Source organism: Clostridia bacterium (assembly GCA_017410375.1).
Lineage (GTDB): Bacteria > Bacillota > Clostridia > RGIG6154 > RGIG6154 > RGIG6154.
The window spans coordinates 1-57671 of record JAFQQW010000069.1; the positions used below are offsets into that span (position 1 = coordinate 1).

At 43.7% G+C, this 57671-nt stretch carries 64 protein-coding genes (1 of these 64 running past the window's edge); 25 read left to right on the forward strand and 39 right to left on the reverse strand.

What is annotated here, in order from left to right:
- Positions 1-124: 124 nt before the first annotated feature.
- The 28 genes from IJE10_11270 to IJE10_11405 form a co-directional block, all read right to left on the reverse strand.
- Positions 125-568 carry a hypothetical protein gene (locus IJE10_11270; GenBank protein MBQ2968682.1) on the reverse strand — a complete coding sequence of 148 codons (444 nt, stop codon included), beginning with the start codon at positions 566-568 and terminating at the stop codon, positions 125-127.
- A gap of 521 nt (positions 569-1089) precedes the next feature.
- Entirely contained in the window at positions 1090-2772 is a 1683-nt protein-coding gene (locus tag IJE10_11275; GenBank protein MBQ2968683.1) for a hypothetical protein, read from the reverse strand.
- 2 nt (positions 2773-2774) lie between these two features.
- Positions 2775-4091, reverse strand: coding sequence for a hypothetical protein (locus tag IJE10_11280; GenBank protein ID MBQ2968684.1), 1317 nt, complete (start codon positions 4089-4091; stop codon positions 2775-2777).
- Between the two features lie 3 nt (positions 4092-4094).
- Positions 4095-5330, reverse strand: coding sequence for a PBSX family phage terminase large subunit (locus IJE10_11285; GenBank protein MBQ2968685.1), 1236 nt, complete (start codon positions 5328-5330; stop codon positions 4095-4097).
- Positions 5323-5682: a hypothetical protein gene (locus tag IJE10_11290; GenBank protein ID MBQ2968686.1), complete on the reverse strand. Its 360-nt coding sequence runs from the start codon at positions 5680-5682 to the stop codon at positions 5323-5325. Before IJE10_11290 ends, IJE10_11285 begins: the two co-directional genes overlap by 8 nt.
- Positions 5683-5965: 283 nt before the next feature.
- Positions 5966-6394 carry a hypothetical protein gene (locus IJE10_11295; GenBank protein ID MBQ2968687.1) on the reverse strand — a complete coding sequence of 143 codons (429 nt, stop codon included), beginning with the start codon at positions 6392-6394 and terminating at the stop codon, positions 5966-5968.
- Complete coding sequence (locus IJE10_11300; protein ID MBQ2968688.1) at positions 6391-6621, reverse strand: hypothetical protein; 231 nt, start codon at positions 6619-6621, stop codon at positions 6391-6393. The genes IJE10_11295 and IJE10_11300 overlap by 4 nt, the downstream gene beginning before the upstream one ends.
- The gene (locus IJE10_11305) at positions 6618-6884 is read right to left on the reverse strand and encodes a hypothetical protein (GenBank protein MBQ2968689.1); all 267 of its coding nucleotides are present in this window, start codon (positions 6882-6884) and stop codon (positions 6618-6620) included. The genes IJE10_11300 and IJE10_11305 overlap by 4 nt, the downstream gene beginning before the upstream one ends.
- Positions 6885-7085: 201 nt before the next feature.
- Positions 7086-7340, reverse strand: coding sequence for a Lar family restriction alleviation protein (locus tag IJE10_11310; GenBank protein ID MBQ2968690.1), 255 nt, complete (start codon positions 7338-7340; stop codon positions 7086-7088).
- Positions 7340-7588 (reverse strand): hypothetical protein, encoded by a 249-nt coding sequence (locus IJE10_11315; protein ID MBQ2968691.1) that lies wholly within the window; start codon positions 7586-7588, stop codon positions 7340-7342. The genes IJE10_11310 and IJE10_11315 overlap by 1 nt, the downstream gene beginning before the upstream one ends.
- Positions 7588-7854 (reverse strand): hypothetical protein, encoded by a 267-nt coding sequence (locus IJE10_11320; protein MBQ2968692.1) that lies wholly within the window; start codon positions 7852-7854, stop codon positions 7588-7590. Before IJE10_11320 ends, IJE10_11315 begins: the two co-directional genes overlap by 1 nt.
- Positions 7851-8141 (reverse strand): hypothetical protein, encoded by a 291-nt coding sequence (locus IJE10_11325; GenBank protein MBQ2968693.1) that lies wholly within the window; start codon positions 8139-8141, stop codon positions 7851-7853. The genes IJE10_11320 and IJE10_11325 overlap by 4 nt, the downstream gene beginning before the upstream one ends.
- Complete coding sequence (locus tag IJE10_11330; protein MBQ2968694.1) at positions 8125-8469, reverse strand: hypothetical protein; 345 nt, start codon at positions 8467-8469, stop codon at positions 8125-8127. Before IJE10_11330 ends, IJE10_11325 begins: the two co-directional genes overlap by 17 nt.
- Positions 8462-8848 (reverse strand): hypothetical protein, encoded by a 387-nt coding sequence (locus tag IJE10_11335; GenBank protein ID MBQ2968695.1) that lies wholly within the window; start codon positions 8846-8848, stop codon positions 8462-8464. The genes IJE10_11330 and IJE10_11335 overlap by 8 nt, the downstream gene beginning before the upstream one ends.
- A 43-nt stretch (positions 8849-8891) precedes the next feature.
- Positions 8892-9041: a hypothetical protein gene (locus IJE10_11340; GenBank protein ID MBQ2968696.1), complete on the reverse strand. Its 150-nt coding sequence runs from the start codon at positions 9039-9041 to the stop codon at positions 8892-8894.
- 25 nt (positions 9042-9066) lie between these two features.
- Positions 9067-9534, reverse strand: coding sequence for a hypothetical protein (locus tag IJE10_11345; protein ID MBQ2968697.1), 468 nt, complete (start codon positions 9532-9534; stop codon positions 9067-9069).
- A gap of 11 nt (positions 9535-9545) precedes the next feature.
- Positions 9546-10616 carry a hypothetical protein gene (locus tag IJE10_11350; GenBank protein ID MBQ2968698.1) on the reverse strand — a complete coding sequence of 357 codons (1071 nt, stop codon included), beginning with the start codon at positions 10614-10616 and terminating at the stop codon, positions 9546-9548.
- A gap of 24 nt (positions 10617-10640) precedes the next feature.
- The gene (locus IJE10_11355; protein MBQ2968699.1) at positions 10641-11111 is read right to left on the reverse strand and encodes a helix-turn-helix domain-containing protein; all 471 of its coding nucleotides are present in this window, start codon (positions 11109-11111) and stop codon (positions 10641-10643) included.
- Positions 11101-11487 carry a hypothetical protein gene (locus IJE10_11360; protein MBQ2968700.1) on the reverse strand — a complete coding sequence of 129 codons (387 nt, stop codon included), beginning with the start codon at positions 11485-11487 and terminating at the stop codon, positions 11101-11103. The genes IJE10_11355 and IJE10_11360 overlap by 11 nt, the downstream gene beginning before the upstream one ends.
- Before the next feature lie 249 nt (positions 11488-11736).
- On the reverse strand, positions 11737-13590 hold the full coding sequence (locus IJE10_11365; GenBank protein MBQ2968701.1) for a DUF927 domain-containing protein: 1854 nt from the start codon (positions 13588-13590) through the stop codon (positions 11737-11739).
- Positions 13580-14131 (reverse strand): hypothetical protein, encoded by a 552-nt coding sequence (locus tag IJE10_11370; protein ID MBQ2968702.1) that lies wholly within the window; start codon positions 14129-14131, stop codon positions 13580-13582. The genes IJE10_11365 and IJE10_11370 overlap by 11 nt, the downstream gene beginning before the upstream one ends.
- A complete protein-coding gene (locus IJE10_11375) occupies positions 14131-14658 on the reverse strand; it encodes an ERCC4 domain-containing protein (GenBank protein MBQ2968703.1) in 528 nt (175 codons plus the stop codon). The genes IJE10_11370 and IJE10_11375 overlap by 1 nt, the downstream gene beginning before the upstream one ends.
- Positions 14658-15254, reverse strand: a complete 597-nt coding sequence (locus IJE10_11380) for a hypothetical protein (protein ID MBQ2968704.1) — start codon at positions 15252-15254, stop codon at positions 14658-14660. Before IJE10_11380 ends, IJE10_11375 begins: the two co-directional genes overlap by 1 nt.
- Entirely contained in the window at positions 15251-15871 is a 621-nt protein-coding gene (locus tag IJE10_11385) for an ATP-binding protein (protein ID MBQ2968705.1), read from the reverse strand. The genes IJE10_11380 and IJE10_11385 overlap by 4 nt, the downstream gene beginning before the upstream one ends.
- Entirely contained in the window at positions 15872-16051 is a 180-nt protein-coding gene (locus IJE10_11390; protein ID MBQ2968706.1) for a hypothetical protein, read from the reverse strand.
- Between the two features lies 1 nt (position 16052).
- Positions 16053-16319: a hypothetical protein gene (locus tag IJE10_11395; GenBank protein ID MBQ2968707.1), complete on the reverse strand. Its 267-nt coding sequence runs from the start codon at positions 16317-16319 to the stop codon at positions 16053-16055.
- A gap of 64 nt (positions 16320-16383) precedes the next feature.
- Positions 16384-16581, reverse strand: a complete 198-nt coding sequence (locus IJE10_11400; protein ID MBQ2968708.1) for a hypothetical protein — start codon at positions 16579-16581, stop codon at positions 16384-16386.
- A 124-nt stretch (positions 16582-16705) separates the two neighbouring features.
- Positions 16706-17014: a helix-turn-helix transcriptional regulator gene (locus tag IJE10_11405; GenBank protein ID MBQ2968709.1), complete on the reverse strand. Its 309-nt coding sequence runs from the start codon at positions 17012-17014 to the stop codon at positions 16706-16708.
- A 124-nt stretch (positions 17015-17138) separates the two neighbouring features.
- On the opposite strand from IJE10_11405, the gene IJE10_11410 reads away from it, so the two are divergent.
- On the forward strand, positions 17139-17471 hold the full coding sequence (locus tag IJE10_11410; protein MBQ2968710.1) for a DUF2513 domain-containing protein: 333 nt from the start codon (positions 17139-17141) through the stop codon (positions 17469-17471).
- A 200-nt stretch (positions 17472-17671) separates the two neighbouring features.
- Here the strand turns inward: IJE10_11410 and IJE10_11415 are convergent, their stop codons facing one another.
- Positions 17672-17878 carry a hypothetical protein gene (locus tag IJE10_11415; GenBank protein MBQ2968711.1) on the reverse strand — a complete coding sequence of 69 codons (207 nt, stop codon included), beginning with the start codon at positions 17876-17878 and terminating at the stop codon, positions 17672-17674.
- 153 nt (positions 17879-18031) lie between these two features.
- Here IJE10_11415 and IJE10_11420 point away from each other — a divergent pair, with 153 nt between their 5' ends.
- From IJE10_11420 to IJE10_11435, 4 genes are all read left to right on the forward strand, one after another.
- The gene (locus tag IJE10_11420) at positions 18032-18700 is read left to right on the forward strand and encodes a helix-turn-helix domain-containing protein (protein MBQ2968712.1); all 669 of its coding nucleotides are present in this window, start codon (positions 18032-18034) and stop codon (positions 18698-18700) included.
- 357 nt (positions 18701-19057) lie between these two features.
- A complete protein-coding gene (locus IJE10_11425) occupies positions 19058-19531 on the forward strand; it encodes a type II toxin-antitoxin system HicB family antitoxin (protein ID MBQ2968713.1) in 474 nt (157 codons plus the stop codon).
- Complete coding sequence (locus tag IJE10_11430; GenBank protein MBQ2968714.1) at positions 19497-19874, forward strand: hypothetical protein; 378 nt, start codon at positions 19497-19499, stop codon at positions 19872-19874. The genes IJE10_11425 and IJE10_11430 overlap by 35 nt, the downstream gene beginning before the upstream one ends.
- A gap of 204 nt (positions 19875-20078) precedes the next feature.
- Positions 20079-21134 (forward strand): site-specific integrase, encoded by a 1056-nt coding sequence (locus IJE10_11435; protein ID MBQ2968715.1) that lies wholly within the window; start codon positions 20079-20081, stop codon positions 21132-21134.
- A 527-nt stretch (positions 21135-21661) separates the two neighbouring features.
- On the opposite strand, the gene IJE10_11440 is transcribed toward IJE10_11435, so the two are convergent.
- From IJE10_11440 to IJE10_11460, 5 genes are all read right to left on the reverse strand, one after another.
- Positions 21662-21904 carry a hypothetical protein gene (locus IJE10_11440; GenBank protein MBQ2968716.1) on the reverse strand — a complete coding sequence of 81 codons (243 nt, stop codon included), beginning with the start codon at positions 21902-21904 and terminating at the stop codon, positions 21662-21664.
- Between the two features lie 73 nt (positions 21905-21977).
- Complete coding sequence (locus tag IJE10_11445) at positions 21978-22373, reverse strand: hypothetical protein (protein ID MBQ2968717.1); 396 nt, start codon at positions 22371-22373, stop codon at positions 21978-21980.
- 26 nt (positions 22374-22399) lie between these two features.
- Positions 22400-24766, reverse strand: coding sequence for an endonuclease MutS2 (locus IJE10_11450; GenBank protein ID MBQ2968718.1), 2367 nt, complete (start codon positions 24764-24766; stop codon positions 22400-22402).
- A complete protein-coding gene (locus IJE10_11455) occupies positions 24763-24999 on the reverse strand; it encodes a hypothetical protein (GenBank protein MBQ2968719.1) in 237 nt (78 codons plus the stop codon). The genes IJE10_11450 and IJE10_11455 overlap by 4 nt, the downstream gene beginning before the upstream one ends.
- A 103-nt stretch (positions 25000-25102) precedes the next feature.
- Entirely contained in the window at positions 25103-25894 is a 792-nt protein-coding gene (locus tag IJE10_11460) for a sugar phosphate isomerase/epimerase (GenBank protein MBQ2968720.1), read from the reverse strand.
- A gap of 108 nt (positions 25895-26002) precedes the next feature.
- On the opposite strand from IJE10_11460, the gene IJE10_11465 reads away from it, so the two are divergent.
- The 20 genes from IJE10_11465 (at position 26003) to IJE10_11560 (ending at position 40976) form a co-directional block, all read left to right on the forward strand.
- Positions 26003-26242, forward strand: a complete 240-nt coding sequence (locus tag IJE10_11465; GenBank protein MBQ2968721.1) for a hypothetical protein — start codon at positions 26003-26005, stop codon at positions 26240-26242.
- 100 nt (positions 26243-26342) lie between these two features.
- A complete protein-coding gene (locus IJE10_11470) occupies positions 26343-27044 on the forward strand; it encodes an HAD-IIB family hydrolase (GenBank protein MBQ2968722.1) in 702 nt (233 codons plus the stop codon).
- Positions 27041-29557 (forward strand): glycyl radical protein, encoded by a 2517-nt coding sequence (locus IJE10_11475; protein MBQ2968723.1) that lies wholly within the window; start codon positions 27041-27043, stop codon positions 29555-29557. Before IJE10_11470 ends, IJE10_11475 begins: the two co-directional genes overlap by 4 nt.
- A gap of 18 nt (positions 29558-29575) precedes the next feature.
- Positions 29576-30364, forward strand: coding sequence for a glycyl-radical enzyme activating protein (locus IJE10_11480; protein MBQ2968724.1), 789 nt, complete (start codon positions 29576-29578; stop codon positions 30362-30364).
- A gap of 3 nt (positions 30365-30367) precedes the next feature.
- A complete protein-coding gene (locus tag IJE10_11485; GenBank protein ID MBQ2968725.1) occupies positions 30368-30727 on the forward strand; it encodes a BMC domain-containing protein in 360 nt (119 codons plus the stop codon).
- Positions 30724-31155 (forward strand): EutP/PduV family microcompartment system protein, encoded by a 432-nt coding sequence (gene eutP / locus IJE10_11490; protein MBQ2968726.1) that lies wholly within the window; start codon positions 30724-30726, stop codon positions 31153-31155. The genes IJE10_11485 and eutP overlap by 4 nt, the downstream gene beginning before the upstream one ends.
- A 125-nt stretch (positions 31156-31280) precedes the next feature.
- The gene (locus IJE10_11495) at positions 31281-32081 is read left to right on the forward strand and encodes a class II aldolase/adducin family protein (protein ID MBQ2968727.1); all 801 of its coding nucleotides are present in this window, start codon (positions 31281-31283) and stop codon (positions 32079-32081) included.
- 35 nt (positions 32082-32116) lie between these two features.
- Entirely contained in the window at positions 32117-32593 is a 477-nt protein-coding gene (locus IJE10_11500) for a heme-binding protein (protein ID MBQ2968728.1), read from the forward strand.
- A gap of 278 nt (positions 32594-32871) precedes the next feature.
- Complete coding sequence (locus tag IJE10_11505; GenBank protein ID MBQ2968729.1) at positions 32872-34065, forward strand: zinc-binding dehydrogenase; 1194 nt, start codon at positions 32872-32874, stop codon at positions 34063-34065.
- Between the two features lie 19 nt (positions 34066-34084).
- Positions 34085-34360 carry a BMC domain-containing protein gene (locus IJE10_11510; protein MBQ2968730.1) on the forward strand — a complete coding sequence of 92 codons (276 nt, stop codon included), beginning with the start codon at positions 34085-34087 and terminating at the stop codon, positions 34358-34360.
- Between the two features lie 105 nt (positions 34361-34465).
- The gene (locus tag IJE10_11515; protein MBQ2968731.1) at positions 34466-34744 is read left to right on the forward strand and encodes a BMC domain-containing protein; all 279 of its coding nucleotides are present in this window, start codon (positions 34466-34468) and stop codon (positions 34742-34744) included.
- A 126-nt stretch (positions 34745-34870) separates the two neighbouring features.
- A complete protein-coding gene (locus tag IJE10_11520) occupies positions 34871-35134 on the forward strand; it encodes a EutN/CcmL family microcompartment protein (protein MBQ2968732.1) in 264 nt (87 codons plus the stop codon).
- 41 nt (positions 35135-35175) lie between these two features.
- Positions 35176-36513 carry an SLBB domain-containing protein gene (locus IJE10_11525; protein MBQ2968733.1) on the forward strand — a complete coding sequence of 446 codons (1338 nt, stop codon included), beginning with the start codon at positions 35176-35178 and terminating at the stop codon, positions 36511-36513.
- The gene (locus IJE10_11530; GenBank protein ID MBQ2968734.1) at positions 36510-37058 is read left to right on the forward strand and encodes a BMC domain-containing protein; all 549 of its coding nucleotides are present in this window, start codon (positions 36510-36512) and stop codon (positions 37056-37058) included. Before IJE10_11525 ends, IJE10_11530 begins: the two co-directional genes overlap by 4 nt.
- Positions 37059-37073: 15 nt before the next feature.
- Positions 37074-38468 (forward strand): aldehyde dehydrogenase EutE, encoded by a 1395-nt coding sequence (locus tag IJE10_11535; GenBank protein MBQ2968735.1) that lies wholly within the window; start codon positions 37074-37076, stop codon positions 38466-38468.
- 13 nt (positions 38469-38481) lie between these two features.
- Positions 38482-38844 carry a BMC domain-containing protein gene (locus IJE10_11540; GenBank protein MBQ2968736.1) on the forward strand — a complete coding sequence of 121 codons (363 nt, stop codon included), beginning with the start codon at positions 38482-38484 and terminating at the stop codon, positions 38842-38844.
- Positions 38841-39128 (forward strand): BMC domain-containing protein, encoded by a 288-nt coding sequence (locus IJE10_11545; GenBank protein ID MBQ2968737.1) that lies wholly within the window; start codon positions 38841-38843, stop codon positions 39126-39128. The genes IJE10_11540 and IJE10_11545 overlap by 4 nt, the downstream gene beginning before the upstream one ends.
- A gap of 29 nt (positions 39129-39157) precedes the next feature.
- On the forward strand, positions 39158-39427 hold the full coding sequence (gene eutM, locus IJE10_11550; protein ID MBQ2968738.1) for an ethanolamine utilization microcompartment protein EutM: 270 nt from the start codon (positions 39158-39160) through the stop codon (positions 39425-39427).
- A gap of 70 nt (positions 39428-39497) precedes the next feature.
- Positions 39498-40130 carry a phosphate propanoyltransferase gene (locus tag IJE10_11555; GenBank protein MBQ2968739.1) on the forward strand — a complete coding sequence of 211 codons (633 nt, stop codon included), beginning with the start codon at positions 39498-39500 and terminating at the stop codon, positions 40128-40130.
- 54 nt (positions 40131-40184) lie between these two features.
- Positions 40185-40976, forward strand: a complete 792-nt coding sequence (locus IJE10_11560; protein MBQ2968740.1) for a DeoR/GlpR transcriptional regulator — start codon at positions 40185-40187, stop codon at positions 40974-40976.
- Between the two features lie 883 nt (positions 40977-41859).
- Here the strand turns inward: IJE10_11560 and IJE10_11565 are convergent.
- The 5 genes from IJE10_11565 to IJE10_11585 form a co-directional block, all read right to left on the reverse strand.
- A complete protein-coding gene (locus tag IJE10_11565) occupies positions 41860-44511 on the reverse strand; it encodes a MoaD/ThiS family protein (protein ID MBQ2968741.1) in 2652 nt (883 codons plus the stop codon).
- Positions 44512-45719: 1208 nt separating this feature from the next.
- Positions 45720-48638: a hypothetical protein gene (locus tag IJE10_11570; protein ID MBQ2968742.1), complete on the reverse strand. Its 2919-nt coding sequence runs from the start codon at positions 48636-48638 to the stop codon at positions 45720-45722.
- Between the two features lie 943 nt (positions 48639-49581).
- A complete protein-coding gene (locus IJE10_11575) occupies positions 49582-51873 on the reverse strand; it encodes a hypothetical protein (protein MBQ2968743.1) in 2292 nt (763 codons plus the stop codon).
- Between the two features lie 760 nt (positions 51874-52633).
- Positions 52634-56446: a family 16 glycosylhydrolase gene (locus tag IJE10_11580; GenBank protein ID MBQ2968744.1), complete on the reverse strand. Its 3813-nt coding sequence runs from the start codon at positions 56444-56446 to the stop codon at positions 52634-52636.
- A gap of 71 nt (positions 56447-56517) precedes the next feature.
- On the reverse strand, positions 56518-57671 hold the final stretch of the coding sequence (locus IJE10_11585) for an S-layer homology domain-containing protein (protein MBQ2968745.1). The gene runs 2314 nt beyond the window's last position; the window shows 1154 of its 3468 coding nt (coding positions 2315-3468); its start codon lies off the right edge, out of view; its stop codon occupies positions 56518-56520.

Here is a 57671-nt window from a genome sequence, read left to right on the forward strand (position 1 = left end):
AGATTTTTTTAAGTGGAGCTCTGCCCACTACGAAACTGACCCCTTTTAAGCCCGGTCCCGGCTGTTTTGGAATATAAAAAAGTACCTGTAATTTCTTACAAGTACTTAGTTATCGTATTTACTTTTATTCGTTTGTGTTCTTTGCCGGTTCACTCTCTGCCGCCTGTTTCTGCATCACCGTTCTGGTAACTGTTTTTACTACCTTTTTCGATTCTATTTTTTTCACTTCATCCAATATTTCATCCGCAATTTGAAGCTGTACGGACTTCGCATATAGCATCAGCGCAATAAGCGCACTGACAACCCAAACACCAAGCATTGAAATAGTGCATGAAAGCGTCCACTCGGTTTCCTTGGATACTTCTGCCAACACTTCGTATTCATCATCAATCCAATACATCAGCCCCGCTTTCTCATCTTTTATTCTTTCCATATCATCTATTGCGCGCAAAGCATATTCCGTAGGCATCTTTAATGAGTTGCCATACATAATACCGCCGACAAAGCCGATAATCAAAATAAAGACAATTGCAACAGAAAGTAAATTAATCGCTGTTTTTGCTTGCATTTCCATTTCTCCTTTTTTTGATAAATTTCGCACCCCTTGCCAAGTATACAAAAATTCACCTCCAAAAAAGAAATTGCAAATAAAAAGTGCGTAGTTCAATAGACTGAAGCTACGCACGAAAAAACACGCAGCTCCCTGTCGCCAAACAAAAGCATTTCTTTAACCCAAAGTGTATACTTAAAAAGAGCCCGTATTTTTACCTAAATATAAATACACACTTGGGATAAAATTTATTCACTTTCGTTTGGCAATTTTTATTTTATCACAAAAAAAGCATAAATGCAACTTATTTTTTCTTTTTGGAACTAAAAAACCACCTTACCGTCACAGTAGGGTGGTTTAAAAAATTTAATCTTTACTTTAAACTTCAGTTCACAATAAGACAAACAACATTCTCTTTTAGCGGTTTCGTTGGCATTTGTATACCGTTTATTTTATACACGGCTCCACTTTCATCACAAACCGATTCCCCGATTTTAAAACCGCAATCTTTTGTCACTATTATAACGCCTTGACTTGTGTTAAATTTCTCTACGATATTTACTTTCGTCATAGGTTAATCCAACTCCTTTTTCAAATCTCAATTCCCAATGTTGTAAATTCATCTTTATGTCCTCAATATCGTTTTTATCAAATCCATATGCCTTCTGAAATTTTAACAGCATTCTATTTGCGGCAATTTCTCGAGCACATAATTCTATATCATCATCACTGATAAATTCACCATATTTTTTTGCTTGCATTGAATGTATTACTTCTTCAAACATTGCTGATGCCGAAGGAATTTCCCCACAATGCATAATGAATCCATGTCCATACGACGCTTCAGCTCCAATTGCTTCCAAATATCTCAAGTCATCGCCTTTTGCTTCAAGAACAATTACACCTTGTTTTTGTAAACCATTGCGCATTTTATGGTAACGTGCACTATCCATTGGATTCATCACAACACCATTGCGCATTTTCATATTCATTATACCACTATTCCCGCGCTTTGTCAACGATTTAGACGAAATTCCGCTACTCAACCGCTCCACTTTGGTAGGCAATCCTGCTACTTTAGAAAACTCGTTATATTTTTGCGAGAGCTGTGTCATGCGCGTCTGCTCTTTTAGCATCATGTCTTTGTCACCTGCAGCCTTTGCTATGGTATAGCGGTCACTCGAATGCCGAAAAGCCGTTTCAAGCTTTCGTTGTGCCTGGGTCGCTTCATACCCGTTGTACGTTTTGCCCTCAAAGGTAAAGGTCTTGCGGTCATTCTCTTTTAATCGTTCAAGCTCGCTCGCGTCATACGCAGGCTCTGAAACACCTAAAAGAATCGAAAATTTAAAGTGCAGGCAGTTCGGCTCATCCAATAGATGCTTCACCGTATCAAACGACGGATAATACACACCGTTTACCGTTTGCGCTTTACCCAGAGCATATTGCTTGCCACCCATTTCAGCATGCGTATCGCGCGGATTGGAATGATAAGAAATCTCTACACCGTTTGCACCAAACGCCTTGCCCACCATGTCAGCCGTCTCTTGGTTGCATTGCTTTACACCCCACAACACATTCTGACGAACCGCTGTATCCAATCGTCTGGAATAGCCTGTCGCATACTCCACCGTTCTGATACCGCTGTCTGCCATTGTCCGCATCACCTCGCGCATGGCACTCTGATAGCTTTCTGTGCCCATCTGCACCTTCTGAATCGCAAGGTCTGTTATTTTCGTATAGGTTTCGCTTAAAGAGGTCGGCAACCTTTCTGACATACCAAAATAAGTCGGCACAACCTCTCCATTTTTGCTAAACACCATAAACGCCGTGTGCTGTGCCAGGTTTTTTAATTCTCCAACCGTCTGCTTTGCCATGGCTTGAACATAGTCCTTCAGTTCCTTGTTTTGCGAATACGGAACATACGCCTTACCCTTTGCTTTAAAAAACGGCTCGCTGTATTTATAGTTTTCCTTTGCCACGGTGTCAAAGATGTCGTAAATCTCCTGCTCCGTTTTCTCGCTGAGCTGAGCAAGCTGTTCTGTTATGGCATCGATGTTCCTTGTGTTTTTATAAATGCGTTGGAGCTGATGCACTTCGGTCGGTCGCAAGTCGCCTATTTCTGTTATCCGCTCACCAATCGCAATCAGGTAATCCGAATTGATTCTTTCAAGTCGCTTTACAATCCGCTCCGGTAATGCGTTTATCTGATATTCATTCAGCACATTTATTCACCCACCAACTGGCTCATGGTCGGATTGTTTTTCTTGATTTCCTCAATCCGCTTTTTGGCATCGTCAAGACTTTCGCCCGGCATTACAAACTGACGGATTTCCGCAATATCTACAGCTCCGACAGAGCGCGCCTGCATCATCTGGTTAAAGGTCTCACTTGCATCCTCAAGCAAGGAATAAGACCAGTTATATAAAACCTCATATTCTCCGGGCGGTGTAATGCCGTAGTATTCTGCAAGCACATTCACGCCGTACATGAGGTCATCAAAATACTTCTCCACGTTCCGCGAAATATCCGAACAAAGCGCAAAAGTGTTGTATGTAGCGCGTTTAATTTCTGTAGCCGTGCCACCGCTCACCGACAAATCGGTTAAGATTCCGCGACTGGTACCAACCTCTTTTTCAAGCTGTGCCAAAAGATGCTCTAAACGGTTATAAAGCGCGCTGTCCCGAAATGCCGGGTCAAACACATCCAAAAACGCCTTACTGTCGAATGAACCGACTGACCGAAGTTTTATATAAAGTCTGGAAAGCCTTTTGTCTTTTCCGAACAAAGTTTCATCTGCAAACACTTTAACGCGTTTGTCCTCGTATTCTTCTTCAATCTGCTCCAAACAATTCTCAATTTTAAGAATGGTCTTACCGCATCCGTAGGTGATTGGAACACCGTCTACCTTTTTCGGTCTGCGGTTACTGGTCGGACAGGTATAAATGCCGATGGGAAGCTTTTCCACACCGCCGATACGCATTTCGGGCAAGATGCTTGCCCATTCTTCCACGTCAGTCAGCGGAATATCCCGACCGTTCAGTTTTGCAGTCTGTCTGATAATATAAACGCCACCGTCTACTTCGTATTCCGTAACGCGCACATAAATGTTGGATGTTTTCTGTTCGCGGATAACATCGGCAATCACAGTACATTTTGTAATCTCGTTCCCCTGTACACCGGTAACGAAAATACGGTCCTTTGCAACCGTATCCACAAAAATCTTTCTTTTCCCGTTCACAGTAACAGAATACGGCAAGGATGCAATCATACCGCAACCGTTCCCCACCGCAATGTTTTGCTTCATGTCGTTCCAAACCGTTTGCGCCACATCATCCAGTAAAGCACTTCGGCGGTTGTCACCAATTACCGAAACGGAACTGTCTGAAAAAGTCAGCACCGAAAGAACGTTGGAAAAAACCGCCGTCCAGTTCGATTTGGAAACATCCATATATTTTTCAACGTCTTCTTTGTTTTTTTCAAAGCTGCCGTTTCGCATTTTATTCACAAGCTTTTCAAGCAAATCAGCAAAATATGCCCACATATATCATCCCTCCAACAAATCACGGATAAAGCTTTCAAAGCTGTATTCAAAAGCATCCAGTATATCCACATTGCTTGTACCATCGTCAAGCCGTTCGTCCTTCTTTACGTTTTTTTCATTCCATCTGGCGTTTTCAAGACCGTCCGCCAAATCATCGTTTTCGTTCTCCACCAAAAAAACACGGCGCGAAGAAAACAATACATCCTCGCACCGTATTCGGTCAATGATTTCGTTTTTTATCGAGTTGCAGATAGCATAATCCGTCTTGTTCCGCATCTCGTTTATAATTGCCTGCTCGGCACTGTCTGCATACACATAATCCACAAAGCCGTATGTTTTTGTGATTTCGTCCGCAAACTGCTTAAAACTGCTTATAATATCCTCTACAGAAGTACCCGTTGCCGGTATCGCTCTGGATTTTAAAGCATACACCACGTCAATCCGTTCGGTGAAACCGCTTGCCACAAATGCGTGCTGTGATTTGTTTCCGCCAAAGTCAACGCCGATGTTGATATATTTAAGCGAAGGCACGTCCTTTTGTTTGATGCTGTACCGCTTCTGGTTATCTGCAAAGGTTTTATAAATAAGCCCCTCTGCATTCACCCAGCGACCGCGGATAAACCGCTCATAGAAAACACCCGAATATTCTTTTTTGATGTTCTTTATGTAATCCTTCGGCAAAAAGGTGTTATCATCTATCAGAAAACGCATGGTCAACAAGTCCAGTTCTTTCTTCTTGTCTAAGAATTCGGTTTTTAACCAATGCTTCGGGCTGTCGGGGTTAGTAGTCCCGATAAGCTTTGCATCAGGCTCAGACAAACGCGAAAGCAACATGTTAAAAAAATCCTGTGGGAACAGTGTGATTTCGTCACAGTAAACGCCCTGCAATGTCATGCCACGGATTTTACTTTCACTTCGCACATCGTTTGCACCCTCTAAATAAATCTTTCGCCCAAACAGCTCGCCTTGCTTTTGTGCCAGAGAATACGAAAAATTATCTTTCCCGGCTAAGCCCTCCATCAGATCCAGACAGTTTCGCTTCAAGGTAGTCAGTGTTCTTGCGACCATCATATAACTTTTATTCTTTGGCATGGTCGCTACCCAGAACATCCACAAAACAATAGAAATCCATGTTTTACCCGAACGAACCGAGCCGTCTAAGATATTCAACCGCTTCAGCTTGTCCTTCTGCCAGGCGCGCATGAGTTTCAACTGCTTTTCGGTATATACATCATTCATCCTTCAATCCCTCAATCAGTCGCTCCAGTTCGCCGACATCCTCATTCTCAGAACTTTCGCCTGCTACATCTAAAATCAGCTTATAAAGCCGAGCGTCTCCTTTTTGTATCGCGTTCATGACCATAGAAGCAATCAAAAGATCGTGCATGCTTTCGTCAATAGATTCCTTGTTATATCGTTTCAAAAGCCGTTTTAAATCTGCCTCTGAAACAGATGCATTTAAAAGGCTTATCATCCTTTCGCGTGACGCCTTTTTTAGTCGTCTTGCTTCTCCTGACTTTTTACCGCCTTTGCTACCAATTTCTCGTGCTTCGCTCGTGCTTAACCGTCTCAAATTCTTTTCATTTGCCAACGCTCCTAACACCTCATTTTTATGCCCTGCTCCCTCCCCTGCATTTTCGGCATATACTACCCTTAATTCCAAATATTTTGCGTAAAAACAAAAGACGAACCAAACGGCACGTCTTTCGTTCAAAAAAGTAACAGGAGTTTTCAAATGGAAATCAAGCAAGTGTCCTTCTTCTAACTTTCCACAATACAATTATACCACACTTTCTTGTGTCTTTTTGTGGCTTCTTTATTTTCAAGACGGGATTGGCAAATCAGAGTTTATACGAACAGCAATAAAGAACTATTTAGGTGAGCTTTAACAGCTCGCCTATTTTTTTTAATGCTTTTCCGTGCAATCTACCGCGCACATAATCGAAATCAAAGTGAATCTCTATTGCGATATCCTCCCACTTCTTATACTGTAAATATCGCAAAATCAACAGTTGCTGATATATAGGATTTTCAACCTGCGAAATAGCCGTTACGACTTCGCTCTTGATTTGGTAAAGCTTTTCCAGAAGCTTATCAATTCTTTTTTCGTACCTTTTCATTGATTCGGCGTAGTCTACAAACGCGCGCTCTGAACCGTTGCCGTGTGAAGTTTTTACCGACACTTCACCAACACCAGCAGTGCATCGTGCAGCCGCCGTTATCAATTCTCGTTTCTCTGCCTCTAACACTTTTATACGTCCATCAATTTTATACGCACGGTTTAACCATTCTTTTGCAGTCATTCGTTCTTTTTCACCCTCTTTTCCGCTTCACTCTTTTCAAAAAACACACTTTTGCCCACCTGCTGCTTGTTCGACACAATGCACCCGTTATCAAGATGCAAATACACATCATCTTTTGTGATGCTTATGGTCACCACCTCAGATTCCAACACATCCCCGGTGAAATGCCCAACCACAAAAACTCTCGTCCCAACCTCACACGGTATCTCTTTTGTTATCTTTTTCATTTTTTCAAACCTCTTTCTTTCGGCGTTCCTTTTGCACAATAAAAATCTGATGGCGGAATAAATCCGTTTAGGTTAGGACACCCTGTCCACTTGTTATGCGGAACATCGCAATCCTTACACCGTATAACTTCCACAACATCTGCGGTGGGTGTCTGCTCTATTGATTGTTTAACATCAGACAACTTGATATAGATTTCTCCATCTCTATCCTCAAAAACTGCACCCGTAAATTTTATTTCATTTATATCAATATACCTTGCCATTTAATCACCGCCTTCTATTAAAACAACATCGCCACAAGGTGTTTCTGCACTTGTCAGCCTTTCGGTAATCTGACACACTACACTTCCACCCCCATCTTGTTAGATTCCCATTTGAACAATGCTGACAATCTCTTGCCGTTATAACCCAAATACAAAATCGTATTATCGGTTTGAATATATCTCGAAAGAATTCTAATATAATCACTTCTCCCCACCTCTTTCTTTTGGTGTGCGTGTGTTCCATTTATTGATTGCATTTTGTTTCGCTTCTTCGTCTTTGCGATAAACAGTATCGTTGCCACCAAGAGGAATATTGCAACCGCATTTATGACATCTAATATCATATTCAAAACAGCCATAATATCCGTGCGTAGAACCGCCATACTCTTTCCATAAAGGTTTTCTTTCTATGTATGGGATTTCACCACAAAACGGACAAGGTAACAATTCAGCCATCACCCCTCACCGCCTTTCTCTACTCGCAATACTGTCGTCCCGTAAAAATCATTTTCATATTTGACTTTGCAATTCGCATATTGTGGGTGCTTTCTTAAAATCAAGCCAATAGAAAAATCCTCGTCAAGTCGTTTCCCTGTTATGTCGTTTTCGTCTTGCAAAACAAATACAGAATAACCGCCCACATTACCGCCACAATCTTTATGTATCTCTGCAAGTGTCTTTCCGATAGGGTTATACAAGAACATTATTCACTACCGCCTTTCTCGGTTGGGTGGTCGTTGCCGTAAAACAGTTCATACATTTTCTTTAATTCAAATTCGGGTATTTTGCCGTGCTTGACAAGTGCAAATAATTCAATAATTTTTGCGTAAACATTATTGAAATTATCGTCCTTTTCAACATCATCAAACTTTGATACCTCATATAAAGAATTGCACAAGCATCTTAATTCGTCATAATCAAATGTAACTGTGGCAAATTTGCTACTCGTATTGATTTCTCGTATTTTCATTTCCCCTCATCTTCCTTTCTTATCTGTTCTATCTGCTTTTCAAGTCTAATTATTTTCTTTTCCAATTTTCGCTTATCGTTGTTAAGCTCACATATTTCACGAATCAAAGCACGTTCATCCTTATCGCTGAAATACAGTCCAGGGCTTACAACTTCACACAGATAACACTTTTGCCCGCTATCAAAGTTAGTTTTTGCATCTTCGATTTGAAGAATTATATCTTTTGAGTCCCTTATATCCATAAGCGATAATAATACAAATCTGCTATTTTTATATGTTCTGACCATACCCACTTTCCTTTCTCTTCAAAGCTTCCTCGGCTTCCTCTTTGGTGATGTAAATATCTTCGGCATCATATTCTCTATCCGTATCAGGATCTATATATACTTTTGCTACAACTCCTTTTGAATTTATTTCAAATTCAGTAACATACGCATTTACGATTTCACCGTAATATTTTACATACACCACATCCCCCACATTACAAGGCGGAACAATGACACCATTTGCAATAAGGTAGTCGGCAAGGTCAGAAGATATACTCTCCATAAAACAATCTTCTGCTGTACTCATACAAGGATATTGATTTATCAACTCCACCAATCTATCACGCATCAGAACCACCTCCAAGCAATTCGGGGTTGTCGTGGATATTGCCAATAATTTCAAGTTTGTCAGATAAATTAAATCCGCTATTTTCATCAACCATAACCAAAAATTGTCCGTCTGTATATGTAACTACTGAAATAACGATATTGTCGCTATAATATGAACGATGTTGACAAATATCTCCCTCAAAAATCTTTTGTCCGTTCTTGTCGGTTAAGCCTGTGTATTGTCCTATTGTTTCGGGAATAACATCTATCCCCTCAATTCCAACATTATTGCAAGTGCTTCTTACTATCTCGAATCTTGTTCCTTCCGCAAATAAACTGCCTTGTACCCATTCGCCATTATCAACCCTTTTGCCCCTAAACAAAATCTCACGCATCAGCTTCGCCCTCCATTTCTTTTGGTTTTTCTTTTGAATTGCGATTTTATTGCTCTTCTTCCTTTACACTTTCATTCATATCAATTGCTTCTTCACATTTCAACTCATTTGGAATAAAGTAAATGCATTCGCTACCCGATATCCTACATTTAAAACGCATAATATCGCCGTCATAGAAACTGTATCTACAATCCATATCAACCCTCCTTAAAATCGTTCTTTCATTTGTCCATTTCTTTTAAAAGGTTGTCAATCTGCAACTCAAACACCTTCTGTGTATCGCCATAAGGATGTGATATTGCTTTCAACCTCTCCGCAAACTCTTTTCTTGCTTCGGATTCAATATTTCGCTTAAACTCTTCGTAATCTTCAAGTGTTTCGGTTAATACAAGAGCTTTATCTCTTACAGTCCAAACTTTATAATTTGAGTACGATTTTAACCTCTCAATCTCTGCCGTTTTTTCCTTTAAAACATCCTCATACAGAAAGATTTTGGAAGCTTGTGCCTTTAGCATTTCGTCTTTTTCTTTAATCTTTGCCTTTTGACGGTTGATGAGGTCAAGGGCATCACGCATTAAACGCACGACACAACTTGCATTATATGTTTTGTGATAACCACATTCTTTACAAGTTGAATCAACAATGTTTCCGCAACACTCCAACGCCTTAATAATCTCGTTATCTTTCATTTGAATTCCTCCTATAAACCAAAATCAAACTCTGCTTGAATTGCTGGAGGCTCTTCCCACGGAACTCCTATGTAGTCCAGCACACGCCCCCACCCATACGGTGTACCATCGTCATCCTTACAGCATTCATACATCCAAAACTTCCACGCTCGTTCGTTATCTTCGCGGAGCCTATCAAACCGATGCGGTCTTTTTTCAAGGTGAATTCCAAAGCCACATATATCGCACCCGGTCCTTTGAGCTTTTGTCGTATACAATGTACCGTCCGTATCTCTCTTTATCTCTCCATACGCCTCTGGAACAGGTACACTCAAATCCAATGCCAGCTGTAAAATATCCTGTCGCATAAACGGAGCAAACGGAGCGCTTCTTATAACATCTTTTCCGTAATAATTGCACCCATTTTTCATCAGCGCAAACTCTCGTTGCCCCCCCTCGGACGCCATAAGTCCAAGATAGGGAAAACTGTTATGCGCTTTCGCCCAATTATCGCACGGTTCTTCTTTCATAAGCTTGCAACATATTGCAGAACACTTAAACTTTGCGCATTTGCATGCTAAATCCGGTCTATGTTCGTTGTAATGCCCCGCAAATAATTTTAGCCATTTGTCAGGAAGTTTTATTTTGTTTGAATGTTGAAACTTGCCTTGTTGGCCCATGTCACCGGTCATAATCGCGTGAATAAAGGTTTGTTTTTCAGCATCCGGATTTTGCAAAATTTCGATTTTATGTGCTTTTGCCTTACTTATAACAGGAAATCCGTGCTCTTGCAAAATTTTATGTTTAGGAACGCTTGGATAAATAGGAATAACACCTAACTGTTTGTGTATCTTGCGTATACTCTTATGTTCCAAAACTGTACAACCGATCGCAGGAATTTCTCGCTCTGAATATCCAAGTTTTCTAATGAACATCAGTAGCGTAATGGAATCGAGTCCTCCAACACTGATGTGTACATTAGCATCTCTGACACCGGTTATTTCGTTGAAAAATTCGTGAATTCTTTGTTCAGCTTTTCTTACTTTTATCTCATACGGCAATCTTTGTAACGCAACAAATTTAGAAATGTAATCATCTTTCATTTAGTTAAACTCCTTTTACTTTTTTCATCTATGTACCTTCCATTCTTCCGGCACTTCATTGACCCTCCGCCTGATTCCGTTTTTATCTGTATAAAACTTTTCTTCCTCAAACTCGGGACAAGCATACACGCGGTACACGTCCTTGCCTTTGTAATCTTCAATATCCAACCGCTTCGCATCCCAACCAAGCACGGGAACCCGATGCCTTGCCCAACTGCATCCGTTATAAGCCTTCAGACAGTCTTCGCAAATAGACGTTTGCTTTTTCCCGGCATGCCCTTTCCGTCTCGGCTTTTTTTGTTTGTGCAGCCTGCCACTCTTTAAAAGCTCCAAAAGCTCTTCACCCTTATAATAATTGCGATTTCCAATCTTAACCGGGTGAACCAACCCTTTCCAGACCCAGGTCAATACAGTCTGCCTATGCTTTCCGAACATCACTTCCACTTCCGAACCGGAATACATCTTTCCCTGTTCCGGCAAATTCTCAAGCACCATCAAACGCCTCCGCTTCCTTAAGTATCATCTTATCGCCTGTTAAAGCATACACACACTCAAGTGCAAGCTTCCCCTTTTCTTCCTTCGTCTTTGCCTTGGTGATTGCCGTCCGCAACGCTTCGCTTTTGTTGCTTCGTTCTATACAGCTTTCATACAATGCGGCGTAAAAGCTTGCAACTTCTCTTTGTTTTTGGTATGATGATATCACTACGTGTTTTTCTTTAGAAGCTACCTCTTTCGACAACGTACCTACATGATACATGCTGTAAATATTACGCAAACTTAAAAATAAATTCTGCTCGTACCAATCCAGTTCACTTCTTCCGGGAAGCGGTTCTAAATTTGCGGCACGAATTTCAATTTCCTGTAATTCCATTTTTAACTCCTTTCTGTTCGTAACACCTTGCAACACCTAAACACTTCCCAGGTGTTACAGCTGAAAACCGCTACACCAAAGGCTTTGAAGGTATTTTTTGTGTTTTGTAACACCGTAACACCAAAAAAATATCCTTACGCGCGAGTAAATTGTGTGTTTTCTTTTTTACATTCACGCACACACATTTTATATATATAAGATTAAAAAATAGGTGTTACAGGTGTTACGGTGTTACAAGCCCTAAAATTTTCATGGCAAAAGTTCCACTTCAGAATCGTCATAAACCGCATCATCAAAGGGATTAGACCGTTTTATAGCCACACACCTTGCGACCTTGTCCAAAATGCGTGTTGTAACACATGTTTTGCCCGATTTGTCTGTTCGGATGACCCGATTCTCTTTCGCCCACTCCAAAAATGCTGTTGAATTGTATCCGCGTTCCTGCAAGATATTGTCAAATTTTGTCTTAATGATATGGATTTCGCTCTCGGTCTCCTTGCCCCAAATTTCACCCTGACGTGGTTTTTCTTCATCCATATCAAAGCGATCGGGATTCATAGATACCGTATCCAATATATATTGCAAGCATCTTAGATTTTGAGATACCTGCTCTTTCGTTGAAAGATACGGCATAATGTTCGATACATTCAAATTCATATCATCCTTAAAAATAATTTCGGTTACAAAGTAGTCCGCGGTCAGAATCAGAGATGCTGCTAAAGCCTGCTTTTCGGTTGTCTCTGTCTTGGTCAGTTCGTTATAAATCTCCTCCTGCTTACGGAGGACTTTTTTTATATTTTCATCGTCCTGCAGGAAGCTTACAAACATCCTTCCGGCAAAACCGTAGTTCTGACTTACCGTCACATATACATCACGCGAATCTTCAAACACCTTAAGATTTGCACAATTGATTTCAATAACGCGGTTTACTGCACCACCGTTGGTCCGCTCATTCAGAATCGGAAATTCCCCGGTCGAAAGAACGCAATTTCGCCATTTTGCCATTTTCTGCAAACCGCCGGTCTTTTTTCCACGTCCTTTGGATACACCTTCTGCAAGCTTGTAAATCATTCTGTCAAAGTCATGTACACCTGTTTTTATCTGCAACTCATCAAGGCATAAAGGCAACGAATTTAAAAACGCGGCAGTCAACTCCTGCGAAACCTCTGTGCCATTAAAGCTCTGTACATATTCACCGATTGATGGATTCCCCCAAACTGATGCACCAAGTATCATGGCAACCGACTTCCCGTTTTCCGTACCGCCCCAAAGATGAACAAAAAACGGCAACGCATTACAAGGTGCAACCAAAGCCGATGCAAAGGATGCCGCAAGCATGATTCTTGCAACCGCGTTTTGATTTTTGCGGACCTCTCTGCACTTTTCAAGCCATACCGAAAACGAACCTTTGCTTTTTACCGTGTTGAATAAATCATTAAAGGTCAGTTCACCGTCAAACACAAGATTTTCTACATAAGGAGAAAAACCGTGATTTTCAATCCAACCTAATCTTTCAACCGAATTTTTCTCTGGTATCGTTTCATAGTTCATCTGTTCCATATCTGTCAGATATTTCACCAGATATTTTGCGTTTTCCGAATTCACCGCAACGCCATAATTGGCAAGCTGAACGATTTTTGATGCGGAAGCTAAAACCTCTTTGTCAACCGTGATATAACGCCACACACATCCTTTTTTGTAAGCAAGGCGTATTTTTTCCACATTGGTATCAATATTTACAAATCGTTCTACCGGCACAATCGGATGACTGCACGCCACAATTTCCATGCCGAAAGGACTGATAAACGAAACACCAAACTGGTCACATACATACTGTCCGCACTTAAATTCCGTATCCAATCCTTCAAAATCTGTCACGTTAGTATCCAAAACACGTTCTTTTGACTGTACGGTTTTTACATAAGAATGATAAAGGGTTTTAAAGTTGTTGACTTTTTGCGCTTTTGCCATTTCAGACATTATGGTCAAAAGCTGTTGTTGTTCAAAGGCATTTTGTGCATTTTGTCTTATGTACTCAAAGGGTTCAACGGAATGCACAAATTCCTCTTTTGAAAACTGCGGAATATCCGGCTTACCAGTCAATGTCAACACCTCCAATCCTTTTGCGCATCGCGCCAATTAGTTTTTCATAATCAAAAAAGAATTCTTCATCTTCATACAACATATCCAAAAGTCTGCTTGAGATGTACGCCTGTTCTGCTACATTCGCATCCGGGTACATGGTTTTAAGCTCCTTAAAATATTCACACAACGCATTATAAGCCTTTGTGTTCAAGATTTTCACCGCTCGCTTTTTCTCTTGTTCTGCTTTGATTTTTTCATCCTCAGCACGCATTTTGTGTATATCTTTTAAGCTCTGCTTTTTAAAAACACCAAGCCCAAAATCGTTGTCCAGTCGAAACATCGCTTCTCTGTATCCGATGCCGAACATAAGGCTTACAAATTTTATCAAATCACCGCCTGCCCCACAGGAGAAGCAGTAAAAGCTGTTCGGGTAAAGAACAAAGCACTTATCTCCTCCATGCAGAGGACAGTCTGCACGATTTTGTGCAATTTTGCAAGGCGCGTATCGCAGTAGGACTTGTTCCATGGTAAGTCTGTTTAAAATTTGTGCCTTCTGCATTATTCCTCCATCTGCTCTAAGTGATTTTTGAGCCAGTATTTTAATATCTTGGGAATCAGGAGTTTTGTGGTTTCTTCCCGGCAAAAATGAAGCTGTATTTCATATCTTTCTGCCCAGGCAAGATAAGAGGCGATTAAAGAATTCGGGTTCAACTGACTTCTGTATTCTCCACCGAATAATTTCTCATAATCGCCGTCTTCCACCAGTAAATGAATTTTGGCACCGCTTTGTTTTGCTCTCAGAAATTCACGTTCAAACCGCTGTCTTCCCTTGCAAAAACACGCACACAATTCGTCAAGGCTCATTTTTCGTTCAATTGCCACCAAATCATCGCAGTACACCTTATTTCCGTCTGTATCTGTATAACAACAAGAATAATCCCCAAAATTCAGCTTCTTACGTTCCACGGGACAGCCAAACCCTTTAAGCCGTCTTTTAAGCTTTGCGGTTTGCTGTTCCCGTGTATCGTATGTAATCACCATTGAATCGAGCATCTCATCAATTTCAAAATGGTTATATTTCATCATCAGAAGGGCAAATCATCTGCTGTTTCAATTTCGCCTGCAGGTACAGAAGTAAACACACTTGCATTTTCATCTTTTTTCAGAGGAAGAGCTGCAGGCATTTTAAACTTTCCGTTCTTCACTGCATCCACACTGATAAGCTTAAAAGGCTTTGCCGTCCAACCGGAATATCCGTTAAAGCTGTATTCCTCATCTCTAAAAATCACACCAACTTTTTTACCCTGCAATGCGTTTTCATCCCATTCCCATTTAAAGCCGGAATTGGATTCTTCAACCGCTTCCATTGCCGCCTTAAATTTCGCCATGGTGTAGTTGTCCTGTTCAGATCCATCGTCAAGCGGAACATATAAGTTTCTCAACACACCCTTCCATTTTTTATCTTCGACATTCTGACTTTTGAAATTATCTTCATAAAAGCCTTTGAATTCACCTTCTGCAATATCAATCGCAACCTCGAACTTTTCAAACATACCGCTCTGGTCCTTTTTGGGATACGGTACAACCTTCGCTTTTTTGATAACGCACACATATGCACCTGCTTTTAACTGCGGTCTTTCTGTTACCGCGCTTACCTTTTCATAATTGTTCATTGCTTTCATTCTTCAATTCCTCCTAAATTATAATAGTTTCTGATTTCTGTATCGACCATCTTAAGGTCGTTGTCTATCTCAAGCGGAAACATTTCCATCGGACTTTTTGCCGTAGTGCTTCCGTCTGATTGCGTGATAAATTTGTGTTCTGCTCCGTCTGCCACACAGTACAGCACAATACTGAACAACCCTTCCACCGAAAGCTTTTCGTCAAGCATCCTGCCAACCGTCTTCGCCTTCAGCTTGCCTTCGCCATTTTGCTCCACATGATGCAGAAAATATACAACCACATCTTCCGGTGTTTTAGTGATGATAAACTTTACCAAGTTATAAAAATTTGCCGCCATATTTGTAAACTTCTGATAACCTTGTTCACTGAGCTTGTCAAACAATTCGAAGCAAAGCAAATACTGTGAATCGTCAATCACATATCTTTTAAGCTTCGGTGCTTGAAGCCCATCAACAATTGTCTTATATGTAGCTCCATTCACTTTTTTCAGCTGTTTCCGAAACGGCAACGGTTTAGAAGCCACATTAAAAATGCCTACTTCATCAATTTCGAAATTGCGAAGGCTTGTACTTTTTCCGCTTCCGCTCTCCCCTAAAATCAAAACCGGGATTCCCATTTATTCCTCACCTCTCTTTATCGCCTCTCCGGTAGAACCTGCAAGCTCCACCATTTGCCCTTTAATCTGTGCCATCTGTTTTTCAACCTGTTTCTTTTCAGCATAAACATTGTTGCTGATTTCGTTCAGCTCCATAAGCCGAAGCGACAATCTGCCAAGCTCCTGCAACAATCTATCCATATTAAAATTCCTCCATTAACTCTAAAACAAATTCTTTTTCGTTCCGTGTGAGGTTTGTCCAAAACCGTGTAAATCTTCGCTGAAGCACCGTCCTGCATGCCTTGCAAAGCCATTCGCTTCTTTCCTTCGGGTTTCCGCAGTCACATTTGTTCGCTTCCTCAATTGATGTCGAATCACACTTCGGACAGCCGTAAGTCACCTCACCGTGTGGCTCTGTGTACCTTGTCCCCTCGTCAAAGACAAACCCACATTCTGTGCAAATTAACATTATTTACTCCTTTAACTTGACTTTTTTAAAAAACTGTGTTATCATAAGTATAGATTTTTCCATATTAAAATCTATTTTTGGAATCGACATACGTTGCCGCGTGTGTCGGTTCTTCTTTTTGTCCGCAAATTAAAACTTCTAACTGATCGGACCATCGGTTCACCGTACCAACAAATGCATCCGGCAATCTGTCAGCAACCGCACCTGCAATTGCAAGAATTAAACTGAAAGCACTAACCCAAACCAAAAGCTCGAAAAACACCTTGCTCACCTCCTATCCACACAAATAATTTGCCACCGACCCGAGCGGTATCTTACCGTCCTGCACCTTGATGTGTCCCTTTCTGATAATGCCTCTCAAATGCGGAAGCGACACATTCAAAATCTCACTTGCTTCCTGCCTTGTCAAAGTCATCGGATGCTTCTCGGATAAATGCTCTAACATATCCCGGTAATTCGCCTTCTCCCTTGCCACCTTCCTCACTCCTTTCCTCAAGACCAAGCAGCACATCTGCACTACACTTTAAAACAGTTGTAATTGCCACAAACCGCTCCAATGTGGGCAACGCACTGCCGTTTTCCCACATGGATACAACTGCCTGCGAAACGCCAACGCGCTCCGCGACTTCCTTCTGCGAAATACATCGCATCTTGCGGATTTTGTACAAATTTTCCGCAAACCTCATTTTTTCCATACTAAAAACTCCTTCCTCAATGCCAGTTTGATACACCACATACAAAGAACAGCGAAAACATTTTACTTTTTTTGAACTTGCAAAACCTTATTCAACATGATATAATTGTTTTGAGGTGATATAAATGGAATTGAATCATAATTGTATACGCGATATTTTGGTAAAAGTGCAAAAAGAAACAGATGTTATTTTTGACGAAACAACATTTCAAAATTACGAACCAGATGAGGTGCAATATCATATAAGGTACTGTGACAAGCTCGGCTGTTTTAACAAAACAGAAGCTTGGATAGATAACTCGTACAACATTGTAGATTTGTCGCCCTATGGCCATGCAATTTTACAACATATAAAAGACGATACTGTTTTCAAAAAAATCAAAACTTTCTTGGTTGAAAAAGGTTTGCCTTTTGCGTTAGATACTATTATAGAAGCATTAAAGCAATTACACATTTAAGACTTTATAATTTCTGTCAATTGAAATGTGTAAAATCAGTTCGCATGTTTCAGGTTCTTCGACAATAGCCATTTTTTTTATCATAGGAATTTCGATGCCGTTTAATAAAACGCTCGTCGATTTTCCTTTTTTTATTATTTCTAATTTATTTAACACCTCTATCCCCCTTTCTTTTCTAATTAGCTTTCTGATTTAACCTATTAAGTTAATTTTTTTACAAAAAAAATCTTGTCTGGTTGTTTTAACCTCAGCACACGAATAATTCTTTCTGCTTCATCTGTTGTAAATTTTCCGTTTTTCATTCTTCTTGAAAACGTCGGCTTAGACATGCCAATAGCTTCAGCAAATGAGGAATTATTGTAGCCGTTATCAAAGATTTTCCGTTTTAATTTTTTTAAATCCGTCATCACATTCACCTCCGTCCTTTAACTTGTTGAGTTAATTATAACACTGCGTTTTTAACTTGTCAAGTCAATTTTGAAAAATTTTTTTATTTTTGAAAAAATGTGTTGACTTTTTTAACTTCATGTGTTATTTTATATATGTGAGGTGACAAAAAAATGACTTTAGGAGATAAAATCAGACATCTTCGTGAAAATAGAAATATGACACAAACGGATGTCGCAAAGCGTGTAGGCATTGCAACACAAACTATATTTAAATATGAGAAGGGTATGGTAACGAATATTCCTTTGGAAAATATTGAAAAACTGGCTGATATTTTCGAAGTATCTCCTTCCTATTTAATGGGCTGGGAAGAAAAAGACGAAACTACCTTCAATATCGAAGACAGACTTCTTCCTCCCACTATCACCGAAGACACCGTCACCTTCCCTATCCTTGGCGAAATTGCTGCAGGCTACGACATGATAGCCGTAGAGGACTGGTCCGGTGAAACCATAGAAATTCCTCGCTACTATTTAAAAGGAAGACCCATGGAGGATTATTTCGTCCTTCGCGTGCATGGAGACAGTATGTATCCGCAGTACCAGGACGGAGACATCGTGCTTATTTTAAAGCAAACCACCCTAAATCGATCGGGCGAAATCGGTGCCGTTATATACGAAGATGACACCGCAACACTTAAAAAGGTAGAATATGTCCCGGGGGAGGATTGGATGGAAATGATTCCGCTGAATCCTGAATTCAAACCCAAACGAATCGAAGGCGAAGCTTTAGAGCATTGCCGTATACTTGGTATCCCGAAATTGCTTATTCGAGAAATTTAAAGATAAAAATATTGACAAACCGATTTTTATATCATATAATGTAACTAAAGATTAGTTACAAAAAAGGACGTGAATTGTTTTTGCCAAAGAAAGAAAAACTAATCGAAAAACTATGTAGAAAACCGATGCCTTCCAATTTCACTATAATGGAGTTAGATAACCTTATGCGATATTGTGATTGCGAAAAGCATCAGGGTGGACGAGGTTCAAGCATAATATATTATCACAAACCAACAGGAAGAATTTTACAATTTGACGGACCTCACCCCGGGAAAGAACTATATAAACATCACGTAAAAGCTACTATTAATTTCTTAGAATCAATAGATATAATAAAAAAATAAAGGAGTGAATTGCATGAGCAAAATGTTGGAATATAAAGGTTATCACGCAACAGTTGAATACGATTACGATGATAAAATCCTTGTAGGTAAAGTTTACGGTCTTTCTGACTCATTAAACTTTCACGGTTCTTCAGATGATATAGAAAATATGTTTCATCAAACCGTAGATAATTATTTAGACTTTTGCGAAAGCATCGGAAAAACACCGGAAAAAGAATACAGCGGTGTTTTCAACGTAAGAACATCTTCCGACTTACACAAACGTTTGTCAGAATTTGCCCTTAAAAACGATATGACGATAAACGCTGTAGTAAACGATGCATTGGAAATTCATTTGCAAGAAAAAAGCGAAAAACATAGTACTATCCCTTATACAATACTACCTATGTTATTTGACACTAGCAAATATCAAAAAAACAACACATCAATTCAGACGAAAGGAAGCTTTAGCTATGATAGCAACTTTAAAACAATATGCCATCAATAAAAATTTCATAGAAATAAAACCTGCCGACAATGGAAGTGCCAAGCTGAGCGTAGAAGTTAATACAAAAATAAACCCACCAAAGTCTAAAGAGGATAACAAAACTGCGCATTTCAAGCTTGATGTAAACATCAGAAGCATAGAAAACGAAATGATTGCAATCTCACTTGAAATGAATTGCTTGTTTGAATTTGACGCACCACCAAAAGAATACAACGATAAAGTGTCCCAGGAATGTGCATCTGTTGCATTGCCGGAGCTTTCAGCAGTTCTCGACGGCACACTTCAACTTATGAAGTACCCTCCAATTGAACTGTGGAAAAACTTAGAGCCTCAAAATCAATAATATATGTTCATAGCAGTAACCCTCCCACTATCCGGGAATCGGCGAGCCTTTGAGCTTTTTGTTAAAAAAAACAACCCCCGGTACTGCAATACCGAGGATTGTAATAAATAGAGTGCATATAGATATACACACTAATACCAACAAAAGTATATCACATTGCACTCTACTTTGTCAACCCAAATTTATGCAAAGGAGTGCTGTATTATGAAAAGAAGAGCAGACGGCAGATGGAAAAAAGCTGTAACCATTAACGGCAAACGCAAAACCTTCTACTCCACCGCAAAAACCGAAAAGCAAGCCGAACGGGACCTCTTGCAGCAGATTATGAATTTTAACGAAGCAGAGGAACGCGGCGCGCTGTTTGTAGAGGTTGCAGACAAATGGGAACGGGACCACCTTCCCAAACTTGCCCACAGTACGGCTGAAGGCTACAAGTCTCTGATTGCGTTTGCAATGAAATATTTTGAATACGCTTACATAAAAGATATAAGACCAATTCACATAAAGCAATTCATGCAGAAGAAAATCAACCAAGGCTATTCCGCAAAACGTGTAGAACACCAAATGTCTGTTCTTGGCATGATTTTAAAATATGCTTGTATCGAAGGCTACATCACAGATAACCCTGCACAATATATAACCGTTCCGAAAGGACTTCCAAAAAAGCCAAGAACCATTCCGAACAAGCAGGAGATGGAAACAGTTAAAATCAGCACAGATGCACCATTCGGTCTAATCGCATATACCCTTTTACATCTTGGTTTACGCAAAGGCGAACTCCTTGCTTTAGAAGCCACAGACATCGACCGAAAAAACAATCGTGTCCATATAAACAAATCTGTATACTTCAAAGGCAACGCACCATATATCAAACGTCCAAAAACGCCCGCAGGAGAACGAACAGTTATTCTCCCTGAGTGTTTAAAGGAAGTTTTACCAAAACAGCATATCGGGTTGATTTTCCGCGGCAAAAACGGGCTCATGACACACTCAGAGTTCCAAAGCGGATGGAAAAGCTACCAAAAGTCAACCGGATTGAATATAACACCGCATCAGCTCCGTCATGCGTACGCAAGCTATATCTTGCACGATTCTAAAATCGACGTAAAGACAGCCCAGTACCTGATGGGACACGCGGACATCTCCACCACTCAAAACATCTATACCCAAATCACAGAACAAGCATTGAGTGATGCAAGCCAACTGATTAGCGCACACCTTGAAGGTCAAAATGGTGTCAGCACCGCTACAGCCGACTAATATAGCCAAAGCTATAGTGTTCGACTCCCCGGTGGTTCACCAAAAAGAAGACACCTGTTAAGGTGTCTTTTCTTTTTGGTGAATTTTGTTCGAAGTCGAACCCCGGACGAGGGGCGCGAGCCCGAAGCGCTGCCGGTGGCAGATGAAGCGAGGCGCTCGCGGCGCAGCAACCAAAATTGCGCCCGATGAGGGCAAGCAATTTTGTGCGTTGCAAGAGGGCTTTGTTCGCTCAATCCAATATGAGGGCTACTCCGAAACACCTGTTAAGGTGTCTTTTTTGTTTGGTGATTATTCGAAGTCGAACCCCGGACGAGGGGCGCGAGCCCGAAGCGCTACCGGTGGCAGATGAAGCAAGGTGCTCGCGGCGCAGCAACCAAAATTGCGCCCGATGAGGGCAAGCAATTTTGTGCGTTGCAAGAGGGCTTTGTTCGCTCAATCCAATATGAGGGCTACTCCGGAACACCTTTTAAGGCGTCTTTTCTTTTTAGCACAAAAACCACCTTACCGTCACAGTAAGGTGGTTTATCTTAAGAATGATACAATATATCCATTTCCGGTAATGCCTCCATAATCGGAACACCCTCGATTTTACATTTTTTTAAGAATGTTTTACAATCTTGAAAAATCTCATCACTTGAGGAATTTTGTTTTCCAATCACAATCCCATCCGGTGTCCATGCCAAAACTGTGTACATTTCTCCACGAAAAGAAAATTCAATATCCGCGCCCTCGTCTATTAAGTTAATCAATTCGTTCTTTTCAATAATCATAGCAGGTCACTCCAATCTGAATTCTGTTTCCGAAAAATAGTCGGCAGAGCCTCTCCGCTTCGGTCAATGGATTTTATTTTCTTCTCTGAATGAAATAAATCAGCAATTCCAATATCAAAAACACGGGAATAAGCCACACTATTGTGTCGAGCACGTCGGTCATACCGAACCAGGAACAAACCAAATATGCTACGCAAAAGCCGATACCTAAGACGCGAATGATATAAACAAAGATGTTTTTATTCATCTTTTTTTCCTCGTTTTCGCGTTTTGCAAGATCTTGTTCCAATTCCAGTAGCTTGCAATTTCGCAGCAGCGCTGCAAAACGGTTCACCACCACCACAATACCAACTATATATCCTGTATCAAACGTCTCTTTGAAAGCAGCAAGTACAATCAAGCCTACCCCAATCAGCATCCAGAGTACATTTACAAGGATTCTGTATTTAATCTTGTTTTTGAAGGTCATTTTTTTCGTGCTCCATTCATTTCTTCTTATTTTAACTGTACCACAGTAACGCCCAGGTCACCCTCGCCAAATCTGCCGAGGCGGAATTCCTCCACTCTGCGGTTGCATTTTAAAGCATCGTGAATCGCCTGACGCAATGCACCCGTGCCTTTGCCGTGCACGATGGTTACGGTTTTTAAGTTTGCTACCACCGCATCGTCAATAAACCGTTCCATTTCCGCAACCCCTTCTTCTGCAAACTTACCGCGGATATCCAGTTCGGGACTTATCACCTGGGATTTGCCCAAAGTAGAATGGTTTACCGAATAGCGCTTTGCCACTTCTGCGCCCGTATCCTCTTTGGCTTCCCGCAGGGACGAAAGGGGAACGGTGATTTTTAAAATACCCGTCTGGACAGTAACATTTCCTTTTTTATCGGGCAATGCTAAAACGGTGCCCTCGGTATCGGTATCCACCACATACACACGCATACCCGGAATAAGCTTTTGCGGTACAGCACCCGGTGCCTGCGGTTTTTTCTTCTGAATTTTTTTGGACAGACCGCCACTCTTTTCCCGAAGCTCTTTGCGGATGCGCTCCAATTCCTGCTGGGCTTCCTTTTGCTTTTCGGCAGCTCTTAATGCCTTTACCTCGTCCAGCATGGCAGCAACCTCAGCCTCTGCATCCTCGATAATTTTCTGCGCCTTTTGCATGGCTTCCTTTTCGATGCGGATTTTTTCCTTTTCCAGACGGTTATAGGTCTTTTCCACACTCGCCTGCTGATCCGCCGCTTTCTGGGACAGCTCTTCTGCCCGAAGCTGTTCCGCTTCAGTCTGCTGTCTGTTTTGTTCAAGCTCTTTTAAAACATCCTCGAATTTTACATTTTCACCCGAGAGATAGTCTTCTGCCTGCTCTAAAATTTTCTTATCCAGACCCAGCTTTTCGGATATGGCAAAGGCGTTGGATTTGCCCGGCATGCCGATGTTTAACTGATAAGTGGGTCGGAGGGTTTCTACATCAAAGGCACAGGAGGCGTTTTGCACTCTGTCCTCTGTCATGGCATACAGCTTCAGCTCGCTGTAATGGGTAGTTGCCACCGTTTTAGCACCTTTTTTGCGCACATGCTCTAAAATGGACATGGCAAGTGCTGCGCCCTCGGTGGGGTCTGTGCCTGCGCCAAGCTCGTCAAACAAAACAAGGCTTCCGCGACCTGCAAATTTTACAATTTTTACAATGTTGGTCATGTGTGCCGAAAAAGTACTTAAGCTTTGTTCGATAGACTGCTCATCCCCGATGTCTGCAAAAATTTTACGGAACACCGAAATCTCTGCGTTATCGGCTGCAGGAATCAAGAGACCGCTTTGCGCCATCAGACACAAAAGCCCGAAGGTTTTTAAGGATACCGTTTTACCGCCCGTGTTGGGACCCGTGATTACCAAGGTATCAAAATCATCCCCTAAGCGGATGTCGATGGGTACCGCTTTTTTGGGGTCTAACAAGGGATGTCTTGCCTTTTTGATGTTTAAAACGCCTTTATCGTTCACTTTCGGCTTTACGCCGTTGTAATCGAGGGCATATTTCCCCTTGGCAAAGGCAAAGTCCAGCTTGATAAGTGCTTCAATATTGACCAAGATATCTTCACCGCAATCTGCAACACGCTGCGAAAACATCTGTAAGATACGTTCGATTTCGTATTTTTCCTTTTGTTCTTCCTGTTTTAGCTTGTTATTGGTTTCCACCACCGCCATAGGCTCGATAAAAAGGGTCGCACCTGTAGAAGAGGTGTCGTGTACTAACCCCGGCACGTCGCCCTTATGCTCTGCCTTTACCGGCACAACAAATCTGCCGTTTCGGGTGGTAATTAACGCTTCCTGCAGGAATTTGGCGTTTCCGCCCGAAATAAAGCCGTTTAAGGTGTCGCGCACCTTGTTGCCCAACTGACGGATGGTACGGCGGATGGACAAAAGCTCACTTGAGGCGTTGTCTGCCATTTCTTCTTCATTTAATATAGAGGAAGTGATGTCCGCTTCTAAGGTATCAAAGGGTAAAATATCGCGGATATAGCCTGCAAGCACAGGAAATTCTTCAATTCCCTCGCCGTAGCCGTGGTAGGCTTTGCCGCAAGACAAAACCCTTGCGATATCCAGAAGCTCTTTCATGGACAGCACACCGCCCGACATGGCACGCTTGATGCTTGCGGTCTGACCTTTGACCGCGCAATGGGGCGGAGACGCAAATTTCAACAGACATTTTAATGCCTGGTCGGTTTCGGAAAGGGATTCCTCCACCAAATAAAGGTCTGTTTCAGGCTTTAAGCCAAGAACCTTCTCCTTGACCGAGTCGCCCGTCGCAAAGGTTTCCAATTTTTGTAAAACCTTATCAAATTCCAATGTTCTTAAAACCTTGTCATTCATTTTCTGTAATCCTCACATAAATCCTTAAGGCTCACGGCAGTCGCTTTGCCGATTGCCAATTGTTTCATAAATAAGACTGCTTTTTTATAGCTTCCGCAAAAGGGCACGGTTTGTTGCAAAAGAATGCCTTTCTGCTGCGTGATGCCCACCGTCAGAGGTGTGCCTTTTTGTACATAATAACAAATATTGCCCGTTTTCGGTGTGCTTGCTGTGCCGACGATATGTTTTTGCATACACTCAACTCCCTTAAAAAACAGAGTATCAAGTTTGATTTTCCGTTTCAAGAGAATTTTTCAGGCTGTTTTTATATATTTTCTTATGATTTCGGCCGTTTTCTTATTCGGACGCGATTTTTCTTAAGCTTTCTACAGATGCTTTTAAATGTGCGTCTGAGGTAAGGGCATTGTTATAGATTTCAATGATGCAGTCGCCCTTGTAGCCAAAAGCCTTTAAATCGCGGAATACTGCGGAAAAGTCCACATCCCCATCCCCAGGCAGGAGACAGTCGGAGATGTCATTTGCATCCGAGATATGTACGTTTAAAAGGCGGTTCGAAAAAAGCTTTACATATTCAAGATAATTGAAGCCTGCTCTTCGTGCCTGCTTTAAATCCAGGGTGAAGCCTAAATGGGGAGAGGTCAGCTTTGGCAAAACTGCTTTTAAAAATTCTATGTCATGGGTTACGCACCAGCTTACGTTTTCCAAGGCAAGCTTTATGTCATACTCCCCTGCAACGTCTGCAAGGTAGTTGATTTTTTCCGCAAAGCCATCGGCATCAAAGTATTTAGAAAGCATTTCCTTGCGTGCACCGTGGAAGGTATGATATTTAGCACCCAGCAAAAGTGAGGCGCTGAGCACCTTGCGGTAGATGCGTTCGGCATCGGTTACACGCCTTTGGTAATCCGAGAACAAAAACGGCTCGTGCTGTGCCACAAACGAATGCACCGAAACCACCTTTATGCCTGAAGTATCCAGTTTTTCTTTTAACGCCAGACAGAATTCCGGCGCATATTCCGATTCGGAATTTAAAAACACCTCTGCCGTATTGACGCCGATTGCCTGCAGGCGGGCAGGGATATTTTCCGTAAGCTCCGGATAAAAGCATGCCGTTGAAACACCGATTTCCATAATTTTTACTACCTCTTCCATTATTTCAGCATTGTATTACACCATACATCTATGCTACTATTTAAGTATAGCATACATTCCAAAAAAAAGAAAGGGGATTTAAAAATTTTGCGTATACTTTTTTCTCATATAAATAAATTAAAAGGCTTTTCTAAATTTGCCTATCTTTTTTCCACCTCGGTGGCATTGTTTATTCTTCTGTTCTGCCTTGTGCTTCGGTTTGTACTCCCTTTAAGCACTTCCTTTTTGTTTATCGCCCGGGAAACCATTATAACCGCGGCAGGCATCTTTCTGATTGGCTTAATTATTTCTGTTTTTGCCCGATTTGCACAAAAACCAACCGATTGAGGTTGGTTTTTTCTGTGTTTTTGTTATTTTTTTCTGTGAAACTATTGACTTTTTTGGTTTTTTGTTGTAAACTTGTATATGAAGGAGAATGAGAAAATCTATGGTATCTATGATAATCTGTGATTTGGACGGCACTTTGCTTCCCAAAAACGCAAAAAATCTACAACCGAATATTTTAGATGCTTTAGACAGCTTTTCCGAAAAAGGGATTGCCCTTTGCATTGCAACAGGCAGAAGCTATGTGCAGGTTAAACGGATGTTTGAAGGCTTAAAGCATCCTGCCTATTTCATCTGCTCGGACGGTGGCATTACAGTATATAAAGAAGAAACCCTTTTAAAATTTCCGATTGCCTTTGACAAAACAGACTATCCCACAGCCATTGGCTACGGCAAATATATCGCCTATGCCTCCTGCGGGAACAAGCCCTTTTACCGACAGGCTAAGGCAGACTATAACGGGCATGTACTTCCCCTTTGTGAATGCAGGGATGAAATCTATAAGGTGGCGGTTAAAAACGCACCCTTAAAAGAAATTCCGGGACTTAAACGCATTTACAAAGATGCCACATGGCAGGAATACATTTCCCCTGAAACCGACAAAGGCGTTGCGTTAAGCGCGCTGCAAAAAAAACTTGGCATAAAAAAAGAAGAAACATACATTTTCGGGGACGGCTTAAACGATATCCCCATGACGCCTTACGGGAAAAGCTTTTTAATCGGCAACGGCTTTCCCGGCTGGCAAAACCATTTTGAACAAAAATACAAAGACTTTATGACGGCTATAAAGGAGGTTACCTTATGAATACAGCACATTTCAGAGAAATCGCAAAGACAGACCGAATCGGTCGCTTAATTGAAAATCTTTTTAAGAAGATGCCAGAAGTAGAGGCTGACCGTGCGGTTTTAATCACAGAAAGCTATAAAGAAACCGAAAACTTACATATTTATTTAAGACGTGCAAAGGCTTTTGAACACATCTTAGATAATATTCCGATTACCATCCGTGATGAGGAATTGATTGTAGGCAGCGGTACAAAGGCGCCCAGAGGCTGTCAGGTATACCCCGAATTCTCTTACGCGTGGTTAGAGGGTGAATTAGACACCATTGAAACCCGTACCGCAGACCCCTTTTATGTATCGGAAGAAACAAAGAGAAAGTTAAGAGAAGTGTTCCCCTACTGGAAGAACAAGACCACAAGTGAGCTTGCCGAATCGCTCATGGCACCCGAAACCAAAACGGCTATGGCGCACAATCTGTTTACCCCGGGCAACTATTTCTATAACGGCATCGGGCATGTAACGGTAGACTACGGCAAGATTTTAGCGGTTGGCTACAACGGCATTATAAACGAAACCAAAGAAGCGATGGCAAAGCTTGATATCAGCGATGCAGATTATGCAGACCGCTATACCTTCTTACAGAGTATACTGATCAGCTGTGAGGCGGTTATCCGTTATGCGGCGCGCTATGCAGAGCTTGCCCTTTCTATGGCAAAATCCGAAACCGATGACAAACGAAAAGCAGAACTTTTAAAGATTGCAGAAAACTGTGTACAGGTACCCGGCAACGGTGCAAGAAGCTTTTACGAGGCTTGCCAGTCGTTCTGGTTTGTACAGATGCTCATTCAGATTGAATCCTCGGGTCACTCCATTTCCCCCGGCAGATTTGACCAGTACATGTATCCCTACTTTGAAAAGGATATGGCGCAGGGTAGCTTGACCTATGAATTTGCGCAAGAACTGATGGACTGCATCTGGGTAAAGCTGAATGATTTAAACAAAGCACGCGATGCGGCATCGGCAGAAGGCTTTGCCGGCTACAGCCTGTTCCAGAACTTAATCGCAGGCGGTCAGACCAAAGAGGGCTTGGATGCCACAAACGATTTGTCTTACATGTCCATCCAGGCAACCATGCATGTTATGTTGCCGCAGCCGTCTTTTTCGGTGCGCGTATGGAACAACACCCCCCACGAATTTTTATGTAAGGCAGCCGAGCTTACCCGTACGGGCGTAGGACTTCCTGCCTACTACAATGACGAAGTGATTATCCCGTCTCTTTTGTCCCGTGGACTTACCATGGAGGATGCAAGAGAATACAATATCATCGGTTGCGTTGAGCCGCAGAAATGGGGCAAGACCGACGGTTGGCATGACGCGGCATTCTTTAACATGTGCCGTATCATCGAGCTGGTGTTTGACAACGGCAAGGATAACGGCGAACAGGTGGGCATTCCCACAGGCGATGTGACAAAGATGACCTCTTTCGAAGAGGTGTTTGAGGCATACAAGGCACAGATGAAATACACCATAAAGCTTCTTGTAAATGCCAACAACTCCATCGACGTGGCACACGCAAAGCGTTGTCCGCTCCCCTTCCTTTCTTGTATGGTAGAAGATTGTATCGGCAGAGGAAAGTCGGTGCAAGAGGGCGGTGCTATCTACAACTTTACAGGCCCGCAGGGCTTTGGTATTGCCAACATGGCAGACGCGATGTATGCCATCAAAAAGCTGGTGTTTGAAGAAAAATCCGTAACCATGGCTGAACTGAAAGAAGCTTTGCAAAACAATTTCGGAGAAAGCACCTCGGCAGAGAATGCAGAAGAAGTGACCACCCAGATTGTAAAGGCACTTGTCGCATCGGGCAAAACCGTAACCGAAGAGCAGATTGCTTCTATTTATAAGCAGGTTGCAGGTAACAGCGGTGACGAAAAATACACTTCTGTGCGCGAAAAGATTTTGGCACTTCCGAAATTCGGTAACGACATTCCCGAAATCGACAGCTTAGCTCGAGAGGTTGCTTATACATACACCCGTCCCATGGAAAAGCACAAAAACCCCAGAGGCGGTATTTTCCAGGCAGGTCTTTATCCGGTATCGGCAAACGTACCCCTTGGTGCACAGACCGGCGCAACGCCTGACGGCAGACTGGCATACACCCCCGTGGCTGACGGTGTATCCCCCAGCGCAGGCGCAGACGTTTCAGGTCCTACTGCATCTGCAAACTCGGTTTCCAAGCTTGACCACGGCATTGCCTCCAACGGCACGCTGTTTAACATGAAGTTCCATCCCTCTGCATTAAAGGGACAAAAGGGCATTGAAAACTTTGTGGCACTTATCCGCGGTTACTTTGATCAGAAAGGCTCGCACATGCAGTTTAATGTGGTAAGCCGTGAAACCTTAAGAGATGCACAGGCACATCCTGAAAACTACAAGAGCTTAGTGGTTCGTGTGGCAGGCTACAGCGCACTGTTTACCACCCTCTCGAAATCGCTTCAGGACGACATCATCCGCAGAACCGAACAGAGTGGATTTTAATAAAGGAATTTAAATACTATGAATTACGAAAACATTACCGGAAGAATATTTGATATTCAGCGTTTTTCGGTACATGACGGACCGGGCATCCGCACCATCATCTTTTTAAAGGGATGTGCACTCCGTTGCAAATGGTGCTGTAATCCCGAATCCCAGAGCTTTGAAATCGAAACCATGAAATTAGATGACGGCAAGGAAAAGCTTGTGGGACGGGATGTGACCGTTCGGGAAATCATTGAGACGGTTGAAAAGGATATGCCTTACTATCGCCGTTCGGGCGGTGGGCTGACCCTGTCGGGCGGTGAATCGCTCCTGCAACCACAGTTTGCAGAAGGCATTTTACGGGCTTGTCAGGAAAGAGGCATCAATACCGCCATCGAAACCACCTCGGTGGTGGATTACAAGGTGATTGAACCGCTTCTTCCGCTCATTGACACCTATATGATGGACATTAAGCACATCAATCCTGAAAAGCACAAGGCATTTACCGGAAAAGACAACCAAAGAATTCTGGAAAACGCAATCAAAATTGACAGAAACGCAAATAAAATGATTGTCCGCGTGCCTGTCATCCCAACCTTTAACGATACAGAGGAAGAAATCCGCGAGATTGCAACCTTTGTTTCCAAATTAGAAAAGACCAACGAAATGCATCTGCTGCCCTACCACAAGTTCGGCACAGACAAGTATCGCTGGTTAGGGCGCGATTACACCATGCCGGATGTGGATACACCCACAGACGAAAAAATGGAGCGCCTGAAAAAAACTGCAGAAAGCTTAGGCATTACTTGCCGGATAGGAGGTTAACCCATGGAATATCAGGACAAAACGCGCATCATACAAGAGCTGGTACCCGGCAAACAAATCACCCTTGCCCACATCATCGCAAACCCGGACGAAATTCTGTATAAAAAGCTCGGTCTTGACCCGGCGGTGGAATACAGCAAAAGTGCCATTGGCATCATCACCATGTCACCTGCCGAAACTGCGATTATCGCAGGAGATATCGCCATTAAAGCTTCGGGTGCAGAATTGGGATTTGTAGACCGCTTCAGCGGTACACTGATTATCACCGGCACCGTCTCGCAGGTAGAGGCTTCCTTAGAAGCCGTTTGCGATTACTGCAGACAGACTTTAAGCTTTACGGTTTGTGAAGTGACCCGCACATGAGAACAATTATTTTTATGGGACGCAGCGGCTGCGGCAAAACAACACTGACACAAGCCTTGCGGGAAACGCCCATCAGCTATCAGAAAACCCAGGACATTCAGTATTTTAACGGTATTATTGACACCCCCGGGGAATATGCGGAAAATCAGCATTTGGGACGGGCACTTGCCCTTTACTCCTACGAGGCGGATGTGGTTGGCTTATTGCTTTCCGCCACCGAAGAATATTCGCTGTTTCCGCCAAACGTCACCTGCCTTGTAAACCGTGAGGTGATTGGCATCGTGACCCACATCGACTGTGAAGGCGCAAACCCGGAGCGTGCAGAACGGTGGCTTCGGCTTACGGGTTGCACAAAAATCTTCCATATTAACTCAAAAGATAAGAAAACGTTGGTTTCTTTGTTGGATTTTCTTCAAAACAAAGAATAAAAACAGAAAAAACCACAAAAAACCACAAAAAAGTGTTGACATTCATGGGAAACCATGGTAAAATAAAGACAAAAGTAGTAAAAAACAAAGAAAACAAAAATTCATAAAAAAGGAGAAATGAAACAATGACATCTGAATTCGAAATCAAAAAACAAATTTGCGACATCGGTAAGAGAATTTACAACAGAGGCATGGTTGCTGCAAACGACGGTAACATCTCCGTTAAAATCAGCGACAACGAATTCCTCTGCACCCCCACAGGCGTATCCAAGGGCTTTATGACCCCCGAATACATCTGTAAGGTTGACGCAGAAGGCAATGTGATTCAGGCAAACGGCAACTTCAAGCCCTCTTCTGAAATCAAAATGCACATGCGTGTATATAAGGAAAGACCTGACGTTAAGTCTGTTGTACACGCACATCCTATCTATGCAACCGCTTTTGCTATCGCAGGCATTCCGCTGACACAGCCCATCATGCCCGAAGCAGTTATCGCACTCGGTTGCGTTCCGATCGCTGAATACGGCACGCCGTCCACCAACGAAATCCCGGATGCTGTTGAAAAGTATCTCCAGTACTATGATGCAGTTCTTCTTGCAAACCACGGTGCACTTTCCTACTCCGATTCTTTGCTTGCGGCTTACCACAAGATGGAATCCCTGGAATTCTATGCAGAGCTTCTCTTCAAAGCAAAACAGCTCGGCGGTCCGAAAGAACTGAATGAAGAACAGGTTCAGCGTCTCTATGAAATCAGAAGACAGTTCGGTTTATCCGGTAAGCACCCTGCAAACCTCTGCCCGAACGCAAAAGAAGGCAAAGCAAGCTGTCATTCCTGCGGCGGCAACTGCCATTCCAAGAGCAGCAATTCCGATGCAGATTTAATTGCTGAAATTACAAAGCAGGTTATGGCACAGCTGGGTAAATAATTTTACCTACATATTTATAAAGAAAGGAAACGGTCATGCAGAATCAGGAACTTTCCGAAATTGTGGCAAAGGTTGTGCAGAATCTCACATCTAAAAAAATAAGCCTTGCCCTGGCAAAAACCGTTGCCGATAAAATTCAGGACAAAGCCAAAGAGTTAGGTGTAAACGCAGTCATTGCCATTTGCGATAAGGGTGCAAACCCGATTCTCGTACATTCTATGGACGATGCATACATCGCAAGCTATGATATTGCGGTAAACAAAGCGTTTACCTGTGCTTCCCTTAAAATGTCCACCAAAACCTTATCGGGGCTTGCACAGCCCGGTAAAAGCCTGTATGGCATTCAGTTCACCAATCAGGGTAAGATTGTGATTTTCGGCGGTGGCGAACCGCTTGAAGTTAACGGTGAAGTCATCGGCGGACTCGGGGTAAGCGGTGGCTCGGAAGAGCAGGACACCCTTCTTGGCGCTTACGGAAAATCCGTGTTTGAAACGGAGATTTCAAAGCTATGAAACAAGGTCTTAGAATTGTAAAAACCACAGAGCCGGAACTTACGGCATATAAAATGGTCGAAAAGGGCGGTTACCTTTTATCAAAAGCAGAGCTAAACATTCTTTTGAAAAAATGGGAATCCTTAACCAACTTAAATGTTGCCCTTTCTGCCATGCATGCGACCTTTGCGCAACCGCCTCGTTATTTAATCATTCCGGATTTTACGCCGGAGATGCAGAGAGATTTTAAAATCCCGGTACGAGGCATTCAAAATATGACGGACAGGAGAAATGTGAATATGAATCAGGATAAAATCCAGGAAATTGTAAAACAAGTTCTGTCCCAGATGGAAAACGGTGCGGTATCTAAGCCCGCTTCCTCCAAAGCCATTCCGAAAACCAGCAGAGCAGCCATGCTCACCAAGCTGGAAAACTACGAAATCAAGGAATTCCCCATCCCCGAAATCGGTGATGATGAAATTTTGGTTAAAGTAGAAGGCTGCGGTGTTTGCGGTACCGATGCGCACGAATTCAAAAGGGACCCCTTCGGCCTCATTCCTTTGGTTTTGGGTCACGAAGGTACCGGTGAAATTGTAAAAATCGGTAAAAACGTAACAAAAGACAGTGCAGGCAAGCCCTTAGGTCTTGGCGACAAGGTTGTAACCTGCATGATTTTCAAAGATAACCCCGACATCACCATGTTTGACTTAAACAAGCAGAACGTGGGCGGTGCGGATGTATACGGACTTCTGCCCGATGACGACATCCATTTAAACGGCTGGTTTGCCGATTACATGGTTATCCGCAAGGGCTCTACCGTATTTAACGTAAGCGATTTGAATCTCGACCTTCGAATCTTAATCGAACCCTGTGCCGTTTTAATCCATGCGGTTGAACGGGCAAAAACCACCGGCATCCTGCGCTTTAACAGCCGTGTTGCCGTACAGGGCTGCGGACCGATCGGACTTATTTGTATCGCAATTTTGCGCACCATGGGTATCGAAAACATCGTTGCAATCGACGGTGAAGAAAAGAGACTTAACTTTGCTAAGGAAATGGGTGCAACCGCAACCGTGAACTTTAAGGCGTTTAAGGGTCAGGAAGCATTGGCAGAAGGCGTAAAGGATGCTCTTGGCGGTTACTTTGCAGACTTTGCATTCCAGTGCACCGGCTCGCCCATTGCCCACAGCAACATCTACAAATTCATCCGCAACGGCGGCGGTCTTTGTGAACTGGGCTTCTTCATCAACGGCGGCGATGCAACCATCAATCCGCACTTTGATATCTGCGCAAAAGAAATCACAACTGTTGGCTCCTGGGTATACACCTTAAGAGACTATGCAACCACCTTTGATTTCTTAAAGCGTGCAAAGGGCATCGGTCTTCCCATCGAGAAGCTGATTACCCACAAGTTCCCCTTGGAACAGATTAACGAAGCGCACATTACAAACCTGAAAATGGAAGGTTTGAAAATTGCAATTATAAACGAATAAGTAAAGGGAGGCAAATAAAATGGCATTAGAAGCATTAGGTATGATCGAAACAAGAGGCTTAACCGCTGCAATCGAAGCATCGGATGCAATGGTTAAGGCAGCAGAGGTTACCTTAATCGGTACAGAAAAAATCGGTTCCGGTCTGGTAAGCGTTATGGTACGCGGTGACGTTGGCGCAGTTAAGGCTGCTGTTGAAGCAGGTGCAAACCTTGCACAGAGACTTGGCGAACTGGTTGCAGTACACGTTATCCCCCGTCCGCATGCAGATGTGGAGAAAATTTTACCGAAATTTTAACAGGCGGTGAACAAAATGGCAACAGCAAAAAAAACAACAGCCAAGGCAACAAAGCCCAAGGCTGCAGAAATTAAAGAAGTTGTAGAAATTAAGGAGGAAAAGAAAATGGCATTAGAAGCATTAGGTATGGTAGAAACAAGAGGTTTGGTAGCTGCAATCGAAGCAGCTGACGCAATGTTAAAGGCTGCAAACGTACAGCTGGTTGGCACCGAAAAAATCGGTTCCGGTCTGGTAAGCGTTATGGTTCGCGGTGACGTTGGTGCGGTTAAGGCTGCTGTTGAAGCAGGTAACGCATCTGCTCAAAAGCTTGGCGAAATCATTGCTACCCACGTTATTCCCCGTCCTCACGGCGATGTGGAAAAGATTCTGCCTGCATTGAAATAAGAGGTATAACGGTTCTCGGGTGGCTTTTTGCCACCCGGGGAACTTGTTGTTTTGAGCAGAGCAACGCAAAAGACACTTGCATTGTTGTGCTAAAGACAACAAACAAAAAAGCAGGAGGTAAAGAAAATGCTGATTGGTAAAGTTATCGGAAGCGTTGTATCCACACGCAAAAACGAAAATTTAATCGGTAACAAATTCATGGTGGTTGAGCCGTTAAAGGATGCAAACCCCACCTTAGGCAAGATTGTTGCGGTTGACAACATTGGCGCCGGCATCGGCGAATATGTGTTGGTTGCAACCGGAAGCAGTGCAAGAATCGGTTGCGGTATGGAAAACGCACCGGTGGATGCGGCTATTGTGGGTATTTTGGACGAAACCCCGAATTTATAATTTAAATGATTTTATTTCAGCAGGAAAGGGAGGGAAAGCACATGACCATCAAGGAATTAGCAAAAATATTACAGGATAACGGCGTCTGCGGTGCAGGCGGTGCAGGCTTTCCTTCGCACGCAAAGCTGAACGAAAAAGCAGATACCATTATCTTAAACTGCGCAGAATGCGAGCCTCTTTTAAAGGTACACCGCCATGTGTTAAAGGCGCACACCTTTGAAATTTTAAAGGCACTTCAATTGGTTTGTGAGACGGTTGGGGCAAAGGATTGCATCATTGCCACAAAACCCTCCTACAAGCGCACGGTGGAGGCTTTAAGAGAAGCACTCCCCGCCTTCCCGGGCATTCGCCTTTCCCTGATTCCGGAAACCTATCCTGCAGGGGACGAAGTGATTACCATTTTCGAGACCACGGGCAGAGTTGTACCGCCCGGCGACATCCCCATTTCGGTGGGTGTCAGCGTTTACAATGTAGAAACGGCATACAACATCTACCGGGCAGTGTGGGAAAATAAGCCGGTTACCCATAAATACGTAACCATGGCAGGTGAAGTGAAAAACTCTGTTACATTGCACGTGCCGATTGGCACAAGCTTTACCGATCTAATTCGGTTAGCAGGCGGTGCAACGGTTGAAAAATACAGTCTGCTTTCAGGCGGACCTATGATGGGAAACCCTGTTTCTCCATCGGATGTGGTGACCAAAACCACCAACGCAATTTTAGTGCTTCCCGAAAACCACCCGGTTATTATCCGGAAGCAGAACAAAACAAACATCAACATCAAACGGGTCATGAGCGCTTGCTGTCAGTGCAAAACCTGCACCGACATGTGCCCGAGACATTTACTCGGACATCCCATCGAGCCAAGCGAAATCATGCGTGCCGTATCTTCGGGCAAGGTTTCAAACCCTGAGGCGATTGTAAATGCCGCCTATTGTTCGGGTTGCGGTGTGTGCGAATTGTATGCCTGCCCCCAGTCTTTAAGCCCCAAAGCCATTATTCAGGACTTAAAAATGGCACTTAAAGCTTCGGGACAGAAGCTCCCCGAACCCCAATTTGATGCAGTATCAGACAAACGACCCTACAGACAAATCCCCAAAGCCCGTGTAACCGCACGGCTTGGGCTTACAGAATACAACAAGCTCGCTCCCCTTACAGACGAAATTCCAAATGTTTCAACCGTAAAGGTTAAGCTCAGCCAACACGCAGGTGCACCGGCTGTTGCCTGTGTAAAAGAGGGCGATGCTGTAGCACAGAATCAAATCATCGGCACACCGAAGGAAAAGGCGTTAAGCAACGCCATTCACGCGCCCATTGACGGCATCGTTTCGGTTGTGTGCGAGCAGTTTATTGTAATTAAAAAGGAGGCACATAAATGAGCAAGGCAATCGGTATGGCGGAATACCAGACGGTGTCCACCGGTGTAAAAGCCGCAGACATTATGGTTAAGACTGCCGACGTTGACATCATCGAGGCGCAGGTTGTGTGCCCCGGTAAATACACGGTTTTAATCACCGGCGAATTAAGTGCAGTCCGTGCTGCAATTGATGCGGCAAAGGGTGTACAGGGCTCAAAAATGATTGACAGCTTTGTGCTCGGCAACCCGGACGAATCTATATTCCCTGCAATTTACGGGGCAAACCCGGTAGAAAATCCGTCCGCCCTCGGTGTTCTGGAAACCTTTTCCGCGGCATCCATTATTGTGGCGGCAGATATGGCAGCCAAAACCGCTGAAGTTCAGTTGATTGAGCTTCGCATCGCAAAGGGTATGTGCGGTAAATCGTATATGTATATCACAGGCTCGGTTTCAGCTGTGCAGGCAGCAATTGAGCGGGCTGAGCAGGAGGTTGCAGGCGGCGGAATGTTCTTAGACAGCTCGGTCATTGCCAACCCCGACAGCAAAATGTGGGAACAGATTTTATAAGGAGGATAAAAACAGATGGAATTCAACGAAAAACTTGTGCAGGAAATTGTAGCTAAAGTTGTTGCAAATGTTTCGGGCGCACCCGTGGCAGGCAAAAAACAGCTTGGCGTTTTTGATACCATGACAGAGGCATTAACTGCTGTAGACAAGGCTTATAAGCAGTTTAAGAGCTATTCTGTGGCACAGCGCGAAGAAATGATTAAAAACATTCGTCGCTTAACCTTAGAGGAAGCTGAAAACTTAGCAATCCTTGGCGTAGAAGAAACCGGCATGGGCAGAGTTTCGGATAAAATCATCAAGCATCAGCTGGTGGCAAACAAAACCCCCGGTACTGAAGATTTGAAACCGCAGGTGTTCACCGGTGACGAGGGCTTAACCTTAATCGAAATGGCACCCTATGGTGTAATCGGCTCAATTACCCCCTCTACAAACCCCAGTGAAACGGTTATCTGCAACTCCATGGGCATGATTGCAGGCGGTAACGCGGTGGTATTTAACCCCCACCCCAATGCTTGCAGAACTGCAAACTATGCAGTTGACCTGGTAAACCGTGCAATCTTAGAAGCTGGCGGTCCCGAAAACTTAGTGGTTTCGGTAAAGAAACCGACTATGGATTCTTCTAATGAAATGGTTTCGTCCCCCATCGTAAGAATGCTGGTGGCAACCGGTGGTCCGGGCGTTGTAAAAATGCTTCTTTCCTCCGGTAAAAAGGCAATCGGTGCAGGTGCAGGTAACCCGCCCGTTATTGTAGACGATACTGCTGACATCGAAAAAGCAGGTGCAGACATTGTTAAAGGTGCAAGCTTTGACAACAACTTGCCCTGTATTGCAGAAAAAGAATGCTTTGTTCTTTCCAATGTAGCAGACAGACTGATTGATTCCATGTGCAAAAACGGTGCATACCTCTTAAAGGGTGAACAGATTGACCGGCTCTTAAAGGTTGCTCTGGTTGAAAAAGACGGCAAATACAGCATCAATAAAAAGTGGGTTGGCAAGGATGCAGGCAAATTCTTAAAAGAACTGGGCATTGATGCAGACCCGAGACTTATCATTTGTGAAACAGACAACAAGCACCCCTTCGTGCAGGTGGAAATGATGATGCCGATTTTGGCAATCGTTCGTGTAAACTCCATTGAAGAAGCCATTGAATATGCTTGTCAGGCAGAACACGGAAATCGCCATTCAGCACACATTCACTCCAAAAATGTTGACCACTTAACTGCCTTTGCAAGAGCGGTAGAAACCACCATTTTTGTAAAGAATGCGCCCTCTTATGCAGGGATTGGTGCAGGTGGCGAGGGCTATACCACCTTTACCATTGCAGGTCCTACCGGCGAAGGTCTGACTGCGGCACACTCCTTTACAAGACAGCGTCGTTGCGTATTGGTTGACGGCTTACACATTGTTTGATTGAGGTGAAAAAATGAAAGCATTAGGCATGATTGAAGTATACAGCTTCACCACCGCGGTTTGTGTGGCAGATGTTTGCGCAAAAACCGCAGACATTGAGGTTATTGCTTTTGACCGTAACCGTCCCATTTCTCCCGATGTTCCCGCTCCGCTTGTGATGATTGTTAAAATCTCGGGCGATGTCGGTGCGGTGCAGGCAGCAGTTGAAGCAGGCGTGAATTACGCAAAATCAAAGGGGAAATACATTGTGTCCCACATCATTGCAAATCCTGCAGACGGCACAGATAAAATGGCTTATTTGATGGATATCAACAAGGATAAATTCAACAAAAAGCTTCCCAAATCGTTCTTAAAAAAGGAGGCGGATAAGAAATGATTTCATCTATCGGATTGTTAGAGGTGCAGGGCTTGGTTGCCTCCATTAACGCACTCGATACCATGGTAAAAACCGCAGAGGTTCGTCTTATCCACACCGAAAAGCGTTTGGGCGGACGTTTGGTTACCTTGATTATCGCAGGTAAAGTAGACGCAGTAACCGCGGCAATTGAAGCAGGCGCAAAGCAGGCTTCCACCTTAGGCGAGGTGTTCGGTGCAGAGGTTATTGCAAATCCCCACGAAGAACTGGCAAAATTCTTCGATTTTGAACAGGCTAACAATTAATTTTAGTATATAAAGAAAGGAAGAGAATTATGGAAGCATTAGGCATGGTAGAAACAAGAGGTTTGGTTGCTGCAATCGAAGCAGCAGATGCAATGGTTAAGGCAGCAAACGTACAGCTGGTTGGTACCGAAAAAATCGGTTCCGGCTTGGTAAGCGTTATGATTCGCGGCGATGTTGGCGCGGTTAAGGCTGCAACAGAAGCAGGCTCTTCTGCAGCATCCAGATTGGGTGAACTCATTGCAGTACATGTTATCCCCCGTCCTCACGGCGATGTGGAAAAGATTTTACCGACTCTTTAATTTCTTTTAACCCCAAGGACGGTTTTTGCCGTCCTTGGCGGTAACTTTTCTTCAGAAAGGTAAATTGATTATGGATCAGAAAGCAATTGAAAAAGCCGTTCAGGCGGCGATTTTTGAATATAATACAGATAAAAACGAACAGGTGAAAATCGGCGTATCGCAGCGCCATGTGCATCTTTCGAGAGAAGACTTAGATACCCTTTTCGGCAAAGGCTTTGAGCTTACAAAATTAAAAACACTCATGGGCAGAGAATATGCCTCCGAGCAGTTTGTAACATTGGTTGGTCCGTCCTTAAAAGCCATTGAAAAGGTGCGTGTTTTAGGACCTGTGCGTAAAAATACACAAGTCGAAATTTCAAGAACCGATACATTCGTGTTAAAGGTAAGTCCCCCGGTTCGTCCCTCGGGCGAAATTGAAGGCTCTGAACGCCTGGTTCTGGTTGGACCGAAAGGCTCTGTGTATTTAAAAGAGGGTGTCATCATTGCCAACCGTCACATTCATTTAACACCGCAGTATGCCGAAAAGCACGGCATCCGCGACAACGATTATGTGGATGTGGAAATTGAAGGCATTAAGCCCACCAAATTTTATGATGTACAGGTGCGTGTGCGCGATGACTTTAATGTAGAAATGCATATCGACACCGACGATGCCAATTCCGCAGGCCTCAGAAATGGCGATGTGGTTAAGATTTTAAAATAATCCCTCCACCGCTGAAGCGGTCCCCCTCCCTTTAGGCAAGGGAGGCAGATAGGAATGAATAAAAGATACGGAGAATATAAAGATATGTTTGCTGTAGAAAGACAAAAAATTATACTGGACAGCTTAAAGGAAAACGGCGCGGTGCAGGTAAGTAAATTAAGCCAGGAGCTTGGTGTTACCGAAGAAACAGTGCGTCGTGATTTAGAAAAGCTTGAAAAAAATGAGCTTTTGATTCGTACCCACGGTGGCGCGATTCCGATTGAACAGGCAAAAATGGAGCTTTCTTTGGAAAAAAGAAAGAATACCAACACCGACATTAAAGAACGGCTTGCCAAAGAGGCGACAAAAGGGATTGTTCCCGGGGACACTATTTTCTTAGATGCCTCCACCACCACCTTTTACATGGCAAAAGAGCTTAAGGGTATGCACAACGTAACGGTCATCACAAACTCCATTCGTGTGATTCAGGAGTTAGGAGATGCCCAAGGGTTAAAAGTCGTTTCTGTGGGCGGTTTTGTGAGCCAGAACCAGTCTTTTGTGGGCAACCTTGCCGAAACAAACATTTCCCACTACTTTTTTGCGGACAAAATGTTCTTTTCCAGCCGCGGCATTACCGAAAACGGCGGAATTTTGGAAAGCAATGAGCAGGAATGTGCCATTAAGCAGAGAATGCTGAAAAACGCCAAGGAAACCTACTATCTTTGTGATGCATCCAAGCTCGGCAGAATCGGTTTTGCAAAGCTTTGCCAGTTTGACGAGGTGGATTACATCATCTCTGAAAGCTTTGAGGATGAGACTTTGGAAAAAGTGATTGCAGAGAATAATATTAAGTTAACGAAAATATAAAAAGTTCCCCCACACCGATTGGTGTGGGGATTCTTTAAGTTTTGGACTTTCTCTCCCTCCGTCACCGCTCTGCGGTGCCACCTCCCTCGTCAGAGGGAGGCAAAAAGGCTTCCTCTGACGAGGAAGCTGTTAAGCGTAGTGAGACTGAAGGAGAGAACTAGCACGCGTAGCGTGCCATTCGCCAAAAGTATTACTTGGAAGCTTTTGGACTTTCTCTCCCTCCGTCACCGCTTTGCGGTGCCACCTCCCTCGTCAGAGGGAGGCAAAAAGGCTTCCTCTGATGAGGAAGCTGTTAAGCGTAGTGAGACTGAAGGAGAGAAATAGCATGCGTAGCGTGCCATTCGCCAAAAGTATTACTTGGAAGCTTTTGGACTTTCTCTCCCTCCGTCACCGCTCTGCGGTGCCACCTCCCTCGTCAGAGGGAGGCAAAAAGGCTTCCTCTGATGAGGAAGCTGTTAAGCGTAGTGAGACTGAAGGAGAGAAATAGCACGCGTAGTGTGCCATTCGCCAAAAGTATTACTTGTAAACTTTTGGCGAAAGCGACAAGACAGAACGAAAAAGAAACAAGCTCGCTTTTAAAGCGAGCTTGTGTTTATTAAGTTCTTGTCTTGGAGCGTGTTCTGTGCGCACTTTTTACATCCCGGGGATAGGAAAAATGCGTACAGAATGGACGAATCGAACCCCGGAGGGGTATGCCCGCAATTATACAAAGGTATATTGCGGGTTCGATTCGTTCATAGCTTATCGGCATTATTAAAAAGAAACTCTGTTCAAACGAACAGAGTTTCTTCAATAAACATTTAAAAGTAAAAGTCTGCACGAATTTAATCTGCTTTTCTTGCCGATAAGCGTTCGGTGCGTACTTTTTACATCCCCGCCAGAATTATTCAGTTACGGGTACAGTTATAGGTGCACACAAGGGCAATGCGGTTGTACCGCTTGTCATGTAAGGTGTACCGCCCCATACATAAACAGTCTGACCTGCTTCTACCGCAACTTCAACGGGATTAATGGTCAATGCATAGTTAGCAGCAGATGCTTTAGAGCCGTCTGCATTCTTAACAACTACGAAGATCGGCTGTGCTTTCTTGGAAGAAATCACAACGTTACCGTCTGCATATTCTGCCTTAATGGTTGTATCTCCAAATCTCGCGTCTGTAATATACAACTGCGAAGCATCATACTTAGCATTGTTTACAAAGCTACCTGCAAGATTCTTGTAAACCGCGCCGTCAAAGGTTGTGTTGCTGAAGTTTGCATCCTTCTGCTTGATTGCAAGAACCAGTCTGCCTTCCGAAATTGCGTTACCCTGAATTTCATAGTTGATGAAGTTTGCAACCTTGGTATCATCACCCGAGGTAGCTGCATCATCCGAAGACAGGATAACGTAACCGGTTAAGTGCATGCCACGCATGCTGTCCTTTACGTTTACATCCGCCGGCATATTGCCATAGCTGGAAAGAATAACTGCAAAGTTGGAATTATTAAAGGTTTCGTCTGTCAGCTGTCTGTTGGTGTCCCAGGTAATGTTGGAGGTATATGCATATACCTTACCGCCAACAGAAATGGGATCGAACACACCAAGCAGAATTTCATCACCGTCGGAAAGGATATAACGATCCCAATCTTCGGTAATGGTTTCACCATTTACCGCAACATTTACACCGTCAATGGTGCTGCCATTAAAACCAACACGGTCGGTTTTGTTAAAGTATGCATTAAAATCAGCTTTGGTGGTAATGGAAGCCTGAATTGCTGCCGCTTCTTCCTGAGAAGCTGCCTTAACCAATGCAACATGGCTCAGACGAACAGCACCGCCGCCGATACCTACATTGAGAGTGTGATAGCCTGCGGTCAATTCTAAACCGTTTGCAGACTGCACATCATAGTGTGCGTTTACACCTAAACCACCGAATACAAATTTGTCGTCTGTGCCGTCATTATAAGATACATTGTCAACTTTAGCAGTCATATAACGTTCTGCACCCCAGCAACCGCCGTTGGCAATCATATAGTAGGTGCCATCTTCGGGAACCTTAATTGTAAGGTTTACTTTTGTACCGGAACTGAGAAGAAATACTTCACTGCCACTAAAAATGCTTGCATACGCAGTACCTGCACCGCCTGTTAAACCTAAACCAAAGGCTTCGTTGGTTGTGGGCGAAAGTGCCATGGTATCCATGCTGTTTGTAACCAAAGCACCGCTGGAGAGCAACGGATGCGCATCAATTCCGATATCTTCCTGCTTGTCAGCTGCAACAAGTGCGTCAAGCAAGGTAGGCTTGTTGATGTAATTGCCGTTTGCATCGGATTTACGAACATTCGGATAATAGGCTTCTGCCGCACCTGCGGTTACAGCTAATTCTGCGCCGTCAACTGTTACGGTTGCAGTTTCTGCCGCAGGAACAGAAGTTTCAATGGTTACACCTGCCGGCTCCAGAGGACTTGCATTATACTGAATGGTAACGGGTGTTTCCGCATCCGAACGGGGGCAGAATGCCACACCGTTTGCACCTGCATAGGAACCGGTTTCAGACAAGATACGAATCGGAACCTGCTGACCCTTTGTTAAGGTAACAGGGGTGTTGTTGTTTTCGTTCTGCCACTGATAACCCATAGTAGTACTTACATTGCTGTTGCCAAAGGTTAAGGTTTTGCCTGCAACATCCAATACAATTAAGCGCTGATAAGAGCTGCTTGCATTTGCCGAAGCAGAGGTATCTCTTTTTGCAACAAACACATCATAAATGCCGTCTGCCGGAGCAGTAAATACGGTGTACGGACCGTCGAGATTACTATCCTGCAAAGTGGAAGCATAAAGCCCCGCTGACGCCCCGTTGGAGATGACATATGCACCTGTTACAGGTGTTTCACCACCCACAAAGGTGTTGATTTTTTCGTCAGCGATAAAGAATGAGGTCAGCGGAAAATCGCCGTTCGCCTGGAACGTGCCGCTTGCATGCAGGGTTGCTTTTACAGTTGCTTTAAGCGGAGCACCGTTTGTCTTATACTTCAAAAACGCAACCAGGTTATTACCGTAAACGTTTCCAGCCGTTTGGAGTGATGCCGCCCCGGTTGTTTCGTCCATGGTTAAAAGTGCCTGCAATTCGGCATTGGTTTTAGATTCTTCAACCATTGCGGTTGCTACTTCGCCGTTTGTGGGAAGCAAATAGGTAATCCAGAGACCGTAGTTTGTTTTGATTTCCGCTTTTCTTGCAGGCATGGTGTATACATTTTCACCTTCGCCCAAAGTATATTCGGGAATTGTGATGGAGCAACCTGCCTTGGTAAGCTCGTCGCTTTTCAACATATTCTGAATTGTAGCATCTTCAAAGGTTAAAGGTGCACCACTGGATTGAATTTCAACGGTTACGGTTAAGTCCTGAATGGAAGCAGTTGCATCCCAACGTCCCCAAAGGTCATTATAAACCTTATTGGTTAAGGTGTGGGCATAGTCTGCCGCAAATGCAGGGACAGCCGTAAGTACAAAACAAAAGACAAGCAATACTGCTAAAATCTTTTTGCCTGTTTTCATTATTATTATCTCCTTTACATAGTTTTCTGTCACGCATAACAATCGGTTTTTTGCGGGAACAGATACCGCTTTTACAAAAACCATCCTTAAAAAACTCCTGAATTTTGGGGTGAAAGGAATTTTTGCTTTTCATCTCCCATCGGCGAAACAGTAGGCAAAAACCGCTAGAAAATAAAGCAGATTTAAAGATTGTTATTTTGTTTTTACACGGGCTCATGGATGCCGTGTATGTGCCGTCTATGGTAAAGAACGTAAATCGGATTGACGAGCCCCAAAGCCCACACATGTCAAATCAACTGGTCAGGAAGAACGGTTGCTTTTTCTTACCCCGGGTGGTTAAGCCGGAAAAAAGCAAGAGGACAGTATGCGGTTGTCTTTACTTTTTAAGCGCGATAAAGACGGTTGAGTTTTATCGGCATGCAATAGCCGTCCTTTGGATAGCAACCCCAAAGGAATTAAGGTTTTATCAACGCTTAATAACAATTTTATTGTAGCATACGCAAATTACGTACACAATGGAATTATCCTGTATGGACTAAAATCATTCCGCAATTGACTTTATAATTGTATCATACCACAAAAAACAATAGAAGAAGTTGCAAATATTGTCAATTTGTTTGCATTTCTTGTTATCATTGCCACAACACTACGCAATACAGTATACTCCACATTGTTTTGTATGTAAATACACTTTTTGAGCAAGTTGTTGCACTTTTTGACACACTCACCAATTTTATTTTATCATGGCAAGGGTAAAAAGTAAATACCTTTTCAGTTGATTTACTCTGCGCTTTCGAGCCATAAACAGCACCGTTTCTCTACTTTCCGTAGATATTTCAGAAAGTGATTCCTATTATAGCTTTACATCTGTCTTTCACTGTCGCATCAACACGCCATTTGTCATCCTGAACAAAAGTATTACTTGGAAGATTTTGGACTTTCTCTCCCTCCGTCACCGCTCTGCGGTGCCACCTCCCTCGTCAGAGGGAGGCAAAAAGGCTTCCTCTGATGAGGAAGCTGTTAAGCGTAGTGAGCACTCGCGAAAATTATTTCGAAAAAAACTTTTCACGAAAGAGAAAAAGTCCGCACAAGATGTGCGGACTTTTTCCATTTGAAAGAAGATTGATTTTTCTACATTTCCGGTTCATAGCCTTGCCGGGAATATAGATTTAACCTTTAAGCTCCATGAAAGCTCAAAAGGAATTTTATTATTTTGTAAGAGGTGCTGTAAGCGGAACCATCTGGGTCATGCCATCATTTTCGCCAATGAGGTGCATGCCTTCCCAAACATATACGGTTTCGCCATCAGCAACATTTACGGTGATACCGTCTTCATCCATAAAGTCAAGAAGCTCTGTTACGGAAGAAACGGACTTGATGCCACCGTCATTGGAAATGGTAATCAATTTCACCAGAACTGTTTTGTTGGTGGTTAACTGATATACACCATCCCCTGTCTTGGTTGCGGTAACCTTTAAAGGTGCCGCACTGACGGAGTTAGTCAGATACAGATGACTTAAATCATAGTTATATTTCGGGCTCTTCTTGGTTACAACCGTCTCGCCATTGGCATTTACTGTAGTATGCTTATTGCCGTTTGCATCAACAATTTCAAGCGGGTCAGACTGGAGCTGTGCAGAGCCGATACCTACTTTGTAGTTAAGACCGTTGATTTCAAGGGTTTCAGCTACAAACGGAGCTGCCGAATTATAACCCAATTCATAACGGCTCTTGGTGGCGTTAAATGCACTCTTTTTAATCGGGAAGTCGCGAACAACCACAACAACGCGGGATTCGTCACCGGAAGTGCCGTGGAGATAGTATGTAACACCGTCAATTTCAAATTCCTGGGTTGCAAAATCGTCCATGGTGATGTAACCGTTAAGATATGTGCCTGCAAGAGCATCGGTTTCGGTCGCATCAAAGGGGAAGGTTGTAAGGCTAGTTACAAATTTGTTGCTTACACCTGTAACTGCATCGCCCGCTACAACACCACCGTTACCGGTGATAATACCCTCTGTACACAAGGGCTTGAAGTTGGTTTTATCTGCCGGCTTGTAGGTAATTACGTCGCCGTCTGAAATCAACAGCTGATCCAGATCCCCTTCGTAAACCTTGCCGTTTACGGTAAGAATCTTGCCGGAGGTCATTTTGCCGTTTACAAATACATCCTTGTCATAGTCAAAGTATTCATCAAAGGTTGCCCTATCGGTGATGCTTTCGTGAATTGCAGCTGCCGCTTCAGCAGATTCTGCCTGAACAAGCCATACATATTCAAAACGCATGGAGCCTGTGCATTTAACTGTCATGGTATAGGTACCTGCGTCCAAATGTGTTGCTACCGTAGAGGTTTCTTTTGTCATTGCACCCTTTGAATCGGAAAGGAATCTGTTGTTGTCAACTGCGCTAGGCATCTGGGTAGAGCCTACCTTAACGGTGATGTAACGGCTGGTTTCCCATGCAGAACCGCTGGTCAGCACATAATAGTCGCCCGGCTCGTAAATGGTAACCGGCATGGTTAATGTGCCGGAACCGAAATAGGTCTGGGATGCCGGCCAGATTTTACCTGTGTAGCTGTTGGATGTAACAGCCCAGGGTGTACCGTTTGCAGCAAGATAGGTATCATAGGTCATAGGTGTAGCCATACCGCCGGGCATTTCGTTAAAGCTTAAGTCCTCGCGCATTGCCTGCGGAATAACATCAGAAACGCCGTAATCCAATTCCTCTGTGGTTGCTTCTTTTGCAGCTACGATTGCATCTAATGCAGTCTGCTGTTCAATGAAGTTACCGTTTTGGTCATTTACGCGTACGTTCGGGAAGTAGTCTGCCGCAACACCTTTGCCAACAACTACATCCTGACCGTTAAAGTTAACGGTAATGTCCTCAGAAGCAGTTACGTCAACCGGCTGAAGTGATGCTGTATTGAAATCTTCTTTGGAATAAGGCTTTGAATCTGCCTGCTTCAAGCCGATGTAGCTTGTTAAATCTTCGGTAGCAGGTACAAATGCAAAAGTGATAAGACCTGCGTAACCGGCTGCTTCCTGCAAAGTACGGATTGCAAATCTCTGACCTTTGGTTAAGGTTACGGTCGGTGCATCGTCATCAATTTCCCAGTAATAATACGGGTCAGATGTAGATTCATACGGACAGTTGGTTACGCCGAAAATCATATCAACGCCTGCAATATCAGCCGCATATACACGCTGATTTGCATCGCTCTTGTTTCTGTCTCGTTTCATTGCCAGCACTTTATAGGTACCGGATACAGGTGCTTCATATACGCCGTAAGCGAGGTCTAAGCCCAGACCGCCGTATGCACTTGTGGATACAATAGTATCGTTAGAGGTCTTGTAATGAACATTCTTGGTTGCCCAGTTATCACTTACAAAATGAGTCAGACCGTTTTCGGAAATAAACATTGTGCCCTTGGGGAACACAGTGTCTGCCACATAGGGGCTCTTGATGGTAACTGTTACATTTTCAGCCTCGAAGTTTCTGGCAGTGCCGGCATTTCCTGCCTTATAGTCAATATAAATCATCAGGTTTTCTTTAGTCAGTGCAGTAGCACTTTTTGCAGAAGCTTCACCGTTGATTATCGGGTATCTTTGCTTGTTGTCTTCACAAATAACACCCACCTCATCTTCCACATGCAAAAGCGCCAAGAGGGCTTCATCCGTTGCCGCATCTGCTTTCATTGCAGTCGCAACTTCCCCATTAAAAGGCAGAATCGACGTGAAATAGAGGCTGTTGGAGCCCGAGCTGTCCTTGGCACCCGAGAAGGATGCATTTCGAACCGGAATGGTGTAGGGTGTAGGACCGTCAATGACAAAATCAAAGGAAACCGTGTAATACTTTCCGTCTGTTACATTTTTTTCGTTGCGTAAAAGAGACGGAATGATGCTTTTGTCCGTATACGTTACGCTACCGGCACCTTCGTTAAAAGCAATTCTTGCTGTGGTTGTAATCTCACCGTTATCATCCCATCTCGTCCACAAATCGTTATAATCGTATACATATTTGCGGGTAGAAAGGGTTGTTGCATCTTCAGCAGAAACAGATACTGCCATGATACTGAAAACGAGAGAAACTACAAGCATGCATGCTAAAATCGTCTTGCTTGTTTTCATTTTCTTTTCTCCTTCCAAGATTAGTTTGTCACTTAAAAAACAACTCGGTCTTTTTGCGGACAAACGCACAAAAAAGACACGTCCCTTTAAACTGCCGATTGGGTGAAAATGGCATTGAAAGCGGTAAAAGACGGTTAAATCAGGCAAAGCACGTCTTTTACGGCAGGCAGGATTTTTTGCTGTGGTTAAAAAAATCGGACACATTTGGATATTTTCTCAGGTGTCCGACTTTTTAGCAATATGAAGCTGTTTTTTGGCTTGTCATGGGGCTCATGGTTTCCCGATGACCTTTATCTTCGTCTTTTTACAATCTAAATGAACAGAACGAAAAGCTATCCATGAAACAAAATTCCTTCCCCGTTTGGTTAGGACGGGCACATAACAAATTTCCGTCTCATCAGACAGCAGGAAATCTGTCCAATGAAAATTTCGTATGTGAAAATTTTGCCGATTGTGACGGCTTTTAAGCACAAGCGCTTATAAAACCATTTTAATATTATCATATAAAAGGAAAAAGTCAAGTGTTTTTTTAATTTTAGTCTTTTTTTTACAAGAAAATGTCATTTTTGAACAAATTTTTTGTATAACATGTTTTTTGGAGTTCCTTTGCTACCCTGAACGCAGTGAGCACTATCCAAAAAGTATTACTTGTCAGGCTTTGGACTTTCTCTCCCTCCGTCACCGCTTTGCGGTGACACCTCCCTCGTCAGAGGGAGGCAAAAAAGGCTCCCTCTGACGAGGGAGCTGTTAAGCGTAGTGAGCACTCGCGAAAAGTATTTCTAAGAAAAGTTTTCACGAAAGAGAAAAAGCCCACACCGATGGGTGTGGGCTTTTGATTGAAAGAAGATTGATGTATTCTCTGTCTCCGACCCATAGCAATGTCGGAAACGTGAGCTTTTCTTTTTTCGGTTTCCATGAAAAAACCGAAAAAGATACATTTAAATTATTTGGAAATCGGAGCACATACCGGAATTGCAGATGTACCTGCAGTGATTTCAAGACCTTTCCAGAGGTAAAGGGTTTCGCCCGGGTCAACCGAGATAAATTTACCGCCGTCCATAAAGTTGAGAACTACGTTTTCTGTTTTTGTGCTCTTGATTGCACCGCCATCCTTGGTTACACGAACCAAGTTGAGGCTAACGGGTGCATCGGTGTAAAGAATAACACCGTTTGCGGTTTCAACTGCAGTTACAGTTGCCTTTTCGGGCAAAGCATTTTTAACCACATACAGATGAGACATATCATATCTGGATGCCTGAACCTGACCGGAGGACAAACCGCGTCCGTATACTTTACCGTCGATGGTTACATTGCTGTAGCTCTTGTTATAACCGAACTGGAAGGTTGTACCGTCGGATTTGTAGCCGCTGGATAAAATCGGATAGTCGATACGGTTCCAGGAAAGAGTATCGTCGCCGGTTGTTTCTGCAATGTCAGCGATAACCGGTGCATAGCCTACCACATAATAGCCTGCATAGGCATCTTGAACAGTAGAATCTGCAACGATGTGTACAAATTTATTGCCATTAGACATGTTAAACTTGCAGTTTGCACCGTTTGTAGCAACTACGTCACCGTAAGAAGCAGCCGCACCACCGTTTGCAGTGATGGCAACCTTCATAACGTCTCTTGCCTTCACAACGATTTCATCGCCTTCTTTAAGCTCTATCTGGTCCATATCAACACAGTAAGCGCCATTTAAGGTTGTGATGTATTGCGAAGTGAAGTCACCGTTTACCACGTTACCGTCAATCAGCTTGGTATTGGTTGCATCCCAGGCAGCTGCGGTAAGTGCATAGGTTGTATCTGCTTCATCAGCAGTAGCAACAGCGTCTAAAACAGTTGCACCTTCAATAAAGTTACCTGCTTTGTCGACAAGCGCAATGTTGGGGAACAAATCGTTTGCCGCATCTTCAACAGCTGCTACTGCAACACCGTTTACGGTTACGTTTACGGTTACTTTGTCAGCATCTGTATAGCCGGGTATGGTGATGCTTTCTGTATCGTTGTAAAGCTGATCTGTAGTTGCGGGCAGGGAAGCTTTATTTGCAATCATGGTTGCAGCATCCATGTTGGCAGATGCCGGAACAAATGCATAACCTAAGCAGCCTGCATATCTTCTGTTGGTGCCCGGAACACGCATAACAAATTTCTGACCCTTAACCAGCTTAACGGTTTTCTGTGCACGGTCAGCTCTGCCACCGTTTTCGGATTCCCAGTTGTATGCGGGAGAAGCGCTTGCTGCAACCGGACTGTTGTCACAGGGATAGTAGAATTCTTCACCGTTAATTAAAACATGCAGGTCACGGTTACTGTTGCTACCAACCTTTTCCGCTCTGTCACGCTTTAAGGCAAACACATCATATTCACCGGTAGCCGGTGCTTCAAACACACCGTAAGCGAGGTCGAGGTTTGTACCGCCGTCCTTCATACTGTTCATGATGTTGTTGGACCAAGTCCAGTGGGTGTTTTCGGTCGCCCAGCTGAAAGAGAAGGTCTGGATTTTCTTCTGGGAAATGAAGAAGGAACCGTGCGGAATCTTATAGTCCTTTGTCTTGGGGGTGTTGATGGTTACATCCACATCAGCGTTGTGATAGCTCTGCAATGCATTTTCCACACCGCCTGCTTTGTAGCCTAAGTATTTTACAAGATTCAGCTTGGAATATTCGGTGTAGCTGTAAGCTGCAACTTCGCCGTTGATAACAGGCTTGTTTGTGTTATCATTCTTCATGATAACGCCACCAGCGATACCTTCTTCTTCATTTGCATCTTCAATGTAGAGGATGCTTCTTAAGGTTTCATCGGTTTCCGCATCTGCCAGCAGCTGCTGTGCAACTTCGCCGTCAAAGGGAAGCACGGATGTAAACCAAATGCTGTTGGTACCGTTTTCAGCTGTGTAGCCACGGAGTGTAGCTTTGCTGACTTGAAGTGTAATCGGGTTTTCACCGGGGATTACAAAGTCAAAGCTTACCTGTGCACCGTGTGCATACAATGCTTTAGCGTCAACTTCATCATCTAAATTAATGGTTAACTGCGCATTGCTCAATACCACACTTGCTTTTGTTTTCATTTCACCGTTTGCATCCCACTGGTCCCACAATTCGTCGAAAGTAGTAACATACTTGATGGTCGCTACTTCAGCAGGTGCTGCTTCTTCAGCAGAAACAACCGCTGTGAGACTGAAAATCATGCACAAGGAAAGTACAAGTGCAAGAATTTTCTTGCTTGTTTTCATTTTATTTTTCTCCTTTCAAAATTTGTTTGTCACGAAGAATCGTTCAGCATCCCGACGGACAAACGCACCGCAATGCTCTCCAAAAAAATTGCTGGTTAGACAATCTGATTTGTGTACTGCACACTGAAACAAGGCAAAGAAATGTGCTTTAACACAAATCGGAGCTTTGGAATTTCAGAAAGAATGATGTTCTTTGGCTTTATGTAAATAAAGCCAAAGAGAGATAGCTATCTCTCTAAAATCCGCATATGAAACGGTTCTTTGGTTTTTCGCAAGGCTCATGGGTTCCCTTGCGAACCTATCTTTTTTGCAATCTGATATGAACAGCATAAAAACTGCCCAATGACAAGCCATTCCTGCCTGGTTAGAGCAGAAAATTCATAAAGCATACTTTAAAAGTTGTCATCAGACAGCAGGAAATCTGTCCAATGCATTGCTTCATTCCGGGTTTGCCGATTGCATATATATATAAACAGTTTTTGCCGAATTCCGGCTCGGCGACACTGTTTACAGACCATTTTAAGGTAACTTATATTATATAATAAATTACATATATTGTCAATAGATTTTGCAATTTATGCCTACCTTTTTTCTGCAGTGTTGCGTTACTCCTCCCATAGTTCATGCTGTGTTTATGGGATTCTTTAGGGGTGCTGTCCAAATCTTTGATTTGGTTAACAGTCCCCTATGCAACAGCGTTCCAAATCTTTGATTTGGCAAACGCCACTGCCGCTATCGCTCAGAATAACAAAGCCTAAAATCACTGTGCGGATTTGGGCTGATATACGCGCACATATTCCACATCCATGGATTTGCCGTCCAAATCACCGAATTCTTCTTCGTAGGCTTCAAACTCCGAAGGTGAAAGCACTTTCCCGTTGCTGTCTTTAATCTTCATGATGGCAACACTGAAATATACCGCTACATCAAAGTCTCCGCGTCCCTCCAAGGCAAATTCCCGGAGCGGCACACCGTCAAAATACCAGATTAACGTATCGGTATCCCAGTACAAGCCGTAGCGGTGGAAGTTTTGGCTTAAATCTCTCGGCACATACGCCGAACCACCCGTAGAGGTTCTTCCGCCCTCTACCGGAATGAGATTCCCCTCTTCATCATAGTAGTGATTCCAATGCATGTTCATCTGTATTTTTGAGGGCATTCTGCCTTCGTTGATATCAAGCTCCAAATACGGACCGCCTATCGAGCACAGCCAGAAAGAGTTGTTACAATAGGGCGTTTTACCCAAGGGATAGCGGTACATGGCTTCATAATAGCCGTAACGGCTGTAAAAAGCGGTCTTTTTGGTCCACATGTGTCCCGAATTCCAGTTTCCCGATATGTCAACCTTTTCGGTCGTGCCGTCGTCATTGGTAACCGAAACGGTTCGCGTCCACTCCCCTTTGTGAATCAGGAGCTTTAAGTAGCCGTTTTCTACCATCTGGTCGTCTGCACTGCGCAAGGAGGCAATGTGACCTGAATAACCGCCGGTTGCCAGTTGCCATACATCGGTATTGATTTCGGTGCCGTTAAACTCATCGCTGAACACCAATTCCCAAGCATCGGGATTCTCCTTGATGGGACTTACAAATTCCGGAAGCGCTATAAATGCCGACAGCATGTCATACGCCATATCGCCCGTTAAAACATCGTAAGGATTTAAATTGTCCACACCGTTTCCGCGGAGTACACCCGATTCAACGGTTTTAAACACCGCATCCACATATCCGCTGTAAATAGTCCCTGCATCGGGATACATATCTGCAAGAAACGTCTTAGGGTCTGCAAGGGAAATGATGCGTTTTCCGCTTTTTTCCAAGGCATCTGCCACAAAGGTGCATGCCTTTTGCACAGTCATCTCCCCGGTGTCGGTCTGATTGTGGGTTTCCCCGATTACGCCGTATAAAATATCACAAAATTCTTTCGGAGATACGGGGCTGTCACTTCCGTCCAAGGCTTTTAAGGCAGGAAGCTCGTTAAAGGCAGCATATACTGCATGATTTTCTATTTCCGCGCTTATGTTTTGCGTACCGTCATTGGAAACCATGGTACGGGTTGTCTGAACTGCCGACTGGTTACCGTCCTGAATTTTAGCAAACACCGCAGTATCGTCCAAGACACCTGTATAAGAAACAGAAGCAAGCTTTGGGGTTGCCTTATACTGTTCTCCGCATTGGGTGTACACGGCAGCCGCTACGGCACTCCGTGCACCGGCAACCGTTTCTCTTTGCATCATAATCTTAAGGTAAACGGGATTTACACCGTCATTTACCGCATCAAAAGCGGATTGAATGTCCGCCTCGCCATAAGAAAGGGCTATCTGCGCACCAAGCGCTTCAAAGCGCAGAACGCCGTCGGGAAATTCTTCTTTCAGGTCTGAAAGCTGTGCCATATCCAAAACCCAAAGCACCTGATTCTGGTCGGTGTCGCAGGTAAGGGTCATGTCGTTTGTACCGATAACCGAAAGGTCGGGCGTTGCTTTTTGCGCCATGGCATCAAATCCGAACACTTCTTTCGTGTTTTTGCGCTCCATGTTTTCAAGCTGCGGCTCAATCACCACCGCACAGGTTCGAAGATATGTGCCGTAGTCTTTTTTGATTACAAATTCCTTTGCGCCTTTGCTCAGTTCAAATTCACCAAGCAAAACCAGTCCCTGATTGGCAAGAGCATCAATTGTTCCGCTTGCGTTATCTAAGGTCCAGCTGTACTGCAGTGCCGTTGTCTCGGGATGCATGGGGATATAATAGTAAATGTTATATTTGCCCGTAACCGGAATAAAGCAATCATACACAGCGGTTGCATTTTTATCATTGCAATAGTGTGTACTGTAATGCATATACCCCTCTAAACTGCTCCCCCGGTATGTACCTATATTTTTTTCGTGCCTGGTATCGAATGAGTACGCAACCGTATCCACCTCATAGGCATAGGTAGCGCTTTTTGGGGTGTAGTCTGCACCGTATTTCTGTTTTTCACGCAAGGGCTTAAAACCATCGTCAAACAGCAAAGTGGTTAAATTTTCTGTGTTTTCTCCCGTAACGGGTACAGCAAAGAGTTTTTGGCTTGCACCGCTTTTTACGGTCATTCTATTGGTTAAAAACGTGTTATCCCCCTTTGTGGTCACCAAAAAGGTTTGCGGGGAAACGTTTTGATTTTCAATTTCAAAGGTTGCAAAGGGATTTGCCGCCTCGGTATAAACTGCAGGTGCGGAAAAATCCGAAATATTACCTGCACCGTCCACCGCACAGGCGGTAACGGTTGTGCTGTCCGAAAGATCCATCGGGATTGCCGAAGCATTTTTCTTTGCATAAAAGCCTGATTGTTCTCCGTTCTTTACAATATAGCCCAAAACAGGCTCGGCAGCGCTGTCGGTTACCGTAAGCACGGCACCCTTGACGTTCCCGTCATACACACCCGAAACAACAGGTGCTGTCGGAGGTGTCATATCCGCAAAAGCAGCTACATATCGGGTGTAAAAACTGCCCGAGCCACTTCCGAAACGATAAATTTTAAAATGATTCTGTGCATAAAAGCTGTTTGCGGAGGTATCAATTTGAAGAGGCTGAATTGCATTATAGAGATAGCTTCCCTCTTCCGCAAAAGCAAGGAAAGCAAAGCCCGTCCAGGAATTTTTAGTGTACAGGTTAAGCACCGCTTCCCCTTTTTCCAAATGTATGGTGTGGGGCGAAACAAAGCCTGCACCGGAATTGACATCGCTTACAAAGCCGTCGGTCTGCCCCTGAAAGCTACCAAACCAAAAACGGTCGGTGCTGTTGTATTTATGAATTTTCTGTACTTTTCCTTTTTGCACCACATCCATACCAAAGGAACGGTTGCTGTCGGTGCCGCCGCCCGAGGCAGGGTCATAGGTGCGCACGTCCGAGAACACATAATAGTCCCCGGTATAGGGTACGTTAATGTGCAACGATACGATATCTTTACTGAATTTGTCTGTCCCCTTAGAGGTATAGTAATGTCCATAATTTTTATATGTTGCGCCTGCTTCTGTGGCTAAACCCAACGCAAGGGCGGTATTATACACAGCCTTGCCCGTGATTAAAAACTGATGCTTTTTCGCAGGCACAAGCTTGATTGCACCCACACGGGAATTTCCGCCGGGGCAGGTGTGTACAATGCTTTCGGTGCCGTCGCCCGAAAAGTCAAGCGTTCCCATGTTTACCCAGCCGGGCGCTGTCGTTTCGCCTTCCAGAAGCTTCTGGTATACAGAAAGATAAGAGGTTCTGCCCACGTGATTTATGTCAAACTCCATGGTTTCACGGCATAAAGCATGGGGACAAACCCAAAAGTATACATCATAGTCGCCTGCAGACATTTTTGGAATGTTAAAGGTTACTGATGCACCCTTTTCCGAAGTCCACAGATGACTGCCGCCGTCATAATTTTTTACGGCGGTAGAGGCTTTCCAGTCTCCGCTTTTTTCGGAAATGGGAATAACAATTTCCCCCTCTATGGGTTCGGTGCTGTAGCTTTGTGAAAAAGCATTCGACGCACCCAAAACCGAAAGCGGACTTAAAAGCATTATGGAAATAAGAAAAAGGGCAATGATTTTTTTCATAATTAAAACCTTTCAAGAGAGACAATTCCCTGCACCGCCAAAGCGGTGCAGGGATATAGATATTCAGAGAATTATTTTACAGGAACAAGCTTTACAGCTGTTGCACGGCAGTTTGTACCAGTGCAGGTATAATGGATGTAGCAATCTGCGCCACCCTTAATTTCCTGTTCGCCGATTAAAACCCAACCGGGTTCAGCGGTTTCGCCTTCTGCAAGCTTTAATGCCACAGAACCTGCAAGGGTATTTTTACCGTCCTGATACAAGAGCATATCCATCTGTCCGATATTGTGCATATGCGGAAGTCTCCACATATAAATCTTGTATTTGCCTGCCTTTACACCGGACAGGTCGTAGGTGGATTTTGCACCTACTGTGTTGGACCATTTGTGTGAACCACCGTCATAGTTAGGCGCAAAGGAAGATGTATCCCATTTACCTTCTACTTCTGCAGGAACAATAATTTCACCTGCATAGGTTTCTTTGTCCACAGCCTGGTCTTTTACAGCTACAGTAGGAATTTCAATACCCAATTCTTCACTTATGGAAGGCTTGGAAACGGTCGGACCCTGGTCTGCAGGACCAACACCTACCATAGGTTCGCCCTTGTAGTTGAGCTTGGGATCGTTTGCATTTGCCTTGGTCTGCCAGATACGAACATAGTCAATAATCTGCGCAGTACCGTCTGCCTCGTCGGTAATCTGACCTGCCCAGTTTAATACTGCGGAAGACAGATACGGGTACTGAAGCTGATGTGCATTATAGTTTTCCTGTTCACGAACTGCTACGCCGTCAAAGTAGAAAATCAGCTTTTCGGGTGTCCATTCGAGGGCATAGGTATGATAATCCTGCGACAAGTCATATTCAAACTTGAATGCTTTGGAATGCTGTTTTCTTTCGCCGGTTACCCAGGTGTGATAGTTGGTTGCCATTTCGTTCGGGTAATGGCCTTCGTTGATATCCAATTCGTAATGTGTCAACGGATCGGGGTCTTTATGGATGTTATGACCGTGGGGCACATACGTCCAGAAAGAGTTGTTGATACCGGGTGCTGCTGCAATTTTATAGCGTGCTTCCCAGTAACCGTAGGTCTGTGCAAACACTTCGGGACGTGCCCATACAGAGCCTGCTGTCCACTGCTTACCGCCTCTTTCTTCCTTACGGATTACAAGATGCAAAGAACCGTCATGCTGTTCTACGTTTTCAGGCCATCTGGAGGACTGAATGT

Excerpts from the sequence above, each read along its gene's own strand:
- IJE10_11470 (MBQ2968722.1), top strand. The coding sequence starts at position 26,343 with ATGGTATCTATGATAATCTGTGATTTGGACGGCACTTTGCTTCCCAAA.
- IJE10_11315 (MBQ2968691.1), bottom strand. The coding sequence starts at position 7,588 with ATGTTCTTGTATAACCCTATCGGAAAGACACTTGCAGAGATACATAAA.
- IJE10_11480 (MBQ2968724.1), top strand. The coding sequence starts at position 29,576 with ATGAATTACGAAAACATTACCGGAAGAATATTTGATATTCAGCGTTTT.
- IJE10_11545 (MBQ2968737.1), top strand. The coding sequence starts at position 38,841 with ATGATTTCATCTATCGGATTGTTAGAGGTGCAGGGCTTGGTTGCCTCC.
- eutP (MBQ2968726.1), top strand. The coding sequence starts at position 30,724 with ATGAGAACAATTATTTTTATGGGACGCAGCGGCTGCGGCAAAACAACA.
- IJE10_11540 (MBQ2968736.1), top strand. The coding sequence starts at position 38,482 with ATGAAAGCATTAGGCATGATTGAAGTATACAGCTTCACCACCGCGGTT.
- IJE10_11455 (MBQ2968719.1), bottom strand. The coding sequence starts at position 24,999 with ATGCAAAAACATATCGTCGGCACAGCAAGCACACCGAAAACGGGCAAT.
- IJE10_11565 (MBQ2968741.1), bottom strand. The coding sequence starts at position 44,511 with ATGAAAACAGGCAAAAAGATTTTAGCAGTATTGCTTGTCTTTTGTTTT.
- IJE10_11570 (MBQ2968742.1), bottom strand. The coding sequence starts at position 48,638 with ATGAAAACAAGCAAGACGATTTTAGCATGCATGCTTGTAGTTTCTCTC.
- IJE10_11270 (MBQ2968682.1), bottom strand. The coding sequence starts at position 568 with ATGCAAGCAAAAACAGCGATTAATTTACTTTCTGTTGCAATTGTCTTT.
- IJE10_11535 (MBQ2968735.1), top strand. The coding sequence starts at position 37,074 with ATGGAATTCAACGAAAAACTTGTGCAGGAAATTGTAGCTAAAGTTGTT.
- IJE10_11530 (MBQ2968734.1), top strand. The coding sequence starts at position 36,510 with ATGAGCAAGGCAATCGGTATGGCGGAATACCAGACGGTGTCCACCGGT.
- IJE10_11505 (MBQ2968729.1), top strand. The coding sequence starts at position 32,872 with ATGAATCAGGATAAAATCCAGGAAATTGTAAAACAAGTTCTGTCCCAG.
- IJE10_11555 (MBQ2968739.1), top strand. The coding sequence starts at position 39,498 with ATGGATCAGAAAGCAATTGAAAAAGCCGTTCAGGCGGCGATTTTTGAA.
- IJE10_11380 (MBQ2968704.1), bottom strand. The coding sequence starts at position 15,254 with ATGAAAGCAATGAACAATTATGAAAAGGTAAGCGCGGTAACAGAAAGA.
- IJE10_11445 (MBQ2968717.1), bottom strand. The coding sequence starts at position 22,373 with ATGACCTTCAAAAACAAGATTAAATACAGAATCCTTGTAAATGTACTC.
- IJE10_11310 (MBQ2968690.1), bottom strand. The coding sequence starts at position 7,340 with ATGGCTGAATTGTTACCTTGTCCGTTTTGTGGTGAAATCCCATACATA.
- IJE10_11410 (MBQ2968710.1), top strand. The coding sequence starts at position 17,139 with ATGGAATTGAATCATAATTGTATACGCGATATTTTGGTAAAAGTGCAA.
- IJE10_11340 (MBQ2968696.1), bottom strand. The coding sequence starts at position 9,041 with ATGGATTGTAGATACAGTTTCTATGACGGCGATATTATGCGTTTTAAA.
- IJE10_11320 (MBQ2968692.1), bottom strand. The coding sequence starts at position 7,854 with ATGAAAATACGAGAAATCAATACGAGTAGCAAATTTGCCACAGTTACA.
- IJE10_11510 (MBQ2968730.1), top strand. The coding sequence starts at position 34,085 with ATGGCATTAGAAGCATTAGGTATGATCGAAACAAGAGGCTTAACCGCT.
- IJE10_11450 (MBQ2968718.1), bottom strand. The coding sequence starts at position 24,766 with ATGAATGACAAGGTTTTAAGAACATTGGAATTTGATAAGGTTTTACAA.
- IJE10_11440 (MBQ2968716.1), bottom strand. The coding sequence starts at position 21,904 with ATGATTATTGAAAAGAACGAATTGATTAACTTAATAGACGAGGGCGCG.
- IJE10_11300 (MBQ2968688.1), bottom strand. The coding sequence starts at position 6,621 with ATGAAAAAGATAACAAAAGAGATACCGTGTGAGGTTGGGACGAGAGTT.
- IJE10_11285 (MBQ2968685.1), bottom strand. The coding sequence starts at position 5,330 with ATGAATGATGTATATACCGAAAAGCAGTTGAAACTCATGCGCGCCTGG.
- eutM (MBQ2968738.1), top strand. The coding sequence starts at position 39,158 with ATGGAAGCATTAGGCATGGTAGAAACAAGAGGTTTGGTTGCTGCAATC.
- IJE10_11560 (MBQ2968740.1), top strand. The coding sequence starts at position 40,185 with ATGAATAAAAGATACGGAGAATATAAAGATATGTTTGCTGTAGAAAGA.
- IJE10_11475 (MBQ2968723.1), top strand. The coding sequence starts at position 27,041 with ATGAATACAGCACATTTCAGAGAAATCGCAAAGACAGACCGAATCGGT.
- IJE10_11375 (MBQ2968703.1), bottom strand. The coding sequence starts at position 14,658 with ATGATGAAATATAACCATTTTGAAATTGATGAGATGCTCGATTCAATG.
- IJE10_11485 (MBQ2968725.1), top strand. The coding sequence starts at position 30,368 with ATGGAATATCAGGACAAAACGCGCATCATACAAGAGCTGGTACCCGGC.
- IJE10_11420 (MBQ2968712.1), top strand. The coding sequence starts at position 18,032 with ATGACTTTAGGAGATAAAATCAGACATCTTCGTGAAAATAGAAATATG.
- IJE10_11425 (MBQ2968713.1), top strand. The coding sequence starts at position 19,058 with ATGAGCAAAATGTTGGAATATAAAGGTTATCACGCAACAGTTGAATAC.
- IJE10_11515 (MBQ2968731.1), top strand. The coding sequence starts at position 34,466 with ATGGCATTAGAAGCATTAGGTATGGTAGAAACAAGAGGTTTGGTAGCT.
- IJE10_11280 (MBQ2968684.1), bottom strand. The coding sequence starts at position 4,091 with ATGTGGGCATATTTTGCTGATTTGCTTGAAAAGCTTGTGAATAAAATG.
- IJE10_11575 (MBQ2968743.1), bottom strand. The coding sequence starts at position 51,873 with ATGAAAACAAGCAAGAAAATTCTTGCACTTGTACTTTCCTTGTGCATG.
- IJE10_11525 (MBQ2968733.1), top strand. The coding sequence starts at position 35,176 with ATGACCATCAAGGAATTAGCAAAAATATTACAGGATAACGGCGTCTGC.
- IJE10_11520 (MBQ2968732.1), top strand. The coding sequence starts at position 34,871 with ATGCTGATTGGTAAAGTTATCGGAAGCGTTGTATCCACACGCAAAAAC.
- IJE10_11350 (MBQ2968698.1), bottom strand. The coding sequence starts at position 10,616 with ATGAAAGATGATTACATTTCTAAATTTGTTGCGTTACAAAGATTGCCG.
- IJE10_11385 (MBQ2968705.1), bottom strand. The coding sequence starts at position 15,871 with ATGGGAATCCCGGTTTTGATTTTAGGGGAGAGCGGAAGCGGAAAAAGT.
- IJE10_11305 (MBQ2968689.1), bottom strand. The coding sequence starts at position 6,884 with ATGGCAAGGTATATTGATATAAATGAAATAAAATTTACGGGTGCAGTT.
- IJE10_11355 (MBQ2968699.1), bottom strand. The coding sequence starts at position 11,111 with ATGGTGCTTGAGAATTTGCCGGAACAGGGAAAGATGTATTCCGGTTCG.
- IJE10_11390 (MBQ2968706.1), bottom strand. The coding sequence starts at position 16,051 with ATGGATAGATTGTTGCAGGAGCTTGGCAGATTGTCGCTTCGGCTTATG.
- IJE10_11325 (MBQ2968693.1), bottom strand. The coding sequence starts at position 8,141 with ATGGTCAGAACATATAAAAATAGCAGATTTGTATTATTATCGCTTATG.
- IJE10_11405 (MBQ2968709.1), bottom strand. The coding sequence starts at position 17,014 with ATGGAAAAAATGAGGTTTGCGGAAAATTTGTACAAAATCCGCAAGATG.
- IJE10_11495 (MBQ2968727.1), top strand. The coding sequence starts at position 31,281 with ATGACATCTGAATTCGAAATCAAAAAACAAATTTGCGACATCGGTAAG.
- IJE10_11435 (MBQ2968715.1), top strand. The coding sequence starts at position 20,079 with ATGAAAAGAAGAGCAGACGGCAGATGGAAAAAAGCTGTAACCATTAAC.
- IJE10_11415 (MBQ2968711.1), bottom strand. The coding sequence starts at position 17,878 with ATGACGGATTTAAAAAAATTAAAACGGAAAATCTTTGATAACGGCTAC.
- IJE10_11345 (MBQ2968697.1), bottom strand. The coding sequence starts at position 9,534 with ATGAAAGATAACGAGATTATTAAGGCGTTGGAGTGTTGCGGAAACATT.
- IJE10_11430 (MBQ2968714.1), top strand. The coding sequence starts at position 19,497 with ATGATAGCAACTTTAAAACAATATGCCATCAATAAAAATTTCATAGAA.
- IJE10_11580 (MBQ2968744.1), bottom strand. The coding sequence starts at position 56,446 with ATGAAAAAAATCATTGCCCTTTTTCTTATTTCCATAATGCTTTTAAGT.
- IJE10_11395 (MBQ2968707.1), bottom strand. The coding sequence starts at position 16,319 with ATGTTAATTTGCACAGAATGTGGGTTTGTCTTTGACGAGGGGACAAGG.
- IJE10_11330 (MBQ2968694.1), bottom strand. The coding sequence starts at position 8,469 with ATGCGTGATAGATTGGTGGAGTTGATAAATCAATATCCTTGTATGAGT.
- IJE10_11500 (MBQ2968728.1), top strand. The coding sequence starts at position 32,117 with ATGCAGAATCAGGAACTTTCCGAAATTGTGGCAAAGGTTGTGCAGAAT.
- IJE10_11370 (MBQ2968702.1), bottom strand. The coding sequence starts at position 14,131 with ATGCAGAAGGCACAAATTTTAAACAGACTTACCATGGAACAAGTCCTA.
- IJE10_11295 (MBQ2968687.1), bottom strand. The coding sequence starts at position 6,394 with ATGACTGCAAAAGAATGGTTAAACCGTGCGTATAAAATTGATGGACGT.
- IJE10_11460 (MBQ2968720.1), bottom strand. The coding sequence starts at position 25,894 with ATGGAAATCGGTGTTTCAACGGCATGCTTTTATCCGGAGCTTACGGAA.
- IJE10_11360 (MBQ2968700.1), bottom strand. The coding sequence starts at position 11,487 with ATGGAATTACAGGAAATTGAAATTCGTGCCGCAAATTTAGAACCGCTT.